This is a genomic window from Bacillus sp. TH13 (genome assembly GCF_016651175.1).
Taxonomy (GTDB): domain Bacteria; phylum Bacillota; class Bacilli; order Bacillales; family Bacillaceae_G; genus Bacillus_A; species Bacillus_A thuringiensis_S.
In genome coordinates this window covers 1,629,172-1,686,842 of sequence record NZ_JAEKEJ010000025.1, presented here as the reverse complement: position 1 = coordinate 1,686,842, position 57,671 = coordinate 1,629,172, and the positions used below count along the sequence as shown (strand labels likewise).

The following is a 57,671-nucleotide window of genomic DNA, read 5'->3' as shown; positions in this document are numbered from 1 at the left end:
TGTACAGATCATACCGACTCTTTCTATCAATTCCATTTAGATAATACTAAGATGGGTGACTACGAAAAAGAGAAAGATATGACATTTAGTATCGATTTGCAAAATGATGTTCCTATTGATTTAATTGTATTCCAATTTATTAATGGAGTTTGGGCAGAAAACTTGTACAATAGATTCCCTGTTGCTAATTGGTCTAGGAGATCATTTACATTTAAAATTGATGCGAGGGCAACTGGATGGGGATTGCGATTAAGATTTGAAAGAAACGAAAATTCAAAGGGTAAGAAATTTCGTTTCAAGAAACCTAAATTAGAAAAAGGTTCTGTTCCTACAGGTTTTACAAAATCGACTTATGAGTTGGAGCAAAGTTTCGAGGGTGTAAAAGAGCGTATTGAAAAAACGGAATCTATCATTAATGATGCTGGTGATCGTAACTATGTACGTAATGGAGATTTCACACACTATTGGGCCGATAACGACCTGCAATGGGATAAGAACCTAAACGGTAATTTGCGCGCTGGTAATTGGGCAACAGGTTATAACGCTGGAACAACAGATCCTACAAAGGGTTATCATATGCACGTTAATGACAAAAAGTTTGGGTATCCTGTAGTTGCTGTTATTAACAAAAATGGTCAATTCGGTCAAGCTAAAAGGTGGCTTGGAATGCCTCAAGAAATGCCAGCTAGTTTCCGAAATGATTTCCAGCCAGGTGATACGTACACGATCGCTTTAGATGTATGGACGGAAACAGCAAATAACAAAATAGCGGTAGGATTACACCACTTTATTGAGGGTAACACTTCAATGGGCTTTCATAGTGGGGGGACGCCAGAATTAACGATCGAACCTGTTAAAAAATGGGTTCGTGTGTATGCAACAATGAAATTACATGATAAATCAGATATGAAAAAAGGTTTTAGCTTGTATATTTATGGCGATCGTTCTGCTGATGGTAGTGAATGCTACTTCAAAAATGTATCTGTGTTAAAAGGATCTATGCCGAAAGCATTCGCTCCGTCTCCGGAAGATGGGGTAAAAGAAAATGTATTCAGCCAGAAAGTAACGGAGATTACGAAGAACGCCGAAGGGATAACAAGTGATGTAAAAAAAATACAGGAAATACAAACTCAGCAAGGGCAAACATTGACTGAAGCTACTACAACGATCCTGCAACAATCTGAAGAATTGAAGCTAGCAATGAAAAAGAAAGATGTTGAAGCTTATGTAGGTGGTTTAGGTACTGTCAACGAGTTGCGTGATGCTAATTTTACGTTAGGACAGAAATATTGGTTTTGGAATAGCGGTAATGGGGCTACTGGTGCTGTTGATACGAGTTTAAAATACAAAGGTATGAATACATTTGCAATTACTGTTGCTGGCCAGACGCAAGATCGTTGGTGGGGACTTACAAGTCAATTCATTGAGTGTCAGGTTAACGAAGAGTTTGTTGCATCAGGTTATTTCAATACTGATGGGAAAACACCTATTGATAGTGGCGGTGCATTTATTGAAATGGAATGGTGGACTGCTGACAAAAAAACTCGTATTAAGACAGCTAGAACGAATATCACTGTTGTAAATCATACATGGGTTCGTGCTGTATGCACAGATAAAGCACCAGCTAATGCATCGTTTGTGAGATGGCGTTATTACGTTACAAGAAATGGGCGTTTATGGTGTGCTGCACCTATGTTACAACGTGGCACTATAGCTACAGAATTTTGGTTACATCCGAAAGATCAAACGGATGCTGACAAAATGATAGAGGATATTGCTAATAGAGTAGCAACTAAAGATTACGATAAAAAAGTAACCGAATTGGAAAGAAGTATCGCTACTAATGAAGAAGGCGTTACTATCATTTCAAAAAAACAGGAAAGTTTTATTAATGAGACCTATAATGCCTATGTAAAGAAAACAGAATCGAAGTTACAGGTATTAGATGAAGGGATCTTAGCACAAATTTTAAAAGACGGTATCATTACTTCTATTAATATGTCACCTGGTAAGATTATAATCGATGCTGAGAAACTGAATATTAATGCCGATACAATGGTGAAATGGTTAACTGCAAAAGGCATTGATACGAATCTTATTAGAATTGATGGTGATAAGATAACCATTGATAAAGATGGTGTAACTGTTAAAATGCTAGACTTCCTATTCCAAGACGAATGGGGCACAAAAACAACTGCGGTATCAAGACGAAACCTAATAGCAGATCCAGACTTTTCTAGTGTTACAAAGAAAAACATTGGCCATAACGATTATTATGGATTTGAAGGTGGATATGGCCTTACTTGGAAGTCGTGGGGAAATGTCGTAATAGAAAAGAATACACATATATTCGATTACGAGCAGATGGTGAATGCTGCAAGGGTAGATATGTATAACTACCCAGAAGCAATCGTGAATAACGGTATACATCCTGGTAACGAATATACAGCATCTGCTCATTTTAGAACTGCCATGATAAATGGCGTGCGTAAGACCGGAAAACCGAGAATACACGTATGCTGCGTTAAATTCCGAGATAACGTAAGTTACGACATATTGAGTGAACAAAAGATGGACTTCCCTGAGCCGTCTACATTCTACGGAGAAATCAGAAGGTATTCTTTTACTTTCAAAGTGCCAACAAACTATATTCCGCAACAACATGCATTGATTATTAAAGTTTGTTCTGGAAATGCTGACATGAGACAAGGAACAGCAATTTGTGTAAGTGGTGTAACGTTATACAGTGGCAAATATGCATCTATGTATAATTGGGATCGTGCTGCAGCAGAAAGAGCAGATGGTATTCAGCCGTTTAACGCAATTGCTGTAGGTGGTGTGAATAACAATATAGCTCCAGCACCAGACGGACAAACGTTTGATATAAGTACTGAAAAAGAAGTGAAAATCTTTAGGAATATACGAGCAATGCAGGGAATTAACTTAGGTGGCGGTGGATTCCAACAATGGGGTCATATTCGTTTTACAGACGGTAATATGGGATCGGGTTTTTATGCGAGTACTCCAAGCGGTTGGAAATTTAATGCACTTGGATAGAAAGGAGCAATAAGAATGAATGAGAATCAAATGATGCCACTTCAAGCAGGTGAAAGCTTTCCTTTTATGGGGAGGTTGGTGGATGCAGAGCGCACAGAGACAGGGGTTTTTGTTCAAATACCTGCTGATATGTTAAATAATGCAGGTATTCTACAAGGTATTAGCAGGGTTGAAGTATGGAGAGAGATGGATGGGACGGTAAAGTTTCGAATTGCTACGCTGTGTGAAATATGTAAACGCGGAGCGCGTTTATACCCACTAGATATGGGATTTGCGAAAAAGAACATTTGTTTAGAGTGTTATACATCACTTACAGGGAATTATCCATCTCAAGAACCGCCAACACCAACTAATGAAAATAACACACAAACAGAGCAGGAGCAGCAATAGCTGGTCTTTTTTTTATTGCTAAAAAAGGAGATGAAAAGATGGATCGTATTGATGTATTGTTAAAAGCTTTTATTGCCACTTTCGGTGGCTTCTGTGGTTACTTTTTAGGAGGGTGGGATACAACATTGAAAGTTCTAGTAATCATGGCAGCAATCGACTATATAACGGGAGTAATTGCAGCAGGATATAACGGAGAGTTAAAAAGTAAAGTTGGTTTCAAAGGCATCGCCAAAAAGGTGGTGCTTTTTCTTTTAGTTGCAGCAGCTACTCAAGCAGATGCAATTGTGGGTTCAAATAGTGCTCTTCGTGAAGCAACAATCTTTTTCTTTATCGGAAATGAGTTGCTTTCACTTTTAGAAAATGCAGGGCGTATGGGAATACCTTTGCCTTCAGCTTTAACAAATGCAGTCGAAATTTTAGGTGGTAAACAAAAACAAGAAGAGAAAAAGGGAGATGTTCAATAATGGAAATTAGAAAAAAATTAGTTGACCCAAGTAAATATGGTATAAAGTGTCCTTACACAATGAATCCGGAATTCATTACAGTCCACAATACTTACAACGATGCTACAGCAGAAAATGAAGTAGCCTATATGATTCGTAATGATAACCAGGTTTCATTTCACGTTGCGGTAGATGATAAAGAAGCTGTACAAGGTCTGCCTTTAGAGCGTAATGCATGGGCTTGTGGTGATGGAAACGGTTCAGGTAATCGAGAATCTATTAGTGTAGAAATCTGTTATTCTTTAAGTGGTGGAGCTAGATATTATAAAGCGGAAGACAATGCAACTATTGTTGTAGCGCAATTAATGAAACAGTATGATATTCCAATTCATAAAGTTCGTACACATCAATCATGGAGTGGGAAGTACTGTCCTCATCGTATGTTGGCAGAAGGACGTTGGAATAACTTTATTGAAAGAGTCCAAAATGCATACAATGGAGATGGTAAAATAACTCCTACGCTTATTCCACCGTCAACTAACGGGACGGGTATTGCATATATTGAGGGGAATGGCATTAACCTTCGTAAAGGTCCAGGTACTGGATACGGGGTTATTCGTCAATTAGGTAAAGGTGAGTCCTACGAAGTATGGGGACAATCAAATGGATGGTTAAACCTTGGTGGGGATCAGTGGATTTATAATGATTCATCATACATTCGTTATACTGGAGAAAGTACACCAACAAGTTCGCAATTAGTCAATAATGGTGTAGGAGTAGTTACTATTACAGCAGATGTATTGCGTGTTCGTAGAGGTCCAGGAACTAAATACGGCATTGTAAAAAATGTGTACCAAGGAGAACAGTATCAGTCGTGGGGATATAGAGACGGTTGGTATAATGTTGGTGGAGACCAATGGGTTTCTGGTGAATATGTGAAGTTTGAAAAATAAAACATATTACTGTACAAAAGAATAGTTTTATTAAAATGAATAATAAAAACCAGAGTGCTCTTGAGGAGTACTCTGGCTACATGGGATGCTTACTATACAAGAGGAACACGTGCGATTTTATTTTATGTAGTAACAGACTGAAATATGAGAAAAACACTCCTGCTGTTGTGAACGGGAGTGTTTTTCTGTATATAAAATGGCATCATGCCAGGAGCAGTTTATTATATGCTTCTAAAGTGCCTAACATGCTGTGAAAACAAAAAAACACCTTCTCCGGTAAGAAGGCGTCAAAAATGTGGTGATTCTCTAGATGCATAAATAATATATGCTAAATGAGTCATTTCTATGTAATTAAAATTTACTTTTAGATAATGCCTTTAATATTGGATTTATAATTCTGCTAATTAAACGAAATCCCCTGAATATAGAGCTAACAACTTTCATAACGTTAGAATCTCTTTTTATTTTAAACACCTACTTTCGCAATTCCGCTTGTAGAATAAAGTTTTCTTTTATACTACCTTTATATGTATACCTTATTTTATTCTTTTGATAAACCTTTGTATGATCTTTACTAAATACTGTTTCGTCACTAAGACCAAGTTCTTGTTTAACTAAATTACGTTCTCCAAAACTCAATGAATCATCTATTGTTCCTATTAATAATAAGAAGGCGAATTTGAAATCTTTTTGCTCAGTAAAGAAAGCATTTGGTGTCATAGCTAGCGAAGCCTTTTTAATATGTTTATCCTTATCGGTGTCTAAGAAGATAAAAATATTATTTGATAAACCGATTGAGGTTCTGCCATCTTCTAATACTTCAGTTGAATTAATTTTCAACTTTGTTTTTTCTCCCATTTCTTTCAATGCTTTTTCTACTCTTTGTTTGTATTCATCTACTGTTAATTTAGTTTCTTTATTTTCTGCAATCGCAGGTTTAGTGCTATCTTTTTTATTGCCACTAACACCAGCAGCAACAAAAATTATTATTAGTGCAGCAATAATCCAAACCCACCATTTTTTATAAAACGGTTTTTTCATATAGTTTCCCTCCATAGATTTATACCTAAATCATACCAATTTCATACAACAACTGTAAATGTTAGTTTGTAATATATTGACGAAACAGAACAGTTGTTCTATAATTTATGCAAACAAATGTTCTTGTGGAGGTCATCTTATGAATCACTTACTTAAGTGTTCGTTCAATCAAAAAATACCAATCGAATTAATTTATTTAAAGAGTTCTGGAGATTTCTCTCAAAGAACTGTAATTGTTAGGAAGATATATGAAGATCGTGTATTAGTGTATTGCATGCAAAAACAACAAGTTAGAATGCTGAAATTGGCTAATATACTATCAGTTGATAAAGTAAGAAATACATACCAATATGCTTAAAAATAAATAATGAGGTGAGGTCATATGTCAACAGCAATTCCAAAACCACCAAAGAAAAAGGCTACTAAAAAAGAACCTAGACCATACATGGATGAATTCGAACAACAAGAGGCTGCTGAATTAATTCAATTGGCAGTACAAGATGATACAGAATTAGTATTTACTGTGTATCGAAAATATAAAGAACCAGATGTTATCCGAGGTAAAATAATCAAACTTGAACAACAACTGAATAGAATTGTAGTGAGTGATGGACCGAATGCAATACATAAAATTCAATTCATGGATATTTTGAAAATCGAAACGCCTAGTTAATTTAGCTAGGTGTTTTTTTATATGGCCATAAATTCTTTATCGAAGTAGAACTTGTCCATTAAGTTGTTTACAATCCCGTTGAAATAAGCGAATTTACCCTTTTTTATTTTTATTCCGGATTTAATTTTCATAACAAATTCTTTAATAGCTTTTAAGCCAATAGTTAACTCTTGTTCTTTAGTAAATGCTGTATCACCTGTTGTATGGTTAACAATTTTATTACACTGTCTTACGACCTTCCACAGTTCTTGAATTGTTTTAGATTCACTGTAAAAAGAGTTAACTAAAGAAATAAAACGTTCTGGCACCCAATGTGCTACGAAATTAGCTTCTTTAATGTTTTCTTCTGAAATATTGCTATTCTCATTACTATTACGTTTGTTTATATCTTTTATATTTTGTTTTAAGGTTTTAGTAGTTGTTTTATTGGTGTGACATTTTTCTTCATTTTGAATATGAGCTTGTGTGACAACCTGTTCTTCCACAATGATTGGTTGAATAACAATGGCGTTGCTTGTTTGTCTCATATCGCTTTTACGCTTCATTTCTAGTTGTTTAATAATGCCTAAAGACTCTAAGTGTAGGCATACTCTAATAACCGTTCTACGGCTAATATTGAGGTCTTCAGCGATGTGTGTTTTTGTTCTGAATGATACGCCAAAGAACTTAGAAGAATAGTTGTGTAATTTATTTAATACAGCTAACTGAGTTTTATTTAACTGATCCGCAAATTTTTCTTTGTATGCACGAACAGTTTTATTTAATTCATCAATTGTTTTAAATGTTGCTAGGTTTTTATATGTTTTATTACCTGCAATAATTGTAATTCCTTGTTTCTTTTCCATAGTGGTTTGTCTCCTTTTTGGAAACAAAAAAGCAACGTCACCAATTTGGTAAACGTTGCTTAATAGACCCTGCATGATGTAAAATAGCTCATGAGAGTATAGCAAGTGTTTACCTGGCCTAATCAGGTGGACGGTATATAGAGTGTTCGTAGCACTTTACATACACGCTGTGCTCTTTTGTTTTGTGTAGATTTTGCACGCTGAAATAATTTTGCATGAATTTTGCACGATTACTTCTGAAAATCTAAAGGAGCCTTGATATAAAAGGGGTATTTTACTATTAGTTCGAATCCCTCTGGGCGCGTCAAAAAGTCCTAACTTATGTTTTGTAGGTTAGGACTTTTTTATTTATTCCATTATTCGAGGGCTAAACAAAATAAACTGATAGGAGTTTTATTTTATACGTGTACTTTCAAAATGCCTTGTCTCATTGCTTCTGTTAATGCTTCGGACCTGGATCCTACTTTTAATTTTTTGAAGATTTTTGTTAGGTTGTATTCTACAGCTCTTGAACTCATGTACAGTTCATCAGCAATTTGTTTATTGCTACTTCCTTTAGAGACGGATTCTAAGATTTCTAATTCTTTTTGTGTAAGAAGAGCGGTTTTATTTTCAATTTGTTGAGTTGTTATATCGTCTGTACGTAGTTGACGTAATAAAGAAATAGGAAGCAAAGTATATCCGTTTACAGCTGCACGAATTGCCATTAAAAGCTCTTGCTGAGATGCTGATTTACTAATAATTCCGCTGATACCAGAGTTTATTAATAAATTAAATTGGGATATGTATTCAAAACCTGTGTATAAAATGATTTTTGCATCTGTTTGAATATGTAATATTTTCTGGGCGAGTTCAATACCACTACAATTGGGCATATTCATATCCAAGAGATATACGTCAAAAGGTGTAGCGTCACTTTTTATAAGTGCTTCCTGTTCATTTAAAATATATTCTGCTTGCATATCTTCTTCTAATTCAATCATGCTCTTGGTTCCTTCACCTACAATTTGATGATCATCTACGATTAATACTCGAATCATTATTTACCACCTCGGAACTGTAATGTTTACTTGAAGTCCTTTTTTAGCTGCGGATACTATATGTATTTCTCCACCAATTGATTGAAGCCTTTCTTTTATACCAGAAAGCCCCATATGCTGCTTAGGGGAGTAGGGAGTGTCTATATTAAAACCTTTGCCGTTGTCTCGGTAGTCTAGGGAAATACAGTTATTCTCTTCCCATAAAAAAATCGATACGATAGTTGCCTCGGAATGTTTATCTGCGTTTGTTAGTAGTTCTTGAATGATACGATATAAAGATAAAATTTTGTCAAAATCGTAATAATGTTCTTGAATTGATTCATGATCAAATTGAATTTGAAATTGCACACGTAATTGTGTTTGGGCTAGCAATTCTCTTAATGCACCAATTAAACCAGCGTCTGATAAAAGTGATGGACGCAATTCATTACATGTATCGCGAATTTGTTGTATTACATCGTGCATACCGAAGTGAATTTTTTTTAGTTCATTTTTAAATTCTAGTGGAACGGATTTGTTTTTTAGTAAAGAATCTAGTTTACGGTACCATACGATTTGATCTTGTAATGCAGAGTCGTGTAAATCTGAAGCGAGTCGGCGCCTTTCTTGTTCAGAAATTTGAAAGAGTAGGCGTGATAAGCTTGCAGAATTTGTTTTGGATTCTAAACTCTCCTGCTCTAGAGAATGAATAATTTCATTAATGGTATACAAGTTTTCGTAAATAAGACGGACGTATGTCGTGACAGTGATGAACCATGATTTTTCATGCGTATTATATTTAATATTATTCACTTTTCTTCCAATCCAGATGTAGTGTTTTATATGTTTAGTAGAGTATAAGTAAATGCCGATGCATCCATCATCCTCTAATAAATCATTAATTAGTAATGCTGCCATACTCCATTTTTTCTTTTTAGAAAGTGTGAAATCTTTCGTTTGTCCATATCCGTTACAGAGTGTATATGTGTTGTCTTTCATATCATATTGAACAAATAGAATAAAAGAAGGTTTCAACATCGAAATGATTTCATTAGTGAATTTTTTCTCTAACTCTTCTGTTTTCATAATAGATGATAGCTGTGCGGTAAACTGTTCAATGTTTACGTATAAGTTTGTTTTAGTCCGAAAGAGGTGATTACGGAATGTAAAATCTAATCTTTCTTTTAATATGAGAAATAGAATGTTTAACGGAAAAATAATAATAAAACTTTGCAGTAGTCGAGAGAGAAAATTGTCTTTGTAATAAATGCTCCAGCTCGTAATGATTGCAATTAATAGAGTTGGAATTAGTGACAGAAATGCGTAATACCGTAAACGATCAAATACAAACTCTATATCAAAAATCTGCTTCGTCGCTACTAAATAAAAATAACCGATTGGAAGAGTGATTAGGAACATAGCTCCAATACCTGCTGAGAGAATCGGTGTTCTGAATATTGCATCTGGAAGAGCATAGAGTGTAACGAACGGAAAGAAGGCGATGGAATGAATCGTGAGCATTAATTTTAAAAATGGTTTATGTACTGTACTGTGATATTTGATATAGGCACGGATTAAAAAATATATACAAAAGATAATATTTATTGAAAGGTAAATTAGTTCTAATCCATCGGTATTAACTATCGGAAATGGAATGAACATCGTTAAATTAGAGAGTAATAGTAAAATAATGCCGATTGTAATATCGATTTTTAGAAATCTCATAGAAATAACGTATAGTTGTTTTTTCTTGAATAATTCATTCAACAATAAAATGAGAGACATAGGTGTACCTTGAAATACAATACTTAAAATAATGAGAGCGATAAAATCACCTTTACCAGATTCAACTGCGATTAGAAGACTTGAGGAAGTCATGAATAGAAACGTGATCAAAAAGAATGTTTCCCGGTTCAAAGGCTTCTTTGTATAAAGAAAAATAGATAACCCTAAACAAATAAAAGCGAGTAGGAATGGAAAGTATACAGAAATAATTTTGTCACGAGAATCAATAAAATGTTGTGTTCCTTTATAAGTTTGGGTGATATCGTCTTTTTTAATTTGTATTTCAGATGCATTTAGTGATTGGTTTTGATATCCAGGAAGTATTCCTAAATGAGGCTTTTCTTTATTTATCGAATAGATTATATCTCCTTCTTTTAAGTCCGTATGAAAAGCCCAACCGGAGGATTTAATTTTTGCTATTGTATATGTAGCTGAGTCTGTTTTAGAAATAAGCACTCCACTATATGGTTGGTTTATTTTATATAAGATATAGCCTTGTAAACAAAAATACAGGATAGTTACACATAAAATGAAAACGAAGTTACGTTGTATCTGCAACGGTTTAGACACCTCTCTTTGTAGGTATATCGTTTAATTTCTGAATATTTTTATAATAACATTTAAGAAGTTTTCATACAATCAATGTCATCTGTTGAAATTGCGGTGAACCACATAAGAGTGGTTCGCCTTTTTTACGGTAAATACAGTACGGATTGCGGACAATAGCATCAGAAAGAAGTCTATGATAAAGATACAACTTAACAAGTAAATGAAGGAGGCAATAGTGATGAAAAAGTTTTTGTTGATGGTAGGCGGGATTGCATTAGGAATGGCGGTTATTTATTTCGTAAAAAGCTAAAAGGGGATGTTATATATGGCATTTGAAATTCAAGGATTAAATAAAACATTTGGTGAATATAAAGCCGTTAATGATTTAAATATACGTGTAGAAGAAGGTGGAATTTTAGGGATGCTGGGCCGGAATGGTGCTGGTAAGACGACAACGATTCGTATGATCTTAGATTTAATCAAACCGGATAGCGGCCAAATTCTATGGAATAATCGCCCTTTTTCAAAGAAAGACCTATCTATTGGCTATTTACCAGAAGAGCGTGGATTATACCCGAAAATGAATGTAGTGGAGCAATTGGTGTATTTCGGAAAGTTAGAAGGAATGCCAGCTAATCTTGCAAAAAGACATGCGTTACAATGGCTAGAAAAATTAGAAATGACACCACATTTAAAGAAGAAAACAGAGGAATTGTCAAAGGGAAATCAACAAAAGATTCAATTGATTTCAGCGATATTGCATAATCCGGAATTCATCATACTAGATGAGCCATTTAGTGGATTGGATCCTGTAAATGCAGAGATGTTAAAAAATGTTGTGCTCGAGTTAATTGCGCAAAGAAAAACGATTATCTTTTGTAGTCATCAAATGGACAGTGTAGAAACGTTCTGTGAGGAAATTTGTATTATGAAAAACGGTCAACTTGTATTATCGGGTGCTTTGTCAGATATTAAGAAAAGTTATCAGTACAAATATATGACGTTGCAAACGGAAGGGGATATTGAACCTATTCTTAAGAAGAAAAATTTCAATTTTGAAAAAGTTAATCGTACGTTCATGATTAAAGTTAATGATGGAGAGGATGCATTTTCGCTGCTTGAAGATATTAAAACTAAACAATATATCCGAGATGTTTCTATTAAAGAGCCTTCTTTACATCAAATCTTTGTTGAAAAGGCGGGTGCATAAGTAATGAGGAATTTCTGGATTGTTTTAGGGCAAACTTACTGGGACCGTGTGAGGACGAAAATATTTATTGGGATGACATTATTATTAATAGGAGGAGGGATATTCTTATTCTCTTTTCCAACTTTAGTACAAAAGTTTTCTGGAGAGAAAGAAAAAGCAAAGGTTGTATTTATTTCTGAAGCACCTAATGTTACGGTGGATCAATCTAGTCTTAGTAAAGCTCTTCCAGAATGGGATTGGTCTTTAGGAGATAAAACAAAATTAAATCAATATAAGCAAGAATTGTTAGATAGGAAAGTCGAAGCGCTCTTTATATTAAAAGAGGGTGCGGGTGCTGAACCAGTATTAGATTACTTTATGAAGCTGGATAATCCTAAGTTGATTCAAAGTGCACAGGTATTTGTACAAAATCAGTATTTTCAAAGTGCGGTAGTTAAACAACAGTTATCAGAAGAGGCTGTGAAATCACTGACGATGAACGTGCAAGCGACAAAGCAGAACTTAAATAACGAAGAAACAAGTTCATTTTTACTAGTATATTTATTAGTAGCGATTATGTACTTAGCAATCACTTCATATGGAAATGCTATAGCGACAGCAGTTGCATCAGAGAAAGCCTCCCGTGTTATGGAAGTGATGGTTACAAAAGTATCTCCTGTCCATATGGTTTTCGGGAAAATTTTAGGAGTCGGTCTTGCTAGTTTGACACAGTTATTTATTTTCTTCTTTAGTATGGCGTTATATATTAAATCTGGAATTTTCAAGGTATCGGATTCGTTTTTTGGAGTGAATATTGATGTAAATATGATTACAGGTGAGCATGCTGCATATTTCTTGTTATATTTTGTTCTCGGTTACTTCGTTTATGCGGCACTTTTCGCGGTGTTTGGTTCTATGGTAAGCAGGCCAGAAGAATTATCCGGAACAACGATGCCGATTACTCTTATATTGATGGGAAGCTTAGTGGTCGAGTTGTTAGTAGTACTTGATAACCCTGAAGGGCTAGTATCAAGGGTGACATCATATGTTCCGTTTACAGCTCCAATTAGTATGGTAGTTAGGATTATTAATGGATCTGTTGGGAGTTTAGAAATTATTACATCTATGGTTGTATTATTGGCTAGCATCAGCTTAATTGCTATGTTTGCAGCGAAGGTCTATCCGAAAGGTGTATTAAGAAGTGGTAAGAGCCTTAAATTTAGTCAATTGTTAAAAAATAATTAATTGTAGGGGGGAATAAATAATGGGATTTTTTTCGAAAAGAAAACAAAAAATGATGGATAGTAGTGGCGAGAGAAGCGTGAAAAAAATAGTTGAGTTGTCTGTGGAAGAGATGAGAGGAATTCAAGGAGCGTCTAGTGAATCGAACGATTATCTCTATGATTCATATGTAATTAGGAATCAAAGTTCCTTAGCTTTAAATAAGAGGTTTCTTCCTTAATTAAGAATCGTAAAAGAGTAGTTAGGCATAGTGAAGTGTCACTATACCTAAACTGCTCTTTTTATTTTGGAATTGAACAGAGATAAATTTAATGTTGTTATATATAAAATTAAGAGTTACTATTAGTATGTGGTGACAAAACATGAGTTTATCCCGCATTAACGGGCAGTAAGACCCCCACCTCAAAATTCAGCGGAAGCAAAGAAGTTAGGTGGGGGGCGTCTACCCGTAAAAGCCCGATTGGTGAGGGTTGATTAAAGTTTCACTTTATTATTTTCTTTCAATATTATTCAAATTTCGGTTGTAAGTTGTAAATATCATTAATACATATAAATTAATAATATTTTGGAATGGGCGTCTGCGTGAGGATTCTCCTTTTACCAAACTTATTGTACAATAGAAACAAGGGGGAGATTAGTTTGAAGGCAAGTCTTTTACAAGAACAAAGCTTACGTTTGGCAATGACACAAGAGTTAAGGCAAGCGATTACAATGCTTCAGTATAATGTACAAGAATTATCGGAGTTTTTGTATGAGCAATCGTTAGAGAATCCCCTTATTGAGTTAGGTGGTTTTGAGAGGGAGAAGAAGAAGAAGAGCTCTAACAACAGTAAAAGTACCAGCAAACAAGTCGAGAATCAGATGGAAATCTACAGTGTGGATTCTACAACGATTCAGCAACATTTATTAAATCAAATACAGTATTATAAAATAGAAGAAGAAGAGCGAAAAATAGCTTCTTTCATTATTATGAACATGGATGGAAATGGGTATTTACAAGAAACGAATGAAGAATTAGCAGATCTCCTTTCTGCGCATATTCATGTAGTCGATCGCTCTGTAGAGATTGTCCAATCACTTGAGCCAGCAGGGGTAGGAGCGCGTAATATTCAGGAATGTTTAACCTTACAATTGAAGCGCTTACAAAGAAGAAATGGATTAGCGGAAGATGTTGTAGAGGAGCACTTTGCTTATTTCGTGAAGAAGGATTGGCGAAAGCTCGTTCATGTGCTGAAGTGTAGTAATGAAGAATTACAATCGGCGGTGAACTGTATTACATCATTGCAGCCGAAACCGGGCCTTGCGTATTCTTCGGATAAACCACTGTATATTGTGCCTGACATGGCAGTGAAAAAAGAAGGCGATCGCCTCGTTTTACAGATGAATGAGAGAAATATGCCGAGAATTGAAATTCACTCTGAGTACAGTGCGCTTCTTAATAATAGTGAAAGTGAAGTAGCGTCTTACGTTTCAGAAAAGTATCAGCATGTGCAATGGATTATGCGCAGTTTGAAACAGAGAAAACAAACACTTCTGCAAGTGATGACGATTATTATGGAAAAACAACGTGATTTCTTTTGGGAAGGTCCAGCGTATTTAAAGCCGCTCGCTTTAAAAGAGGTGGCGGAAGAGCTAAGTGTGCATGAGTCTACGATTAGTCGTGCAACAAGAAATAAGTATGTGCAAACGCCACACGGTTTATTTGAGATGAAATCGTTCTTTAGTAATGCAGTTTCGACGACAGAGGATGAGGCAGTTTCAACGAAGCGAGTGAAACAGTTTATTCAAACGCTTGTGGAAGCAGAGAATAAGAAAAAGCCACTCTCAGATCAAAAGATTTCAAAATTATTAGAAGAAGAGCATGAAATTGTTATTTCTCGAAGAACGGTGGCGAAGTATAGAGAACAAATGCATATCCCAGCTTCGTCATTGCGAAAAACAATCGGATAGGTGAAGAAGATGAAAGTTGTGCTGTATACAAAAAAGGATTGTGGTCTTTGCGTGCAGGCGAAACAAGTTTTGCAGGAAGTACAATGTGAATATTCTTTTCAAATTGAGGAAATAGATATATATGAAGATCATGACCTTTTAGAAAAATATCACTTAATGATTCCGGTTGTAGAAATAGACGGAAAACAAGTAGAATATGGTAACATTCACAAAGGTGTCATAATAAACTATATAAAGAATGCAGTTAAGAGTTGAATAAGTTTCTATCTCCTGTTACAATAATACACGTAGCAGGGATTATTTTTTTAACCCACGTGGGACGCAAAATGTCACTACGGGACGTAAGGTGACCACCGAGGGAAAATGAACCAATGTAGTGAGGAGAAAAGATATGCGCTCATGGATTCAGAACACAAAAAAATTATTACCTGATCTGCTACCTGTTATGCAAACGAGAATGCAAATTCTTCAATACATTAGGCTCATGCAGCCGATTGGAAGAAGAAACTTATCAGCAAGCCTCGGTATGACAGAACGAGTATTGCGAAGTGAAGTTCAAGTTTTGAAAGAACAAAACTTAGTTCACGTCGCTTCTTCTGGAATGACTTTGACAGAAGAAGGAACAGCTTTAGTTCTTGCTTTGGAAGACTTTATGAAAGAAATTTCCGGGTTAAAGGTTTTAGAAAAACAACTTAAGGAAACATTAGACTTGGATGAAGTTTTCGTTGTCCCTGGTGATAGTGATGAATCACCTTGGGTCAAACTGGAGATGGGCCGTGCTTGTGTGACTTGTATAAAAGACCGTCTGACAGCGAATAATATCGTTGCTGTGGCTGGAGGAACTACGCTAGCTGCTGCTGCGGACATGATGCAACTTGATTGCAAAGATTTACATATGCTATTTGTCCCAGCACGTGGTGGAATTGGAGAAGGTGTTGAATTAGAAGCCAATACCATTTGTGCCAAGATGGCGCAAAATACGATGAGTAATTATCGCTTATTGTATGTTCCAGACCATGTTAGTAGCGAAGCATATGCGTCTATTGTGACAGAGCCTTCCGTGAAAGAAGTTCTTGAGTTGATTCGATCTTCCAATATCGTCATTCATGGAATAGGTGATGCGTTAACAATGGCACGTCGCAGAAGTACTTCAGAAGCAGATTGGTTAAAGATTCAGGCAAGCGAAGCAGTTGGCGAAGCTTTCGGTTACTACTTTAATGAAGAAGGAAATGTTGTTCATAAAGTAAGAACAGTTGGTATGCAACTTGAGGATTTACAAAATGTATCTCACGTTGTTGCAGTCGCTGGAGGTTCTTCAAAGGCAAAAGCAATACAGGCTGTAATTAAACAAGGGCACACTTCAATTCTAATTACAGATGAAGGTGCAGCAAAACAGTTAACAAAGGGTTTTACCCTTTAATATAATCCCCCAAGGAGGAAATTCAAATGACTAAAATTGGTATTAATGGATTTGGACGTATCGGACGTAACGTATTCCGCGCAGCTCTTAACAACTCTGAGGTAGAAGTAGTAGCAATCAACGACTTAACAGATGCTAAAACATTAGCTCACCTTTTAAAATATGACACAGTTCACGGAACTTTAAATGCAGAAGTATCTGCTAACGAAAACAGCATCGTTGTTAACGGTAAAGAAATTAAAGTTATCGCTGAGCGTGACCCAGCTCAATTACCATGGAGCGACTACGGAGTAGAAGTAGTAGTAGAATCTACTGGCCGTTTCACTAAAAAATCAGACGCTGAAAAACACTTAGGTGGATCAGTTAAGAAAGTTATCATCTCAGCTCCAGCTTCTGACGAAGATATCACTGTAGTTATGGGTGTTAACCACGAACAATACGATGCAGCTAACCACAACGTAGTATCTAACGCTTCTTGTACTACAAACTGTCTAGCTCCATTCGCTAAAGTATTAAACGAAAAATTCGGCGTAAAACGCGGAATGATGACAACAATTCACTCTTACACTAACGACCAACAAATCTTAGACTTACCACACAAAGATTTACGTCGTGCTCGTGCAGCAGCTGAAAACATGATCCCAACATCTACTGGTGCAGCTAAAGCTGTAGCATTAGTATTACCAGAACTTAAAGGTAAATTAAACGGTGGCGCTGTACGTGTTCCAACTGCTAACGTTTCTCTTGTTGACTTAGTTGTTGAACTTGACAAAGAAGTAACAGTTGAAGATGTAAACGCAGCATTCAAAGCAGCAGCTGAAGGCGAATTAAAAGGTATCCTTGGATACAGCGAAGAGCCATTAGTATCTATCGACTATAACGGATGTACAGCTTCTTCTACAATCGATGCATTATCTACAATGGTAATGGAAGGTAACATGGTTAAAGTACTTTCTTGGTACGATAACGAAACTGGTTACTCTAACCGCGTAGTAGACTTAGCAGCTTACATGACTTCTAAAGGTCTTTAATTCTTAATTATATAAGCAATCAATGACAAAACGAGGGAGAGGGTTTGTTCCCTCTCTCTCTTCTTTCGTTTTAAAAGCAAATGTGTTAAGCTTTTGAATGGGTTTTGTCAATCCTAACTAGTAGTCGGAGGGAAATCCAATGAACAAAAAATCAATTCGTGACGTAGATTTAAAAGGTAAGCGTGTATTTTGCCGCGTTGATTTCAACGTACCTATGAAAGAAGGCAAAATTACAGATGAAACTCGTATCCGTGCAGCTCTTCCTACAATTCAATATTTAGTAGAGCAAGGTGCGAAAGTTATTTTAGCAAGCCACTTAGGCCGTCCAAAAGGTCAAGCGGTAGAAGAATTACGTCTTACTCCAGTAGCAGCACGTTTAGGCGAGCTTCTTGGTAAAGATGTTAAAAAAGCAGACGAAGCATTCGGACCAGTTGCACAAGAAATGGTTGCAGCAATGAACGAAGGCGACGTATTAGTTCTTGAAAACGTACGTTTCTATGCGGGCGAAGAAAAGAACGATGCAGAACTTGCGAAAGAATTTGCAGCACTTGCTGACATCTTCGTAAACGATGCATTCGGTGCAGCTCACCGTGCTCACGCTTCTACAGCAGGTATCGCAGACTACCTACCAGCAGTATCTGGTCTATTAATGGAAAAAGAGTTAGATGTATTAGGTAAAGCACTTTCTAACCCAGAACGTCCATTTACAGCTATTATTGGTGGTGCGAAAGTAAAAGATAAAATCGGTGTAATTCGTCATCTATTAGACAAAGTAGATAACTTAATCATCGGTGGCGGACTTGCTTACACGTTCGTTAAAGCTTTAGGTCATGAAATTGGTCTATCTCTATGTGAAGACGACAAGATTGAACTAGCTAAAGAATTTATGCAACTTGCAAAAGAAAAAGGCGTAAACTTCTACATGCCAGTTGATGTTGTAATCACTGAGGAATTCTCTGAAACTGCAACAACTCAAATCGTTGGTATCGACTCTATCCCTTCTAACTGGGAAGGCGTAGACATCGGTCCTAAAACACGTGAAATTTATGCAGATGTAATTAAAAACTCTAAGCTTGTTGTATGGAATGGACCAATGGGTGTATTCGAAATGACTCCATTCGCAGAAGGTACAAAAGCAGTAGGACAAGCATTAGCAGATGCAGAAGATACATACTCTGTTATCGGCGGTGGTGACTCTGCAGCAGCTGTTGAAAAATTCGGTATGGCTGATAAAATGAGCCACATTTCTACTGGCGGCGGTGCGTCATTAGAATTCATGGAAGGTAAAGAGCTTCCAGGTGTAGTTTGTCTTAACGACAAATAAGTAGCAGCCAAAGAAAAAGGACGGTGCAAAGCATGCGTAAACCAATTATCGCAGGTAACTGGAAAATGAATAAAACTCTATCTGAAGCAGTTAGCTTCGTAGAGGAAGTTAAAGGTCAAATCCCAGCAGCTTCAGCTGTTGATGCAGTAGTTTGCTCTCCAGCTCTATTCTTAGAGCGCCTTGTAGCAGCAACTGAAGGAACTGATTTACAAGTAGGTGCACAAAACATGCACTTCGAAAAAAATGGTGCATTCACTGGTGAAATTAGCCCAGTAGCACTTAGCGACTTAAAAGTAGGCTACGTAGTACTTGGCCACTCTGAGCGTCGTGAAATGTTTGCTGAAACAGATGAATCAGTAAACAAAAAGACTCTAGCAGCATTTGAACATGGTTTAACACCAATCGTATGTTGTGGTGAGACTTTAGAAGAGCGCGAAAGCGGAAAAACATTTGATCTAGTAGCAGGTCAAGTGACAAAAGCACTTGCAGGTTTAACAGAAGAGCAAGTTAAAGCAACTGTTATCGCTTATGAGCCTATCTGGGCTATCGGTACAGGTAAATCTTCTTCTTCTGCAGATGCAAATGAAGTATGTGCGCACATCCGTAAAGTTGTTGCAGAAGCTGTTTCTCCAGAAGCTGCAGAAGCTGTTCGTATTCAATACGGCGGTAGCGTAAAACCAGAAAACATTAAAGAGTATATGGCACAATCTGACATCGACGGCGCTTTAGTTGGCGGTGCTAGCTTAGAGCCTGCTTCGTTCTTAGGTCTTCTGGGGGCGGTAAAATGAGAAAGCCAACAGCTTTAATCATCCTTGACGGTTTCGGACTTCGTGAAGAAACTCACGGGAATGCTGTAGCGCAAGCTAAGAAACCTAATTTTGATGGTTACTGGAACAAATTCCCTCATACAACGCTTACAGCTTGTGGTGAGGAAGTAGGTCTTCCAGAAGGTCAAATGGGTAACTCTGAGGTTGGTCACTTAAATATTGGTGCTGGCCGCATAGTATATCAAAGCTTAACACGCGTAAACGTTGCAATTCGTGAAGGTGAGTTCGATCAGAACGAAACATTCCAAAATGCAATTAAAAGCGTAAAAGAAAAAGGTACTGCTCTTCATTTATTCGGTTTACTTTCTGATGGTGGTGTGCATAGTCACATGAACCATATGTTTGCTCTTCTTCGCTTAGCAGCAAAAGAAGGTGTGGAGAAAGTTTATATCCATGCGTTCTTAGACGGCCGCGATGTTGGACCACAAACAGCAAAAGGTTATATCGATGCAACAAATGAAGTAATTAAAGAAACAGGAGTAGGACAATTCGCGACTATCTCTGGTCGTTATTACTCCATGGACCGTGACAAGCGTTGGGATCGCGTAGAAAAATGTTACAGTGCTATGGTGAATGGTGAAGGCCCTACTTATAAATCAGCAGAAGAGTGTGTAGAAGACTCTTATGCGAACGGTATCTATGATGAATTCGTATTGCCGTCTGTAATTGTTAACGAAGATAACACGCCAGTTGCAACAATCAATGATGATGATGCAGTTATCTTCTATAACTTCCGTCCAGACCGTGCAATTCAAATTGCTCGTGTATTTACAAACGAAGACTTCCGTGAGTTCGATCGTGGTGAAAAAGTACCTCACATTCCAGAATTCGTATGTATGACACACTTCAGTGAAACTGTAAATGGTTACGTGGCATTCAAGCCAATGAACCTTGATAACACTTTAGGTGAAGTTGTTGCGCAAGCGGGATTAAAGCAACTTCGCATCGCGGAAACTGAAAAGTATCCGCACGTTACATTCTTCTTTAGCGGTGGTCGTGAGGCTGAATTCCCAGGAGAAGAGCGTATCTTAATTAACTCACCGAAGGTTGCAACGTATGACTTGAAACCTGAAATGAGCATTTACGAAGTAACGGACGCTTTAGTAAATGAAATCGAAAATGATAAACATGATGTTATCATTCTTAACTTTGCAAACTGTGATATGGTTGGCCATTCTGGGATGATGGAACCAACGATTAAAGCAGTAGAAGCAACTGACGAATGTTTAGGAAAAGTTGTAGAAGCGATTCTTGCAAAAGATGGTGTAGCACTTATTACTGCTGACCATGGTAATGCCGATCAGGAGTTAACTGCTGATGGCGAGCCGATGACAGCTCATACAACTAACCCGGTTCCTTTCATCGTTACAAAAAATGATGTAGAGCTTCGTGAAGGTGGTATTTTAGGAGATATCGCTCCAACAATGCTTACACTTTTAAATGTGGAACAACCGAAAGAAATGACAGGTAAAACAATTATTAAATAATTTGCTTATATAAAAAGGAGAGAATTTATTATGTCAACAATTATTGATGTTTATGCTCGCGAAGTCCTTGACTCTCGTGGTAACCCAACTGTAGAAGTAGAAGTTTACACAGAAAGCGGTGCTTTCGGACGCGCTATCGTACCAAGTGGTGCATCTACTGGTGAGCACGAAGCAGTAGAATTACGTGACGGTGACAAATCTCGTTACCTTGGTAAAGGTGTTGTTAACGCAGTAAACAACGTTAATGAAATTATCGCTCCAGAAATCGCTGGTTTCGATGTAACTGACCAAGCTGGTATTGACCGTGCTATGATCGAATTAGATGGCACTCCAAACAAAGGTAAACTAGGCGCTAACGCTATCCTTGGTGTATCTATGGCAGTAGCTCACGCAGCAGCTGACTTCGTAGGTCTTCCATTATACCGTTACCTTGGTGGATTCAATGCAAAACAATTACCAACTCCAATGATGAACATCATCAACGGTGGTTCTCACGCTGATAACAACGTTGACTTCCAAGAGTTCATGATCTTACCAGTTGGTGCTCCAACATTCAAAGAATCAATCCGTATGGGTGCTGAAGTATTCCATGCACTTAAAGCTGTATTACATGACAAAGGTCTTAACACTGCAGTAGGTGACGAAGGTGGATTCGCTCCAAACCTTGGTTCTAACCGTGAAGCTTTAGAAGTAATCATCGAAGCTATCGAAAAAGCTGGTTACAAAGCTGGCGAGAACGTATTCTTAGGAATGGACGTTGCTTCTTCTGAGTTCTACAACAAAGAAACTGGTAAATATGACCTTGCAGGCGAAGGCCGTACTGGCTTAACTTCTGCAGAAATGGTTGATTTCTACGAAGAGCTTTGCAAAGACTTCCCAATCATCTCTATCGAAGATGGTTTAGACGAAAACGACTGGGATGGTCACAAATTATTAACTGAGCGTATCGGTGATAAAGTACAATTAGTTGGTGACGATTTATTCGTAACTAACACTCAAAAACTTGCTGAAGGTATCGAAAAAGGTATCTCTAACTCAATCTTAATTAAAGTTAACCAAATCGGTACTTTAACTGAGACTTTCGAAGCTATCGAAATGGCTAAACGTGCTGGTTACACAGCAGTTGTATCTCACCGTTCTGGTGAAACTGAAGATGCTACAATCGCTGACATCGCAGTTGCAACTAACGCTGGCCAAATCAAAACTGGTTCTATGAGCCGTACTGACCGTATTGCTAAGTACAACCAATTATTACGCATCGAAGACGAACTAGGCGAAATCGCTGTTTACGATGGTATCAAATCTTTCTATAACATCAAACGATAATTGTAGAAAATAACGACAGACCGTGAGAAATCACGGTCTGTTTTTTTATGCTAAAATTGTTCACCAGTCATAAGTGACATGAAATGTTTGAAGAAGCGGTTATAATCAAAATCAATTGCTATTTGATGACTCGGCCAATCAATAAATGGCTTAGATTCTCCTAAAGAGCGAAATTCTCCAATGCTTGCCCCCTGCGCATAGGATTCTGTCATGACAACGATAGGTGATTTGTGATAGGTAAACATAGAGTTATCAAGTAAAGCGAGTATTGGCATTGTGTCATGGAAGGGGCTACCCTTTAAATGTGGTAGGGCGTCTTTATAATATCCGTAGTAATAATGATCGAATAAAGGTTTGACAAGTGGGGCTTTTCCTTTTGTTTCAATATACTCCGCCATCTCGGGTGTAATGACGGAATATTGGGTGACGTTTAATGGGTATATGTACATGTTAGCTGTAGATTGGAGGACTATATTAGCAGCAGTAGGATCGCCATAAAAGTTTGCTTCGGAAATAGGGGTAACATTACCAGGGTGTAAAAAGGCACCGCCCATTACGTAGTAAGATTTAACTTGCTTCATTAACTGTTTACATACGATGAATAAAATTGCTAGGGAGGTAAGTCTTCCTAAACTTACAATGATTAATTCATCTTTATACTGCTCAATAAGAGGAATAACTTCAAAAAAATTCTCCATTTCTCCGTTAGTCACATTCACCTTTGGAATAATTGGCCCAAGCCCCTGTTTCCCATGTACATCCGTAAAAAATGCAGGTGGGGCACCAGTAAGAGGACGTTCTGAACCACCGAATATCTTGATATTTCTATTCTTTGTTTCGTTATTAAAAAAATGAGCATTTTGTACGGCCATTTTTTTCGGGACATTGCCGTAATCAGCAACAATACCGATAATTTCTATTTCATCAATAAAGAAAGCTAAGAGCAGAGCCATCGTATCATCAATCCCAGGATCACAAAAAATGAGAACTTTTTTGGGCATATGTTCACCACCTATCTTGTTTATCCCGTACAAACCCGCTTGATGAAGGCTAACAATCAGTATGGATGTGGGAATCCTCATGGATTAAAGTTTCACTTTATATATATGTAAGCTTAAGGATAAAAAGATTATTTTATTGAAATAATAGTCTTATAAATTCAGAAAATAAAAACTTTTTATATTAGGTCAAGGTTTTTGACGTAATTTCTGTTTGGAAATGCAGTCATATCAAGGTTGTAAGCGTATAACATAGGCTGTTTTTGCTGTCAAGTTGATAAATTGCAGCTTTTTACAATTTATACTATGATAAAGATATTAACAGAAGATCGTATAAACATGAGGGATGATGAACATGAAATTTACAAAGATTCTTGTCCAAATTGCTGCTCTTTACGTGTTTTATATGGTTGGAACTTGGGTGCAAGAAATGCTAAATATTCCAATTCCAGGAAGTTTGATTGGGATGTTCCTCTTACTTGTTTTACTTAGCCTAAAAGTTCTTCCAGTGAAATGGTTCGATTTAGGAGCAGAAACACTCGTTGCTATTATGCCGTTTTTATTAATTCCGCCAACGCTTGGCTTAATGAATTACGGTGCTTTTTTTATGAGTAAAGGAATTTCTCTTTTCATTACAGTTGTAGCGAGTACATTTTTAATTATTATTGTCGCAGGACATACAGGACAATATCTTGCGAATAGGAAGGAAAGAGAGTCGCGATGAGCCAAATATTAATCGGAATCGGTTGGGTTCTTTTTACGGTGCTATTATATCAATTATCTAAAAAAATCTATAAATTATTTCCAACACCATTCACCATTCCAATGCTTGTAGCAACAGGATTAATGGCTTTCCTATTTATCGTGCTTGATATACCATATCAACATTATATGGAAAGTGGTGGTGGCTGGATTGCAAAGCTACTTGGACCCGGTGTTGTAGCATTTGCAATTCCTCTTTATAAACAACGTCATATTCTGCAAAAATATGTTGTACCGATTGCCGGCGGGGTATTAGTAGGTACAACAGTTGCAATCGCTAGTGATTTTGCCATTGCTTCACTTATGGGAACAGATAAAAGCTTAATCTTATCGTCTTTACCAAAATCGGTGACAATGCCAGTTGCGATGAGCGTTTCTGAACAAGTTGGTGGTGTACCTTCCTTAACAGCAGCTTTCGTTGTTATCGCAGGTATTACTGGAACGATTACAGGACCTCTCTTATTAAAATGGAGCCGTGTTACAAACTCAGTTGGTAAAGGTATCGGATTTGGATGTGCTTCTCATATTATGGGCGTTATGAGAGCGATGAAAAATAACGAACATGAAGGTGTTATTGGATCGGTAACAATGACATTAACAGCAATTTTGACATGTTTACTTGGACCGTTATTTGCAATGATGTTTATGTAATAGAAGAAAAGCGAGAGCGACTCTATAGCTCTCGCTTTTCTATAGGATTTATGCTACAGTTACAATAACTGAATCTTTGTAGGAGGTACGCCAAGTGCATACGTTATTATCCGTTTTACTTATTACTGTATCGATTTTAATGATTGTTATGGTACTTATGCAGTCTAGTAATAGCTCAGGCCTTTCAGGTGCAATTTCAGGCGGTGCAGAGCAATTATTTGGTAAGCAAAAAGCACGTGGAATTGAAGCGGTATTAAACCGTATTACAATCGTTTTAGCTGTATTGTTCTTTGTATTAACAATTGCTGTTACGTACTTAAACTTATAGAATTGAAAGAAGAAGCGTTAGTAAGATGTACTAATGGTTCTTCTTTTTTTGTTTTGCTATTTGAAAGATGTTTCTAATTAGATTATAGAAATATAAATATGGTACACTAGATATAGAAAGAATACGACTAGATTACAGAAGAGAAAGAGGAGAAGTACATGATGAAATTAGCATCTCCGAAACCATTTACATTTGAGGGTGGAGACCGCGCTGTTTTATTACTACATGGATTCACAGGGAACTCAGCTGATGTACGTATGTTAGGGCGTTTCTTAGAAAAGAAAGGCTATACTTGTCATGCGCCAATTTATAAAGGGCACGGTGTACCACCAGAAGAGCTTGTTCATACAGGGCCTGAAGATTGGTGGCAAGATGTAACGGAGGCATATCAGCTTTTAAAAGATAAAGGTTTTGAGGAAATTGCTGTTGTTGGATTGTCACTTGGCGGCGTATTTTCTTTAAAATTAGGTTATACAGTACCGGTTTTAGGTGTAGTACCAATGTGTGCACCGATGTATATTAAGAGCGAAGAAACGATGTACCAAGGTATATTGGCATATGCCCGCGAATATAAAAAGCGTGAGCAAAAATCACCAGAGCAAATCGAACAAGAAATGTTGGAATTCCAAAAGACACCGATGAATACATTAAAAGCATTACAACAATTAATTGCTGACGTACGTAACAATGTGGATATGATTTATGCACCAACATTTGTTGTACAAGCCCGTCATGACGAAATGATTAATACAGATAGTGCTAACATTATTTATAACGGTGTAGAATCTACGTTAAAAGACATTAAATGGTATGAAGACTCTACGCATGTCATTACACTTGATAAACAACGTGACGAGCTACATGAGGATGTATATAACTTCTTGGAGCAACTAGATTGGTAAGATCTAGTTGCCTCTTTTTTTCATAAGGAATTTTTTGTGAAAACTGTAAAAATCATAAGGGGAGTATTGAAGTTTCGCTTTATACATCCCCTATCTTTCGGATACACTAAATAATATAAGGTTTTAAAGGAGGTATTTTTGCTTGGAAGAAATTACACAAGAACATATTGATAAGTTGTTATTATTTATGAGAGAAGAAGCGTATAAACCGCTAACGATACAAGAGTTAGAAGAGGCATTTGGAATTGAAGGTTCTGAGGGCTTTAAAGATTTTGTAAAGGCACTTGTAATGATGGAAGAGAAGGGGCTTGTTATTCGTACACGTAGCAACCGTTACGGTCTTCCTGAAAAGATGAATTTAGTAAGAGGTAAGTTAATTGGACATGCACGTGGCTTTGCATTCGTTGTACCAGACGAGAAGAAAACGGGAGACGATGATCTTTTCATCCCGCCTACAGAATTAAACGGTGCACTTCATGGCGATACAGTATTAGCACGCCTTAGTTCTCAATCGAGCGGTTCACGTCAAGAAGGTTCAATTGTACGCATTTTAGAGCGTGGAACGAAAGAACTTGTTGGTACATATACAGAATCGAAAAACTTTGGCTTTGTTATACCTGACAATAAGCGCTGGACGAGTGATATCTTTATCTTGAAAAGTGCATCAATGGGTGCTGTAGAAGGTCATAAGGTAGTTGTGAAAATTACGAGCTACCCAGAAAACCGTTTAAGTGCAGAAGGTGAAGTTATTCAAATTCTAGGTCATAAAAATGATCCAGGAGTAGATATTTTATCTGTCATTCATAAACATCATTTACCTTTAGCATTCCCTGAAGAAGTGATGGAGCATGCAAACAGTGTACCAGAAACGATTTCAGAAGAAGATTTAAAGAATCGCCGTGATTTACGTGATCAAATGATCGTAACGATTGATGGTGCAGATGCGAAAGATTTAGATGACGCTGTTACAGTAACGAAGCTTGAGAACGGCAATTACAAGCTAGGCGTTCACATTGCGGATGTAAGTCATTACGTTCAAGAAGGTTCTCCAATTGATGTAGAAGCAGCGGAAAGAGCGACAAGTGTGTATCTTGTTGACCGTGTAATTCCGATGATTCCACATCGTCTATCTAACGGTATTTGCTCATTAAATCCGAAAGTAGACCGTCTGACATTATCTTGTGAAATGGAAATCAATAACTTAGGTGATGTTGTTAAACACGAGATTTTCCAAAGTGTGATTAAAACGACAGAGCGTATGACGTATGCTGACGTAAGAAGCATTTTAGAAGATGAGGACGAAGAGTTAATTAAGCGTTATGAGCCATTAGTACCGATGTTTAAAGAGATGGGGCAATTGGCACAAATTCTACGTGAAAAACGTATGCGCCGTGGTGCAATTGACTTTGACTTTAAAGAAGCGAAAGTATTAGTAGATGAAGAAGGAAAACCGACTGATGTTGTCATGCGCGATCGCTCTGTATCAGAGAAGTTAATTGAAGAATTTATGCTTGTTGCGAATGAAACAGTAGCAGAGCACTTCCACTGGATGAACGTACCGTTTATGTACCGTGTCCATGAAGATCCGAAAGAAGATAAGCTTGAGCGTTTCTTCGAGTTTGTAACGAACTTCGGATATGCGGTAAAAGGACGTGCGAATGAAGTGCACCCTCGTGCGCTGCAACAAATTCTTGAAATGGTTCAAGGACAGCCTGAAGAAGTAGTTATTTCAACGGTTATGCTTCGTTCTATGAAGCAAGCTCGTTACGATGCGGATAGTTTAGGGCATTTCGGTTTATCAACTGAGTTCTACACACATTTCACATCACCAATTCGTCGTTACCCAGATACAATCGTTCATAGATTAATTCGTGAATACATTATTAATGGTAAAGTAGACAATGAAACGCAAGCAAAATGGCGTGAAAAATTACCTGAGATTGCAGAGCACTCTTCTAATATGGAACGCCGTGCTGTTGAAGCAGAGCGTGAAACAGATGAGATGAAAAAAGCAGAGTATATGGTTGATAAGATCGGTGAAGAGTATGACGGTATGATTAGCTCTGTAACAAACTTCGGTTTATTTGTAGAGCTTCCAAATACAATTGAAGGTCTTGTACACGTTAGCTACTTAACGGATGATTACTACCGTTATGACGAGCAGCATTTCGCTATGATCGGAGAGCGTACAGGAAACGTATTCCGCATCGGTGACGAAATTACAATTCGTGTTATTAACGTAAATAAAGATGAGCGTGCAATCGACTTTGAAATCGTTGGCATGAAAGGTACACCTCGTCGTAAGTTCAAAGATCGTCCAGTCGTTATCGAGCAGCCAAGAACAGGCAGAAAGAAACGCGGTGGACGTAGCGAGCGCAGTAATGAGCGCGGCGGTGAACGTGGCACAGGTAGAAAATTTGACCGTGGTGGCAAAGGAAAAGGAAGAGGATCCGCATCTGCATCCACATCCGCATCCGCAAGTCAGCCAGGGAAAAAAGATGGTAACGGCAAGAAGAAAAAAGGATTTTTCGAAAACGTACCAGGATTCAAGAAGAAAAAGAAAAAGCGTAAGTAAGAAAAGGATGGCTTCGCTTTGATGAAAAGCGGAGCCTTTTCTTTTTTTATTGGTGGCTTGAGAACGAGCCACTTTCGCTTTTTATTAACATTTGTTACAATAGTAAAAATAGAGGAGGGACGTTATATGCCAAAAGGTACAGGTAAGGTTATTGCACAAAATAAAAAAGCGTTTCATGATTATTTCATCGAAGAAACATACGAAGCAGGGCTTGTCCTTCAAGGAACGGAAATTAAGTCGATTCGCGCTGGTCGCGTGAACTTGAAAGATGCGTTTGCACGTATACATAATGGTGAAGTATGGGTTCATAATATGCACATTAATACATACGAACAAGGGAATCGTTTCAACCATGATCCACTTCGTACGAGAAAATTACTTCTTCATAAAAAAGAAATTGATAAGCTAGCGGGCGCTGCAAAAGAAACAGGTTACGCATTAGTTCCACTTAGAATCTATTTGAAAAATGGATTTGCAAAAATGGCACTTGGTTTAGCAAAAGGTAAGAAACAATATGATAAACGTCACGATTTAAAAGAGAAAGAAGCGAAACGTGAAATTGCACGCGTGTTCCGTGATCGCCAAAAGATGTAATACAGATATTTACATTTGTAAAACCGCGCGCGTATGATATAATAACTTATGTAAGGTTGTTGCACATTGAAAAACAGCTCTTAGTAGCTATCACGATATTTTCTTCGTATGCTCCATTTTTATCATGGGGACGTTACGGATTCGACAGGGATAGTTCGAGCTTAGGTTGCGAGTCGAGGGGATCGGCCTCGTTAAAACGTCAAAGCCTATAATTGGCAAACAAAACAATCTTTCTTTAGCTGCTTAATTGCACTAAAGGTTCCTCCCTCCATCGTCCATGTGGTAGGGTAAGGGACTCAAACTAAGTGGACTACGCCGGAGTTCGCCGTCTGAGGGCGAAGGAAGAGAACAATCAGACTAGCAACTTGGAAGCCTGTCGATAGGCCGAAGAGTTTGCGAAATGCTAATATATCGACTACACTCGTAGAAGCTTAAGTGCCGATATTTTTGGACGTGGGTTCGACTCCCACCGTCTCCACCAATACATATTTGGTGGTTTTTTTATTTTGTGTGTGATTTGAACCATAAATTTGCCACTTTGGCAAGGTTATGGTTCTTTTTGTTTGCGGCAAACTTATGCTTCAAATTTTTATGTTTAGGGGTCAACATACATACCCAATAACCTATTGTTAAAAATAGCATTTTAAGAGCTATTTCTTACACACGATATGCAACAATTAAATACATGAAATTTTAAGGTATCCCCTAAAAAAAATATCTTTCACTGTGCTTATAAAAATTTAGCTTATCTTAAGGTACTAAAAATAAAGTGAGAGAAATTGCTGTCTACTTCCGATTATGTATTAAAAAGTTTAATATAGGGATTAAAAAATTATTTGACAATCTAAATATAAAAGGATATTATCTTACACTGTAAGATAATAAAAAAAGGAGGGGACTCAATGTTTTATAAAAAGTTGGCAGCAGAGTTTTTTGAATTTATGGTAAAAGCACAAAATAGATCGATGGGACCACTTGATACGCAAGAATTTTCTCGTGGCGAAATGGGAATCTTGGTGTATTTAACATTTAAAAAGGATGGAGTAACCTCTGGACAATTAAGTGAGGCTTTATATGTAAGTACTGGTCGAATTGCTACCGCTCTTAAAGGTCTTGAAAAAAAGAATTTAATTGAGCGTCGTACGGATTCTACGGATAAGCGTAGAGTCAATGTATATATTATGGAGGCTGGTAAACAAATCATCTTAGAGAAACATGAGCAAGCACTTAAGAAGATGGAGATGAAACTGCAAAAGCTTGGGAAAGAAGACGCACAGAAGTTTGTAGAACTTTCGAAACGTGTGTTCTCATAATCGTATATAAAACACCTTATAGACTTTAAAAAATAGGCAGTTTTCATGAGTATTATTAAATTTGCAGTTCAACACTGGACTGCATAAAAATTTATTATATATCTTACACTATAAGATAAAAGGGGCATTGATATGTTGAAAATATTTAAATATTTGAAAAGGAATGAATGGATACTTGTTCTATTTAGTATAGCATTCATTACGGTACAGGTTTGGCTGGACTTAAAGCTACCGGACTATATGGCTGAAATCACGACATTAATCCAAATGGAAGGTACGAACTTTTCTCAAATTATTGAACCTGGAGCATATATGCTACTCTGTGCAGTAGGAAGTATGGTTACTGCTGTTATCGTAGGATACTTTGCTGCTAAGGTTGCAGCGGGATTATCAAAACGTCTACGCGGATTAGTTTTTGATAAAACTTTATCTTTTTCGTTGGAAGAAATTAATCGTTTTTCGATAGCAAGTTTGATTACTCGTTCAACTAATGATGTTACGCAAATTCAATTTATTGTGGCAATGGGATTACAGATAATTGTAAAAGCGCCAATTCTAGCTGTTTGGGCAATCATGAAAATTTCAGGGAAAAGCTGGAAATTGACAACAGCGACGGGTATAGCAGTTGTCGTTTTATGCATGATGTTAGCTGTGATTATTCTATTTGCAATACCAAAGTTCAAAATCATTCAAACTCTTACTGATAATTTAAACCGTGTAACTCGTGAGAACTTGACAGGGATGCGCGTTGTACGTGCTTATAACGCTAAGGACTATGAAGAAAATAAATTTGAAAAAGCTAATATGGAATTAACAAAAACAAATCTTTTTGCAAATCGTTTAATGGCAATTATTGGACCAGGGATGACTGCAATTATGTCCGGTTTAAGTGTTGCGATTTATTGGATTGGTGCTTATTTGATTAACGAAGCACAGATGGTAAATCGAATTACAATTTTCTCGGATATAGTTGTTTTCTCATCGTATGCCATGCAAGTTGTAATGGCATTTATGATGGTAAGTATGATTTTTATTATGTTACCTCGTGCTACGGTATCAGCAAAACGTATTATGGAAGTACTTGAAACAGAAGCGAAAATTACAGATGGTACAGTTACAGAAGGAAAACCAGGTATTGTAGGAGAGATTGAGTTCCGCAATGTTAGCTTTAAATATCCAGATTCAGAGAACCATATTCTTCGTAATATTAGCTTTACTGCAAAAAAAGGAGAAACGGTAGCTTTTATTGGATCCACGGGGAGTGGAAAAACAAGTTTGGTAAATCTAATTCCTCGTTTCAATGATGTTTCTGAAGGGGAAGTATTGGTTGATGGCATAAATGTAAAAAATTATAGACAAGAAACTCTACACGATAAAATTGGTTACGTTTCACAATCGTCTGTGTTATTCAGTGGTACTGTAACTTCGAACGTATCCTATGGAGAATCTGGACATATGGATTCGTCACTAAATGCTGTCAAAGAAGCATTGGAAATTGCACAAGGGAAAGAATTCGTGGAAAAACTTGAAGGACAATATGAAGCGCAGATATCACAAGGTGGTACAAACGTATCTGGGGGACAAAAACAGCGTATATCGATTGCACGTGCAATTTATCGGAAACCAGAAATTTATATATTCGATGACTCGTTTTCAGCATTAGACTACAAAACAGACAGGGTTCTACGTTCTGCTTTAAGAAAAGAAACGAAGGATGCCACTACCTTAATTGTTGCACAGCGTATCGGAACAATTAAAGACGCAGACCGCATTATTGTGCTTGAAGAGGGAGAAGTAGTTGGGAATGGAACACATGAACAATTAATGGATAGCTGCGAGACGTATCAAGAGATTGCATATTCTCAGCTTTCGAAGGAGGAATTGACTGATGGCCAAAAATGATTATACCATTGGAGATCATGAAAAAAACTCAAAAAATGGGAGACAGATGGGCGGAGGGCTTAGTCCAATGGGTGGCAGGGCCCAAGGGCAAAAAGTAAACAATTTTAAAAAAACGATTCAACAGCTGATTTCCTACTGTAAGTCTTATGTACCCATTGTTATTTTTGCCTTAATATTAGCTTTTGTGGGTTCTGCATTTAATGTATATGGCCCAGATAAATTAAGTGAAATGACAGACCTTATCCAAGAAGGGATTAGGGGTGACATTGATTTAGGTGCAATCAAAAATATTGGAATCATTTTAGTGGTTCTCTACGGATTAGGCTTGGTATTTAATTATATACAAGGTTTTATAATGGCAACGGTAACACAAAAAATCACAAAAAAAATGCGTACAGAATTATCGCAAAAAATGAATCGAATCCCTTTAAGTTACTTTGATAAAATGAGTTATGGAAATATATTAAGCCGTGTAACAAATGATGTTGATACAATTGGCCAAACGCTAAATAATAGCCTAGGACAATTAGTAACGGCAATCGCAACTTTTGTTGGTGCATTAATAATGATGTTCTATACAAACTGGATTATGGCTATAACAGGAATTGTTGCAACCTTAATTGGATTTATTTTAATGACATTGATTATGAAGCGTTCTCAAAAATACTTTGTACAACAGCAGGCTGAACTAGGGAAAATCAATGGACATATTGAAGAAATGTATGCAGGTCACCATATCGTAAAAGCATATAACGGCGAAAAGGAAGCAAAAGAAGTGTTCCATACAATCAATGATCGTCTTTTTGATAATGCTTGGAAATCACAGTTTATGTCTGGGATTATGATGCCTATCATGCAGTTTATCGGGAACTTTGGGTATGTAGCAGTTTGTATTGTTGGTGCATTACTTGTGACAAATGGTGTAATTACAATTGGAACAATCGTTGCCTTTATGGTCTATATTCGTTTGTTCACACAGCCATTATCACAATTAGCACAAGCTGCAACGAATCTGCAATCTACAGCAGCAGCAAGTGAACGTGTATTTGAATTTTTAGAAGAAGAAGAATTATCAAATGAAAGTGAAAAAACACTGAGATTAGATAATGTCAAAGGAGATGTGGAATTTAAGCATGTTAAATTTGGCTATGATAAAGATCGTCTTATCATTAAAGACTTCTCTGCTAAAGTGAATGCAGGACAAAAAGTAGCTATTGTAGGTCCAACGGGTGCTGGAAAAACGACATTAGTAAATTTATTAATGCGATTTTATGAACTGAACAGTGGCGAAATTACTATTGATGGTGTTCCTATAAATCAATTAACTCGTGAACATGTGCATGATCTATTCTGTATGGTACTTCAGGATACATGGCTATTCGAGGGGACGATTCGCGAAAATATTGTCTATTCAAAGGAAAATGTTTCAGATGAAGAAATTATAGCAACATGTAAAGCAGTTGGGCTGCATAATACGATTAAAAACTTATCTAACGGTTATGATACCTTATTAAATGATAAAGCGAATTTATCAGCTGGACAAAAACAATTAATTACGATTGCCCGTGCGATGATTGAAAATGCCCCATTATTAATTCTAGATGAGGCTACGAGCTCAGTTGATACACGTACGGAATTATTAATTCAAAAAGCAATGGATCGTTTAACAGTTGGGAAAACATCCTTTGTCATTGCACACCGTCTTTCGACGATAAAAAATGCTGACTTGATCTTAGTGATGAAAGAGGGAGACATTTTAGAAACAGGAAACCATGAGGAGTTACTAGCAAAAGGTGGATTCTATGCGGATCTGTATAATAGTCAATTTGAATCAGTCTCTTAAGTATTGATTACTAACTTCTTTCTCAGGATCCTTGAGGCTAAAAGCTAGTGACTGAAGTACGAAGGTTTAGTAGGTAGGGCTAGAAATAGATATAGACTCTTTCCAGACCATAAAATTAATTTACTGGGTGAGGTTGGTTGAACAAAGACGAGTTTTGAGATTATTGCTCACGTAATTTAAATATCTTATGTTGGGCATACTATTCAGTTGTGCCATAGGTCAAAAAATTTAGCAAATATGTAAAGCTCCATTAAATTAAAAATGGAGCTTACTTTTTTTATACATTAAACCTTCAAAGTTTCAGGTGCTACATTTTCCGAATGGATATCATCTCCATTCAGTACTCCATGCATTTAGAAGCCAAAAAATCAATCCATTTCCTAATAAATTTTGGTTAAACCATCGTGACAACGTGTCATATTTTCCCTTTGACGTATGACATGTTGTCATGTACTATTGATTTACACCCAGTTGTGACACATTGTCACATTCTAGTTAGATTGGAGGGAAAAAATGCCTAAACAAACATTTTTTAATTTAGCAAGTGAAAAAAAAGAAGCATTAATTCAAGCAGCAATGAAAGAATTTTCAAGAGTTCCATTATTTGAAGCATCGATTTCCAATATCATCAAAGATGCTGGAATACCGAGGGGGAGCTTTTATCAATACTTTGAGGGTAAAGAAGATGTTTTCTTCTTTTTATTAGATGAATATTCCAAAAGAGATAATGAAAAATTCATTTCGATATTAAAAGAAAAGGATGGGGATTTATTTGACGCATACATTGAGTTATACCAATATATGCTAACGAAATTTCAAAACCTAGAAAATAGAAACTTTTTTAGAAATGCCTTTTTGAATATGAATTATAAAGTCGAAAATACATTGACTCGAAATGTGAACGAGGAAAACTATAAGAGTCGATTATCAGAAATCATGGTTTTAATAAATACAGAAAAATTGAACATTATAGAAGAAGGAGAAATATTTCATATCATGAAAATTATCATGATGGTGACATTTCAAAATCTTATTCAAAGTTTCGCAAAGGAAATCCCTTTTGATGAGTCGGTGAAAAACTATGCTTTAGAACTTTCTTTGCTTAAAAAAGGGTTTTATAAGGGGGGCGAATAAATGAAATTTTTAGAAGGCAAAGAAATGAGGGAATCCCAAATGGAAGATATGCAAAAATGGGGTCAGTTTTTATTACCTTATAAGTTTGCTTTAGACGAAATGAAAACAAAAATCACTATTATAGCTGAGGAAGCAAAATATTTAAATAATCACAATCAAATTGAACATATTAAGACCAGACTCAAATCTTTAGAAAGTATTCAATCAAAACTTGATAGAAAGAAAATTGCGCCTTCCCTGTTAAATACGAAAGAACATTTGTATGATATTGCTGGGATGAGAATTATTTGTCCTTTTGTAAGTGACATCTATGATATCTATTCGCAATTATCTAACCGAAATGATATCGAGATTGTACAAGTGAAAGATTATATCACAAACCCAAAACCAAATGGATATCAAAGTTTACATGTAATTGTTCAAATTCCTGTGACACTATCCAAAAGTGTAGAGAAGGTTTATGTTGAAATTCAGCTTCGCACCTTAGCGATGGATTTTTGGGCTAGCCTAGAACATAAAATTTATTATAAGTATGATAAAGAAATCCCTTGCTACCTTGAAAAAGAACTTAAAGAGGCAGCGGAAACAGTAAAATCTCTGGATGAAAAAATGAAAGATATCCATAAAAAAGTAAAAGATTTAAATTGTTAAACAATGCTATGGAACCAAGGAAAGGAAAGAGAATCTTTAAATATAGAAATAAAAAAAATTTGAGGGAGATGCATGCGTTTGGCCGAAACTGCACAAAGATAACTACAACATCAACGATTGCCTATGTTCCAAATTATTAAGCGGGCTATAGCTATAATCATTGGAGCGCTATTAATGGCCACAGGACTCGAAATTTTCTTAATTCCTAATCAGGTTATTGATGGAGGCATTACCGGAATCTCGATTATGCTTTCTCACCTCACCGGATTAAATTTAGGTATCTTCCTATTTATATTAAACCTTCCTTTTGTTTTCATGGGCCATAAACAAATTGGAAAAACATCCGCATTTTCTACTGTTTTTGGTATTTTAACTTTATCAATTTTAACTACACTTTTTCACTCAATTCCTGCATTTACAGATGATATTCTTCTTGCTACTATTTTTGGAGGCATGGCACTTGGGGTTGGTCTAGTCATTAGATATGGCGGGGCATTAGACGGTACAGAAATCCTGGCGATTTTAATTAATAAAAAGATTCCTTTTTCTGTAGGAGAAATTGTTATGTTTTTTAATGTTTTTATTTTAGGAGCTGCAGGATTCGTATTCAGTTGGGATCGCGCAATGTATTCCATTTTAGCTTATGTCATTGCATCGAAGGCAATTGATACTGTAGTTAATGGTTTTGAACAATCGAAATCTATATGGATTATCAGTGAACAGCAGGAAGAACTTGGCGAAGCAATAAATTCAGAATTAGGTCGTGGGGTCACATATCTTCACGGCGAAGGTGCTTATACGGGGGATAACAAAAAGTTATTTTTTGCATTATTAACCGACTTGAAGAGGCTAAATTAAAATCTTTAATTGAAGAACTAGATCCATCTGATTTCCTAGCCGTAGCAGATATTACAGAAGTACGTGAAGGAAGATTTAAAAAACGAGATATACATTAGTGTTAAAAATATCACAATATATGCCGCTTACAAGTTGATTTAGGTGGCTATCAATTGTTTGTAACTAAATTTACAAAGATATATCGCCACGGTAATTATAAAAAATATATAAATTACCATAAAACCCCAAACAATTTATTTATAATCCGTTTTATCAATTTCCTCCACGATTCTTTGCATAAGGAATTCTATTCCAATACATGGTATGATAAGTAGTGGTTCAATATTTAACCAAGTTAATTATAAATTAAGTTATATAAATAAGGAGTGTTTATTATGTCAAAAGTACTTTTTATTAATTTCCCCGGAGAAGGCCATGTGAATCCGTCAATTGGAATTGTAAGTGATTTGATACAACGAGGCGAACAAATTATTTATTATTGTATTGAAGATTATAGAGATAAAATTGAAAAGACAGGTGCAGAATTTCGAACATATGAAAACTTTATGCCAAAAAGAGATATTAATACGGATGTTAAACAAAAAGCTAATCAGTTAGATATGTTATTTAACATGATTTCTGCCATGGATAGAATAATAAAAGATATTTTATCCGAAATCGAAGGTGAACAATTTGATTATGTAATTTATGATCATCATTTTGCGGTGGGATATATTATAGCATCTGCTTTACAATTACCAAAGATTTCTTCATGTACAACGTTTGCTTTTAATGATTCTATTTCGTTATTCGGGAAAGATAATTCTGGGTATTCAGGCGGGAATGCTCCTTTGAATAAAAATTGTATAGACATTATTAACAAATGGAAAGAACAATACGGAGTCATGTACGATAGCTTCCCTGACATTTTAAGTAATCCAGGAGATATTACTATTGTATATACTTCGAAAGAGTACCAACCGTATGCGAATGAATTTGATGATTCTTTTATATTTGTCGGACCTTCCATCACACCGCGTCATGATGTGGGAGATTTTCCTATAGAAGATTTAAAAAATAAAAAAGTGATTTTCATCTCTATGGGAACTATAGTTAATCAACAACAAACTTTATATGAAAAATGCTTTGAAGCCTTTAAAGACATACCTGCAACAATTGTATTAGCAGTTGGTAAAAAAACAGATATAGAACAATTTAAAAATGTTCCTCCGAATTTTATTCTATATAAATATGTTCCACAATTAGAAGTATTAAAGCATACAGATGTATTCATTACACATGGAGGAATGAATAGTTCCAGTGAAGCGCTATATTATGGGGTACCATTAGTCGTAATACCTATTTCAGGAGATCAACCTTTAGTTGCTAAAAGAGTAACTGAATTAGGAGCGGGTATTCATTTAGACAAAACGAGCTTAACTCCAGAAATATTACGGGAAGAGACAGAAGCAGTACTATATAGAAAAGAATTCAAAGAAAATAGCTGTAAAATTAGGAACTCTTTCCAAATGGCAGGGGGATATAAAAAAGCAGTTGATGAAATTCTGCACGTTCTTTCAAAAACAAACTATAAGAAATAAATAATGGAACAAATCTAATGAATTATATGAACTATAAAGGAACTTTCTATATAAGGAAGTTCCTTTTTTATTGGTATCTTCATAAAAAAATTCTAAAAGAACTAGGATATATAAACGTAACTTAAAATAAATGGATCTTAGTGAGTAATGTACGACAATAAGAGTAAGCTGTTTAGGTTTTATCATTAACTATACAAACTTGGGGTTTTATAGGATAGAATCGTAACGAATTTTTGTTTTTTTATTGTACTTGTGGCAACCTTATGGGTTAATTAGGTACTCACGGCAACATTATACTTCTAATTTTTTGGTTATCTATTTTGAAAATGTGTTGTTCATGGCAATTTTATGATTCAAACCATGGTAATTTTATGGTTCAAATCACATTTTGTATGATCTGAACCATAACTTTGTCAGGTTGGCGAGGTTATGGTTCTTTTTGTTTGTGGTTGTATAGAATACTTAAGTTGATGGGGCGGTATCCCTGAAACAGAGAATAAAAAATGGTTATTGATGATAAACAGGTAGATACTATAGCTGCTAGTAAACGCCCAATTGGTGAGTGTTTATTAAAGTTTCACTTTATTCGAATCTTCATATGTTTTGTGTTTTTATCCATACCTATTGTAAGATTATATAGAGTTCTCCTAATAAGCTGTTTTAATGGATTATTTAGGAATTTTAAATTTATAAATCTTAAATTGTTTTTTCAGGATAATTTTTTTATCTAAATAAGTTATATTGAAGTAGAGGTGAACCATCGGTGAGGCAGGTGTTAGTAATTAAGAATGAAAGGTCTTTAGCGAAGAAAATTGTAAGCGGTCTAACGCAAGAAGGCTATTTCATTTTAAAACTTCACAATGAAAACGAAGGTTTAAATATAATATATGAACAAGATTGGGATATTATCGTATTAGATTGGGATTCATTAAGTATATCGGGACCGGAAATTTGCAGACAAATACGACTTGTTAAAACGACACCGATCATTATTGTGACTGACAATATTTCTAGTAAGGATTGCGTAGCAGGGTTACAAGCAGGAGCAGATGATTATATAAGAAAACCATTTGCGAAAGAAGAATTAGTAGCAAGGGTTCAAGCTATTTTAAGGAGAAGTGATTGTAACCAGCAAAATGAGACGAATTTTTTTCAGTTTAAAGATCTCTTTGTTGATGCATCTAGCAATATTGTGAAAAAGGGTGGCGAAAACCTCTCGCTTACTAAGCGCGAGTACGACTTACTTGTATTTTTAATCAAGAATAAAAACACAATATTGAGCCGTGAAATGCTTTTGAATCAAGTTTGGGGATATAACGTAGTAGTAAATCCAAATGTAGTAGATTTATATATTGGGTATGTAAGAAAAAAGTTAAAGTGCGAGAAGAAAGACAGATATATTCAAACGATACATGGTAGAGGTTATTCAATGACTGAATGATAAAATAAGGTAATAGAAAAAAGAGTAAAACTGTTTCATTCAGTTTTACTCTTTTTTCTATTGAATCTAATAATCAAATAGTTTCTTAGAAATATTAAAAGACGTAAAAAAATGGATTATAAAAATATTAGCTATTAATGAGCGTGTTTTGTAGAGGAAATCATGGTTAATCAACACGCCTGACTTCACATATTACTTTTTATGCCTGATTTTATGAATTCACACCATTCACAAGATTTTCACAGAATTAATGACTATACTAATTAACAGGATGTTCAAATGAAAATGATTATCAATAGCGATTCAATTGAATAAAAGTTACTTTCTAATTCAATCTATGGATGTCATCATTTTCGAAATAAATCACACTATAAGGAGTATACATATGAAAAAATCTATGCTTTTAAAATTAGTGAGTATTCTAGCAATTTTCACTTTAATGTTAGTAGCTTGCTCAGATTCAAGTAAAGAAACTTCGAAGGCTAATAATAAAGATAATGGTAGTGATAAGCCAAAAACGGTTGAAATCACTGATGCTCATGGAACTGTTAAAGTCCCTGTAAACCCAAAGAATGTAGTTGCTTTGGATAACAGAACTTTTGAAACTTTATCTGATTGGGGAATTAAATTAGCGGCTGCTCCGAAGGATGTAATGCCTGCAGATTCAGCATATGTAAAGGATAATTCAGTTCAAAATATTGGAAATCACCGTGAACCAAATCTTGAAATTATTGCAGCTGCAAATCCAGAACTTGTAATTGTTGGTCAAAGATTTGCTGGTCATTACGAAGAAATTAAAAAATTAGTACCAAATGCAGCTGTTATTGATCTTAATTTTGATGTTTCTGAGAAAGCTACTAAGCCTGGCGAAAACTTAGTAAAAGGACTTAAAGATTCTACAGTTACTTTAGGAAAAATCTTTGATAAAGATAAAGAAGCAAAAAAATTAGTAGCTGATTTTGATAAATCTATTGAAAACGCAAAATCTGCTTATAACGGAAAAGATAAAGTTATGAGTGTTATCGTTACTGGTGGGAATATTGGTTTTGCTGCTCCACATTCTGGTCGTGTTTGGGGACCAATGTATGAAATTTTCGGTTGGGTTCCAGCATTAGAAGTTTCTAATTCTACTGCAGGTCATAAAGGTGACGACGTTTCTGTTGAAGCTATTGCACAAACAAATCCTGATTGGATTTTCGTATTAGATCGTGATGCTGCAACATCTGATGCAGCTACTTCAGCTCCAGCTAAGGATGTTATTTCTAAATCACCTGCTCTTCAAAACACAACTGCTGTTTCTAAAAACCAGGTTATTTATGCACCAGAAGATACTTACACAAATGAATCAATTCAAACTTATATAGAGTTGTTTGGAAATATTGCAAAAACTTTAGCTAAGTAGTGTAAAGGAGTACGAAGCAGTGTCAAAAAATATAATTTCTAGGGTTGAGAATATTTCTCAACCCCAGTTTTATAATCACAATAAATTATGGACAAAACCTTTTATAATAGCGATTATAGTTGTTATAATTTTAGGGATTATATCACTGTTTACTGGAGTTTATGATATACGTGGACAAGAGGACGGAATGGAGATGTTTTTCATAACTCGTGTTCCGAGAACAGTTGCATTAATGCTTACTGGAGCTGCAATGGCGATGGCAGGGCTCGTAATGCAACTCATTACACAGAATCGCTTTGTTGAACCTACTACAACAGGGACTATTGAATGGTCAGGCTTAGGCCTGCTTTTTGTATATTTACTATTTCCTGCCCCAACTTTAGTTCAAAGAATGACTGGTGCAATCATTTTTTCTTTTATAGGAACTATGATTTTCTTTCTATTTTTAAGAAGAGTTAAGCTTCGTTCGTCTTTAATTGTCCCGATTATTGGATTGATGCTTGGAGCAGTAATTTCTGCAGTGTCTACTTTTTTGGGACTCCTTTTTCAAAAGACGCAAAGTATTGAAACTTGGTTCGTAGGTTCATTTGCTAACGTTCAGGTGGGAAGATATGAATATTTATGGCTGATTGTTATCATTACTTTTCTTATTTTTATGTATGCTAATAGATTGACTTTAGCTGGACTAGGAGAAGATGTCGCAACAAGCCTTGGAGTTAATTACAATAGAATTGTTCTTTTGGGGACTGCTCTTATCTCTGTTGCAGTTGGAATTGTTGCAGCTGTTATTGGACACTTGCCTTTCTTAGGATTAATTGTGCCAAATATCGTTTCAATGTTTAGAGGTGATGATCTTAGGAGTAATTTACCTTGGGTTTGTGTGATCGGAATGGGGTCAATAACTGCCTGTGACATCATTTCTCGAACAATTATACAGCCTTTTGAAGTACCTGTTTCTTTAATACTTGCAACAGTGGGAGCAGTCGTGTTTATTACTATTTTATTGAGACAAAGAAAACCAAGGAGGCTGCGATGATCACATTAGATTATAGAAATAAAGAAAATGTCGAAATCGATTCTAGCCTTCATAATGAAAGTAGATCGGCCAGTGCTTTTCGGTCTAAGAAGGAAGCAAGACGTTATTGGATTTTACTGATTACATTGATTGCTTTAGGTCTCCTTTCTTCGTATGGACTTTTAGTTTATAACAATCCAGTTCCGATAGATTCACCTTCTTTTATTCCAGTTGTTAAGAGAAGGATAGTAGCTATTGTTGCAATGATTATCGCTGCAGTTTGCCATAGCTTGTCGACAGTTGCTTTCCAATCTATTACGAATAATAAAATTATTACTCCTTCGCTTTTAGGTTTCGAATCACTTTATTCAGCAATTCAAACGAGTACAATATTCTTCTTTGGTGCTAGTGCATTAATAAATTTTAATGGAATTGGATCATTTTTATTCCAAGTTGTTGTTATGGTCTTCATGAGTTTGATACTTTATGGATGGTTACTTTCCGGTAAATACGGGAATTTACAACTTATGCTTTTAGTTGGAATTATTATTGGTACCGGGCTAAATTCTGTGTCAACTTTCATGAGAAAACTACTTGCGCCTTCAGAATTTGATATTTTACAAGCAAGATTATTTGGTTCTGTTAATCATGCAGACCCTGCATATTTTCCTATTGTAATTCCTATGATCATAATTGTAGCAGTATTAATTTTGGCTCATTCTAAGAATTTGAATGTTTTGTCACTAGGAAAAGATGTTGCTACTTCTTTTGGTGTTAAATATCAACCTAGTGTAATTTATACGCTTGTATTAGTAGCTATTTTGATGTCCATTTCAACAGCTCTAATTGGACCACTTACTTTCTACGGCTTTTTAGTAGCAACTTTGAGTTATCAGGCAGCGTCAACTTATGATCATAGATACATTTTTCCGATGGCTTTTGCTATAGGATTTTTAATAATGACGAGCGCATACTTTTTAATGTATCATGTATTCCATGCTCAAGGTGTAGTTTCAGTTATTATTGAATTATTTGGTGGAATCATATTCTTAACTATAGTTTTAAGGAAGAGGGCTTTATGATAAAAATTGATAATGTTAAAAAGTTCTATACTGATAAGGTGAAGATAGGACCTTTGGATATTGAAATACCAAAAGCAGGCTTTACTTCTTTAATTGGACCAAATGGTGCTGGAAAGTCAACGACACTTTTGATGATTGGCAGACTTTTAGATATGGATGAAGGTCAAATTCAGGTAGCAAATATGGATGTTTCTGAATCTAAATCAAAAGACTTAGCAAAAATTTTGACTATATTGCGACAAGAAAATCATTTTGTAACTAGGCTTACTGTTAGACAATTAGTTGGATTTGGGCGCTTTCCTTATTCAAAGGGAAGATTGACTAAAGAAGATGAGGTTATCATTTCTAAATATATCGATTTCTTAGATTTAACTAGTTTAGAGAATAGATATTTAGATGAGCTTTCTGGTGGTCAAAGACAAAGGGCATATGTAGCGATGGTATTGTGCCAAGAGACGGAATATGTACTTTTGGACGAACCTTTGAACAACCTTGATGTTGCTCGTTCTGTTCAAATGATGGAGCATTTGAGACGTGCAGCTAATGAATTTGGAAGAACAATTTTGACTGTTATGCATGACATAAATTTTGCAGCTAAATACTCGGATAAAATTTGTGCTATGAAAGATGGACAAATTGCTGCTTTCGGAACAGTAGAAGAGGTTATGGACCCAACACTTTTGACAGATATTTTTGAAACAAAAATAGAGATTATTAATGGTCCTTATGGGCCAATCGCAGTTTATTAGTTATAAAATGTCTTGCGTAGATTATGCAAGACACTCTAGTTGAAGTTGCTGTCTATATTTTATAGGCAGCAGCTTTTTTTATGTGATTACTCATAAAATGAAAAAGAACGCTTCACCTTTTCAAGTATGTACCAAACGGAAAAAATATCTCTGTATAACTTTTTAAAAGAATTCAGCTTGTTTTTTTATATGTAATATTGCATATCAGAGTGTATTGATAAAAGTGTAAGGGGTCACTATAATGAGGGCATAAAGATAAATCACATTTTCGTAGCAAGAAAAAGGAGGAAATAATATGGAAATCGCAATGGCAGTTTTAAAATTTGTAGGTGGCGTAATTCCGTTAATTCAAGAACTTTTAAAAGTATTTATGTAAGTTTATTAGTTAGCTATCATTTATCAATCATTATCATATTTTACTAAAAAAGAACGGGGTGATTTTTCTGAATATTAAGAAAAACACTAAAAGAAGAAAGTTCCTTGCATGTTTATTAGTTAGTCTATGCACTATTAATTATTCATCTATTTCCTTCGCAGAAACACAAGCAAGTAATGCAACTGATGTAACTAAAAATGCTAGTGGTATTGATACTGGTATAGCAAATCTTAAATATAATAATCAAGAGGTTTTAGCTGTAAATGGTGATAAAGTGGAAAGTTTTGTTCCGAAAGAAAGTATCAATTCAAATGGTAAATTTGTAGTAGTGGAACGCGAGAAAAAATCACTTACAACGTCACCAGTCGATATTTCAATTATTGATTCTGTAGTGAATCGCACGTATCCAGGAGCTGTACAACTTGCTAATAAAGCTTTTGCAGACAATCAACCGAGTTTATTAGTGGCTAAGAGAAAGCCTTTGAATATTAGTATAGACTTACCGGGCATGAGAAAAGAAAATACAATCACTGTCCAAAATCCGACATATGGTAATGTAGCTGGAGCAGTAGACGATTTAGTATCTACTTGGAATGAAAAGTATTCTACAACACATACGTTACCTGCAAGAATGCAGTATACGGAATCTATGGTTTATAGTAAATCACAAATAGCAAGTGCTCTTAATGTTAACGCTAAATATCTTGATAACAGTCTAAACATTGATTTTAATGCAGTTGCAAATGGAGAGAAAAAAGTGATGGTAGCGGCGTATAAGCAAATATTTTATACGGTAAGTGCTGAACTACCTAACAATCCATCCGACCTTTTTGATAATAGTGTTACTTTTGACGAGTTAACTCGAAAAGGCGTAAGTAATTCGGCTCCACCTGTTATGGTTTCAAATGTAGCTTATGGTAGAACGATTTATGTAAAATTAGAAACAACATCTAAGAGCAAAGATGTACAAGCTGCTTTTAAAGCCTTACTTAAGAATAACAGCGTTGAAACAAGTGGACAGTATAAAGATATTTTTGAAGAAAGTACCTTTACTGCTGTAGTATTAGGCGGAGATGCGAAAGAGCATAACAAGGTTGTTACTAAAGATTTCAATGAAATCCGAAATATCATTAAAGATAATGCTGAATTAAGTCTTAAAAATCCAGCATACCCAATTTCATATACAAGTACTTTCTTAAAAGATAATGCAACTGCTGCTGTTCATAATAATACAGATTATATTGAGACGACAACTACAGAATATTCAAGTGCTAAAATGACACTTGATCATTACGGTGCATACGTTGCTCAATTTGATGTATCTTGGGATGAATTCACATTTGACCAAAAGGGTAACGAAGTACTAACACATAAAACATGGGATGGTAGCGGAAAAGACAAAACGGCTCATTACTCTACAGTTATCCCTCTTCCACCAAATTCAAAAAATATAAAAATTGTAGCAAGAGAATGTACAGGTCTTGCATGGGAATGGTGGAGAACAATTATTAATGAACAAAACGTTCCATTAACAAATGAAATTAAAGTTTCAATTGGAGGAACAACATTATATCCAACTGCTAGTATTAGTCACTAGTTATAAAAAAAGCGCCCTATAAGTAGGACGCTTTTTACTCTTTCCAAAATTGTTCTAATAGAATGACAAGCATGGTACCCACAAGTAATAAGCCATTACTTAAAACATATTGTAAGGAAGAAGGAATTCCGCTAAATGCATTTTCTGGAAGAAACAATATTCCTAAACTGATTAATAATGAAATTCCTAATATAGTTAATCGGCGTTGATTTACTGCTTCACGTAAAATGGATTGAAATGAAATGCCTATTACTTGGACAAATGTTGCTAAAAGTGCAGCATTAGCAATAGGCCCTGGTAGCAAGGATATAAAGTTTACAATTGAGGGAATAAAAGAAATCCCTGCTAATATAAGACTTGCTATAAGGAACGACTTCACTTTTCTTTGTCCTGTTAGTTGGATAAATCCTGCTGATGCAGGTAATGGTACAATTCCAATTGTAGAGAACAACGACGAGATAATATGTGATATACCTCCGACCCATACACCACGGTTCAGTGTTTGCCTTTCATTTTCTTTAGATAATTGAGCCACTTGTTTTACAGCCGAAATAGCAGCGATTGTATTTGCAACTAAAAGAAATGTAAATAAAGTTGCAGTTAGAGTCATTCCAATATCGAATCTAGGTGTGTCCCAAGCAAATATCTCTGGTAACTTAACTAGCGTTGTGTGCGAAGGCATATGAGATGATTTTCCTAATACTGCATACAAAAGCCAACCGCATGAAATTCCAAGTAATACAGCGTAACTTTTCATCCATCCTTTCCCTTTAATTGATAAGAAAGTAATAAGGGCAAAAACAAAGAGAGCAATAGTAGCTGTTGTATAGTCAGGATGAGTTGCAGATCCTTGTAATCCTATCATTCCTTTTAGTAACACACCACTAAGCTGAAATGCTAAGATTAAAAGAAAAGTTCCTGTAACTAAAGGGGTAAATAAACGTAAGATTCGATGAACAAGCCCTGTTATACCAAGAATGAAGAGTAATATACCTGAAATAATTAATCCACCTTCTAAAAGTTGCAACACGTCTTTTACACTTTGTCCCTGATGCATAGCGATTTGTCCCAATATGACAAATATACTTACCCATGAACCGGCTGGCCCATCCGCGATGGGATAGCGATGCCCAAACCATACTTGTATAAATGAACTTATTCCTACAACTAAAAAAGTTCGCTGCATTAATGTTGAGACATCCTCTATTGGTAAATGGAATATGCCACCAATAATTATAGGTAATGCAATTGTATTTGCTAATAGAAACACAAACCATTGTAGAATATTAAAGCTCGTATCAAAGCATTTTTTATTCATATTATTCTCCTTTGCCGAAAAAGAATCTCATATTAAAAATCCATCCTTTCTACACAGTTAGATTAAAAAGGATGGATTTTGTAAATCTATAAAATCAATTTAATTATATAGATAGATTTTTAATTAATTACCATGCACGGAATGGTAAGAATTTACCGTTAAGTGTAATCACGATACGAGGATCGCCACCTTTTGGATCTTCTTGTGTATCAACACCCAAGTTGAAGTTAATTGCACTCATTACACCTTCGCCGGCTTTTTCTAAGATTAATTCTCTAATAGTTGGTGCATATTGTAACATCATTTCATATAAACGATATGCAATCGGGTCCGTAGGAGGCATTTCCATTACTTGACCGCGAAGTGGAACTACTGTTAATGCTTGAACTACTTCTTCATCTAATTCTAATAGTTTACCAATTTTTTCTGCTTCTGGACGTGTCATTGTAGCTTGTCCTAATAACGCTGTTACAACCCAAGTCTCAGAGTGTTCACTTATTTTTGCAATTTCTTCCCAAGTTAACCCTTTTTTAATTTTTGCCGCTAAAATTTTTTGCGTAGCTTCTTGTCTATTCATATCTAATACTTGTTTTTTCATATCTCATAACTTCCCTTCATATACGTGATAATTATTATTTTGTTTTACTATTTAACGCTTTATATCCATCAACCACTACATCTAGTTTACCTGTGTGAGGGTCAATAACTAAACCATGTACAGGAACATCTTTTGGGATAAGTGGATGATTTCTTACTAAATCAACATTAGCTTGCGTTGAGTCGCAAACATCATCGAATCCGAATAACCATTTTTCAAGGTCAATACCAGCATATTCAATCGCTGATAAAATTTCTGATGAAGCTACTCCGCGATCTAATATTTTTTGAAGTGTTCCTTTTGGATTCGTTTGGCTCGCGCCACATCTATGGTGTCCAATAAGGAAGATTTCATCTGCATTTAAATCGTATACTGACGCTACAACACTTTGCATAACACTATCGAAAGCAGAAGCAATTTTACCACCTGCATTTCTGATAACTTTTGCATCACCATCGTGTATATCTAAAGCTTTTGGAAGTAGCTCAATTAAGCGAGCATCCATGCAAGAAACAACAACCATACGTTTTTTAGGCATTTTTGTCGCTTCACGAGGAGCGTATTCCTTATTTTCTACAAAATGTTCATTGAACGATAGAATTTCTTGTAATAACATATTTGTAACCTCCTTTAAATCTAGATGTATTTTTTTGTTGTGTCCTCTGTGTTATAAGTAAATATAGCTGATAAATAATGTGATGTAAGAGGATAAACTAAGTATAGTGAATTGTATCGATAAGCAGAATAAGTTGGCGAAACACTTTCGGGCTTTCTACTTTCACGGTGAAAGGATTGGTTTATATCATTGATCAAACAGATTTTGAGATACTGAAATTATTAGGAGAAAACTCAAGAATACAATGGAAAGAACTTGGCCAAAAAATACATATGACGGGGCAAGCTGTAGGAAATCGAATTCGAAGATTAGAGGATTTAGGGATTATTGAACAGTATACAATTGCAATAAACCGAATCAAATTAGGGCAAGTAGTGACGGCATTTGTTACTTTGTTCGTAACAACAGCTAATCACCAAGAGTTTATGAATTTCTTTCAAGGAGAAGAAGGGATTTCTGAAGTACACCGTATAAGTGGTGAGGGGTGTTATTTATTAAAAACACATTTTGCTTCCAACGAAGACTTAGATAACTTTCTAGGACGACTATTAAAATACGGGAACTATCGTGTTAACTTATCAATAGGAAAGTTGAAATAAGGTTTCTTTTCTTTGGAGGAGATAGTAACATTATTTGCTAAACTTTATTTGTATAGAGATAATGAAGTCGTTTAATGTTTATCTTAAATAGTCAGAGCCTTACTACAATTTATGTGTAGTAAGGCTTTTTAAAGTTGTTATATTCAACAATTAAGCTGAAGTGTTGAGGGGGGATATGAGACGATTTCTTTCAAGAGAATCATAAATAATTTTGTCTTAAGAAAGATCTTGCAACTCAGTACAGGATCTTTAATTAAACATTTTTAAAAGCTAAATTGTGGTTTCATATCCCCTTTATAAGGTTCATGTTCAACGAATATAGTTATATCCTTACCAGCTTGGTCTTTACCAGTTCTTTTATACGTAAATTTATTCTTATTTAGTTCAGTAAGTTCAAGAGCAGCACCATATTTATTATTTCCAATTGAAACATGGGCTCTTATTTTATTTTCGTGTACAACATCGAAGTAGCCATAATCACCGCGGCTTTGACCTGTTTCGCTATTGAAGAACTCATATTTATTAGATTTGGCATCAAATTTTGCTAGACTTATAAAATTCGAATTAAACTGTGTTACATCGTTACCAGTTTCATCTAATACCTTTGTTCCGTGCCAAAGGGTGCCGCCCAAAATTTTATCTCCATCAACGTTTTTAACAATATCGCCTGTAGTCGTGTTCAGCTGCTTGTCCGGATCAGTGAAAGAAAGTTCTTTTTCTTTATATGGAATATGTTCAACGAAAACTTCTACATCTTTACCATTAGCGTCTTTCCCTATTCGTTTATAAGTAAATATATTTTTATTTAGTTTTGTCATGTCAACGACAGCTTGATACTTCATTGATTCTGAAATTAATATTCTCTTCTTCCCATCATTTGTGACAAAGAAAGTTCCTTTATCACCACGACTTGCACCTGTTTTAGCATCAAAAAATTCATATCTTCCTGACTTCGCATCATATTTTGCAAGACCAATGAAGTTTGCATTCTCTTTTGTTAAGTCATTCTTATCTTTGTCATACACTCGTGTACCTTGCCAATTTGTCTCGCTAAGAATATCAGCCATTTTTTGCCCTTTAGTTAATTTATTTTCCTTTTTTGTTTCTTTAGCAACTTGTTCTTGTTTTTGTTTACTATGATTTTCTTCAGCTTTAGTACCAGCACACCCTGTTAATGCTAATGTGAATCCGAGCAGTACGGATGATAGTGCTTTTGTTTTTTTGTTCATGTTTTATCGTCTCCTTATTTTATGATTTTAAGTAGCACGGTTTGCGATTATAGTAGCAGTGCGTCATATATGAACTTAGTTGCTACGTTTCTTATGTTAATACCCGACTATAAACTGCCTCTAAATAAAACATTAAAAAAAGATAAACTAATTCCTAAAAAATGTTCATATTTATAAAAAATCGCTAGCCTGTTGTAGTGCCTGCGAGTAATCCCAAAAATACATTATAATGAAGAAGGAAAGTCGCTAACAATAATGTAATTCCTAATGGAGCCAATCGATTGTATTGCAAAACTTTTGAGAAAAACTGTAGGGGAAATGAAGATTTTATAGAATTCGTTTCGTATAGGAAGGGGATGTCCATGTTTGATTCAACAGATTTTAAGATTATACAATTACTACAAGAAAACGCTAGAATGAACTGGAAGGAAATTGGGGAGATAGTACATTTGACTGGTCAGGCTGTTGGGAAACGAATTAATAAATTAGAAGAAGCAGGTGTCATTCAAAAATATACGATAAATATCGACAGGGCTAAGCTGGAAGGATCTATTATGACCTTTGTTACACTATTTTTGCATGCACCACACTATCATAATAAAATTCAAAACTTTTTTGGAAAAACGGATGTAATTACTGAAATGTATCGTATAAGCGGCGATGGGTGCTATGTCATGACTCTTCACACATCTTCGCATCAGCAATTAGAAGAGACTCTTGCAGATGTTTTACATTATGGTGATTATCGTATAAATACGGTCATTAAGACAATGGAAAAAAAGAAAGAATAAGATATTTATCCTTTCTTTTTTTTATGGGACTGTAATTTTTTATTTGCTTTTGTTTATAAAACAGTTTGCTGACATGACTGTTGCATAAATATCACCAAACTCTAATGCACTCATGAACGATTGATGAGCGTGTACTGCGGGGATTAGATTTCCTTGAAATTCTAAATCTTTTGTCGTACAAGCATCTTCAATTACAATACATTGAAATCCGAAGTCACTGGCAGCGCGTACTGTTGCATCAATACATACATGAGTCATCATACCGCAAATGACTAGTTGATCTATTTTTTCTGTCTTTAATGTTTCTAATAAATTTGTTCTTAAAAAACTGTTAGGGTGATGTTTTTGAATGACTCTTTCGTTAGCAATCGGTTGTACATTATTATGAATTTGAACACCTACTGTTTCGGGTAAGAAGAAAGTAGCTCCTTCATTGTTCGCAATATGTTGTACGTGAATAACTGTTTTATGCTTTTCGCGAAATACTTTCAAAACTTCTTTCGCTTTTTGTGCGGCTTTTTCAGGTTGATGTAATTCCATATTGCCACCTTCAAAGTAATCATTTTGTATGTCTACTAATAGTAACGCTTCGTTCATCGTTATTCCCCCATACTTAGTGATTCAGCACGTTATTTGTACTGTACCGTTATTATATAAATTGTAGCTATGCGGAAGTAATAACGTTATGAAACGATTTTAACGTATATAGTTTCATTGTGAAAAAAGTGAAAGTTGGTATAAGTACAAATGGATTTTGTGGAATTCACGGCAAAGTTATAGATAGAGTGGCGTTGTAGGATAAAAACCATAACTTTGCTGGAGGATCGGGTTATGGTTTTTTTTGAGGAAATGCGATTTTAAGTTTTTGCTGAAGGTGTTTTTCTAGGATATGCTGTGAGTGATTGGAGTGAGGTAATGTCGGATATTGTCGACCGATCGATATATTAGAAAAATCGTTGATATATTGTGAGCTATGATAGATATATTGAAAAAATCGTTGATATATTGTGAGTTATGATAGATATATTGAAAAAATCGTTGATATATTTGTAAAGGGGTGTTTGAGGTGATTGTGAAAGAGAGAAAAATGCCGATTTATATAAGACAGTTAGAAGCACTTCTTAGAAGGTTACCTGTACATCATCCGAAACGAAATTTAATTGGAGAAAACTTGGCAAAACACATGGCGGGGTATAAAGGAGAGCAAGCGATTGATTATCCGCTTAGTTTTATTTCTGAGAAAGAGTATAGTGTTTTACATGATGTTCGCTTATGTAATTATGATAAATACTTTCAAATTGATACTATTATCCTTTCCACAAAGTTTCTTCTTTTTCTTGAGATAAAAAATATAGCAGGTACATTAATGTTTGATGCAAAGTTTAATCAACTTATCCGAATAACAGAAGGAAATTCAGAGGGATTTCCAGATCCGGTTTTACAAATAAAAAGGCAAGAAATACAACTAAAGAAATGGTTAAACTCACATGGATTTTCCTCTAGTCTTCCAATTGAGTCCCTCGTTGTTATTAGCTCGCCTCGTACCATTATAAAATCTTCAGATGACAATTCTTCTTCATACAATTATTCATAGTGCCAATTTACCTCATAAAATAAAGTGGTTTGAAAGTAAATATAAGAGAAAAGTTATAGATAATGTAGATAGGCTCATTCATCAAATAATAGCGGAGCATTCTCCACTTCAACAAAATATACTTGAGCAATATAAAATAGAAAAAGAGGAGTTGCTAAATGGAGTACAATGTGAGAAATGCTTAGTTATTCCAATGGTTAAAGTTAAGAAGGGTTGGCGTTGTACAAGTTGTAAAGATTTTTCAAAAGTGGCACATGTGGATGCTATACGAGATTATGCATTGCTCATTAGTAAGACATGTACGAATGGTAATTTGAAAGAGTTCCTCAATGTTTCGTCGGGTATGGTTGTAAACAGAATTCTCCACACACTAAATCTTCCCTACACTGGAAACAACAAAGGACGAATATATGATTTAACTTCTTTACAATCGTAATTTTGCTATAATAAATAAGTACTTATACGAAGGGGAGTCTAAAGAGAATATGAAGTCATTTAATATCGATCATGTTATAGCTAGTGTTTTGCAATGGATATTAAATATAGCTTTAATTATATTATCCATTGTGTTATCAATTTTCTTAGTGAATGAGACAATTACATTTGTGCAGTATATTTTTTCGGCAAAAGAGTATACGTCTTATAAATTGGTTGAAAGTATCATCGTTTATTTCTTATACTTCGAGTTCATTGCATTAATTATTAAGTATTTTAAATCGAATTATCATTTCCCGTTACGTTATTTTATTTATATTGGAATTACGGCCTTAATTCGATTGATTATTGTGTCTCATGAGGAACCGATGGAGACGTTATTATACGCAGGAGCAATTCTTGTTTTAGTTATTGCTTTATACATATCGAATATGAGAGATTTGAGAAAAGAGTAGTAGTGCAGACGTAAGTTTGCACTACTTTTTTATGTGGAATTTTCCACCCTATGATTTTGGGGCTGTAATCAAATGAATAGTGTCAGGACATTCTAATTTATAAGTTACTTTGTTGTCTTCAATATCTTTCTTTATCTTTTGACATGTAGTATTCGAATATTGTATCTCTTGGTTTTCATTATGTTTCTCATTTGTTTTTGTGTAGTCGACATCATAATAGACGGAGGTAGATTCCTTTTCTTTTTTTACAGTTAAATCAATAATAATAGGCTCGTTCTTGTTATTAAATTTAGTAATTCTAACTGAATCGTCTTTATTTGAATTATAGTTTTTTACGAAAGTATCTAATTTCTCTATGTTATAAACTTCATCGTTTTTCTCAATAATATCACCACGTTTTTTGGAAGCCTCAAAAGTATATGTCTCGTTTTTATCGTTTTTTTGCTCATTATTAGTACAACCAATAAGAGTAAATAGGGCTAATGAGATTACAGATAACGCATACTTTCTATATTGTATTCTCATGGATTCAGCTCCTTTTCTTAATTTTTAACGATGATATATTTATAATTTTATTTTATCTTACTGAGCTTTTTGGAAAGCAAAAAGACTGTTCTTTTTTCGTTAAATTACTGTAAATACCTACATTCTTTATTAATTAGTTATAAATTTCGGCATAATATTTTTACATTAGTTTTTACATCTTGACCTTCAAGTTGCTTGAAAGTTTACAATGAAATTAGGGCGTTTGAAATCGAAAAAAATCGAGAAATTAAGTGAAGAGGTTTCTTTTACTTGGAGGTTATAGGAATGAATCAGGAATTGAAGTTACGTCCATTGGAACGAGAAGATTTAAAGTTCGTACACGAACTGAATAATAATGCGCATATTATGTCATATTGGTTTGAAGAGCCATATGAGGCATTTGTAGAGCTGCAAGACTTATACGATAAACATATACATGATCAAAGCGAACGCCGATTTATCGTTGAGAAAGACAATGAAATGGTTGGATTAGTTGAGTTAGTAGAAATCGATTATATTCACCGTAGAACAGAATTCCAAATTATTATTGATCCGAATTATCAAGGATATGGTTATGCAGCAGAGGCGACGCGTTTAGCGATGGATTATGCTTTCGCTGTATTAAATATGCATAAGATATATTTAGTTGTGGATAAGGAAAATGAAAAAGCAGTACATGTTTATAAAAAAGTTGGATTTATGGTAGAAGGTGAGCTTATCGATGAGTTTTTCGTTGATGGTAACTATCATAATGCGATAAGAATGTGTATGTTTCAGAAGCAATATTTTGAAAGCAAGTAGTTGAAAGATTCGGAAGTAATGTTGACGCTTCGTAAAACCGTATGCTAAAATCCCTTTTAAGTATTAAGGAAGGTGCAGAATATGCTTTATATAAAATTTGTAAAACTCATTAGAAAACTTTGCTCCGCACAAATGTATACGGTGAAGCGTTGTACGGAGCTTAATCAAGGGGTATAAATCCCCTATATTCATCGGCTGAATAACTTTTCTAAAAAAGTATAGTTTATCTATGCTTATTTCGTTATGGTTTTTCAGCTGGTGTATAAAATAGATTAAGGGGCCATAGACAATGCTTTGTCTATGGCCCTTTGTGTATATTATTCCGATGAGTCTTTACCGTAAATTGGAGTAGTATAGGAAAAACCACGAAGCAGAGGGCTAGTGTCGAATGACGCTATCTCTCTGCTTTTTTTAATTTCAGGAAAAGAGGAATAAAAATGAGTTTACTTAAAGTTGAAAGTTTATCACATAGTTTTATAGATAAAGTATTATACGAGAATGCTTCTTTTGATTTGCATAAAGGGGAGCATATGGGAATTGTTGGGCAGAATGGTGCAGGAAAAAGCACATTAATGAAAATATTGGTGGGGGAAATTATTTCTGATAAGGGAGACATAAAGTGGCAACCTAACATTCAAATTGGGCATCTTGATCAATACGCTGAAATTGATGAGGGTTATACCATTTCACAATATTTAAAGAGAGCTTTTTATGATTTGTATGAAATGGAAAAGAGAATGAACAAGTTATATGAAGAAAGTGCGATGACTGGAGATGAGAATCAACTACTAAAAGCGGCTGAAATGCAAGAGCAGCTTGAGGCTCGTGATTTTTATTCAGTAGACAGTATTACGAATAAGGTGGCAGCCAGTTTAGGTATTGATGCGATTGGGATGGATCGTGTTATTGGTGAATTAAGCGGAGGGCAGCGTGCAAAGGTAATTTTAGCGAAGCTCTTATTAGAAGAGCCTAATATTTTATTACTAGATGAACCGACGAATTTTCTCGATAAGGAGCATGTGGAGTGGCTTGCTAATTATTTAATGAATTTTGAAGGAGCATTTATTGTCGTGTCACATGATTTTGATTTTCTGGAAAAAGTAACTTCTTGTATATGTGATGTAGAGTTCGGAACGGTGAAGAAGTATTACGGAAAATATTCAGATTTTGTAAGACAAAAGGAGCATTTACGAAAAGATTATATTCGCCAATACCATGCACAGCAAAAGAGAATTGAAAAAACGGAAGAGTATATTCGTAGAAATATTGCTGGGGTGAATTCAAAAATAGCGCAAGGTCGTAGAAAACAATTGGAGCGTATGGAAAGAATTGCGCCACCAAGTTTTACTCATAAACCGTCTATTCATTTTCGGGAACTTCCCATTTCAGTTCAGACAGTTCTTGAAGTAAATAACCTTGAAGTTGGTTACGATTTTGCTCTTTTACCCAAGTTGAATTTTTCAGTAATGGGTGGGCAAAAATTTGTTATTACAGGTTTCAATGGAGTAGGGAAATCTACTTTATTAAAAACAATCGTTGGAAATATTGCTAGTATTTCTGGAGAGTTTCACTTTTCAGAGCAAATAAAGATTGGATATTATGAGCAAGATTTAAATTGGAGCGATGATTCTTTAACGCCGCTTCAAATTATTTCAGAGCAGTTTCCTAAACTGAATATGAAGGAAATACGCCATCATTTAGCTGCGTGTGGTGTGAAGGATACGCACGTTTCGCAAGAAATTCGTACGTTAAGTGGTGGTGAACAATCGAAGGTGAAACTGTGCGGATTATTACTATCACCTTGTAACTTCTTAATTTTAGATGAGCCGACAAATCATTTAGATGCAGAAGCGAAGGAAGCTTTGCAAAAGGCGCTAATTAAGTTTAAGGGCAGCATTATACTCGTATCTCACGAAGCAAGTTTTTATCTTGATTGGGCAGATAGCATCTTTGATATAGAGACAGGATTAGTTAAGGGGGTGGGAAACATATGAGTGAAAACAATTGGAAAACGAAAATTATATTATTTTTGACCGCTCAAACTATTTCGTTGTTCGGTTCCTCTCTCGTGCAATACGCGATTATATGGTATATCACCCTTACAACATCATCAGGAGTGATGTTGACCATTTCAACTGTTTGCGGTTTTCTACCACAAATTGCGATATCTTTGTTTGCAGGTGTTTGGATTGATCGTTATGACCGTAAAAAGATGATTATGTTATCGGATGGGGTTATAGCGATTGCGACGTTAGTTTTAGCAAGTTTATTTTTAACAGGATATAAAAGTATTTGGTTACTTTTTATTGTGTTACTCATTCGTTCAGCTGGAACAGGGGTACAAACGCCAGCTGTGAATGCATTAATTCCGCAAATCGTTCCGAAAGAGTATCTTATGAAAGTAAA

Annotated in this window: 52 protein-coding genes, 1 other RNA gene and 3 pseudogenes (2 of these 56 only partly in view); 45 read left to right on the top strand and 11 right to left on the bottom strand. The window is 35.4% G+C overall.

The annotated features are described in order from the left end of the window. The 4 genes in view from JFU02_RS17115 to JFU02_RS17100 are tightly spaced (at most 38 nt apart) and all read left to right on the top strand, a layout consistent with a single transcriptional unit that may run on beyond the window. On the top strand, positions 1–3,057 hold the 3' portion of the coding sequence (locus JFU02_RS17115) for a phage tail spike protein (RefSeq protein WP_201071310.1). It extends 2,502 nt beyond the left edge of the window; the window shows 3,057 of its 5,559 coding nt (coding positions 2,503–5,559); its start codon lies off the left edge, out of view; its stop codon occupies positions 3,055–3,057. A 15-nt stretch (positions 3,058–3,072) separates the two neighbouring features. Continuing rightward, the gene (locus JFU02_RS17110; protein WP_201071308.1) at positions 3,073–3,447 is read left to right on the top strand and encodes a hypothetical protein; all 375 of its coding nucleotides are present in this window, start codon (positions 3,073–3,075) and stop codon (positions 3,445–3,447) included. Positions 3,448–3,485: 38 nt separating this feature from the next. After that, entirely contained in the window at positions 3,486–3,911 is a 426-nt protein-coding gene (locus JFU02_RS17105; RefSeq protein ID WP_042596564.1) for a phage holin family protein, read from the top strand. Beyond that, complete coding sequence (locus tag JFU02_RS17100) at positions 3,911–4,843, top strand: N-acetylmuramoyl-L-alanine amidase (protein ID WP_042596562.1); 933 nt, start codon at positions 3,911–3,913, stop codon at positions 4,841–4,843. Before JFU02_RS17105 ends, JFU02_RS17100 begins: the two co-directional genes overlap by 1 nt. A 474-nt stretch (positions 4,844–5,317) precedes the next feature. Here JFU02_RS17100 and JFU02_RS17095 read toward each other — a convergent pair whose 3' ends face one another. Further along, positions 5,318–5,884 (bottom strand): SurA N-terminal domain-containing protein, encoded by a 567-nt coding sequence (locus JFU02_RS17095; RefSeq protein WP_042596560.1) that lies wholly within the window; start codon positions 5,882–5,884, stop codon positions 5,318–5,320. Positions 5,885–6,023: 139 nt separating this feature from the next. On the opposite strand from JFU02_RS17095, the gene JFU02_RS17090 reads away from it, so the two are divergent. Beyond that, positions 6,024–6,242: a hypothetical protein gene (locus JFU02_RS17090; RefSeq protein WP_001016120.1), complete on the top strand. Its 219-nt coding sequence runs from the start codon at positions 6,024–6,026 to the stop codon at positions 6,240–6,242. A 24-nt stretch (positions 6,243–6,266) separates the two neighbouring features. After that, the gene (locus JFU02_RS17085; RefSeq protein WP_042596559.1) at positions 6,267–6,557 is read left to right on the top strand and encodes a YolD-like family protein; all 291 of its coding nucleotides are present in this window, start codon (positions 6,267–6,269) and stop codon (positions 6,555–6,557) included. A 17-nt stretch (positions 6,558–6,574) separates the two neighbouring features. Here the strand turns inward: JFU02_RS17085 and JFU02_RS17080 are convergent, their stop codons facing one another. From JFU02_RS17080 to JFU02_RS17070, 3 genes are all read right to left on the bottom strand, one after another. After that, positions 6,575–7,402 carry a helix-turn-helix domain-containing protein gene (locus tag JFU02_RS17080; RefSeq protein ID WP_042596557.1) on the bottom strand — a complete coding sequence of 276 codons (828 nt, stop codon included), beginning with the start codon at positions 7,400–7,402 and terminating at the stop codon, positions 6,575–6,577. A gap of 398 nt (positions 7,403–7,800) precedes the next feature. Continuing rightward, entirely contained in the window at positions 7,801–8,442 is a 642-nt protein-coding gene (locus JFU02_RS17075) for a response regulator (protein WP_000621764.1), read from the bottom strand. A 3-nt stretch (positions 8,443–8,445) separates the two neighbouring features. Beyond that, a complete protein-coding gene (locus JFU02_RS17070) occupies positions 8,446–10,764 on the bottom strand; it encodes a sensor histidine kinase (RefSeq protein ID WP_201071306.1) in 2,319 nt (772 codons plus the stop codon). Positions 10,765–11,080: 316 nt separating this feature from the next. On the opposite strand from JFU02_RS17070, the gene JFU02_RS17065 reads away from it, so the two are divergent. The 11 genes from JFU02_RS17065 (at position 11,081) to eno (ending at position 22,551) form a co-directional block, all read left to right on the top strand. After that, positions 11,081–11,965, top strand: coding sequence for an ABC transporter ATP-binding protein (locus JFU02_RS17065; protein ID WP_000863493.1), 885 nt, complete (start codon positions 11,081–11,083; stop codon positions 11,963–11,965). 3 nt (positions 11,966–11,968) lie between these two features. After that, the gene (locus JFU02_RS17060) at positions 11,969–13,189 is read left to right on the top strand and encodes an ABC transporter permease (protein WP_061666154.1); all 1,221 of its coding nucleotides are present in this window, start codon (positions 11,969–11,971) and stop codon (positions 13,187–13,189) included. A 19-nt stretch (positions 13,190–13,208) separates the two neighbouring features. Beyond that, positions 13,209–13,406: a hypothetical protein gene (locus JFU02_RS17055; RefSeq protein ID WP_000505576.1), complete on the top strand. Its 198-nt coding sequence runs from the start codon at positions 13,209–13,211 to the stop codon at positions 13,404–13,406. 419 nt (positions 13,407–13,825) lie between these two features. Then, the gene (gene rpoN / locus JFU02_RS17050) at positions 13,826–15,136 is read left to right on the top strand and encodes an RNA polymerase factor sigma-54 (protein WP_000647941.1); all 1,311 of its coding nucleotides are present in this window, start codon (positions 13,826–13,828) and stop codon (positions 15,134–15,136) included. Positions 15,137–15,145: 9 nt separating this feature from the next. Beyond that, positions 15,146–15,391 carry a glutaredoxin family protein gene (locus JFU02_RS17045; protein ID WP_000869733.1) on the top strand — a complete coding sequence of 82 codons (246 nt, stop codon included), beginning with the start codon at positions 15,146–15,148 and terminating at the stop codon, positions 15,389–15,391. A gap of 136 nt (positions 15,392–15,527) precedes the next feature. After that, positions 15,528–16,556: a gapA transcriptional regulator CggR gene (gene cggR, locus JFU02_RS17040; protein ID WP_001258185.1), complete on the top strand. Its 1,029-nt coding sequence runs from the start codon at positions 15,528–15,530 to the stop codon at positions 16,554–16,556. A 26-nt stretch (positions 16,557–16,582) separates the two neighbouring features. Next, positions 16,583–17,587, top strand: a complete 1,005-nt coding sequence (gap, locus tag JFU02_RS17035) for a type I glyceraldehyde-3-phosphate dehydrogenase (RefSeq protein ID WP_000161234.1) — start codon at positions 16,583–16,585, stop codon at positions 17,585–17,587. A gap of 139 nt (positions 17,588–17,726) precedes the next feature. Continuing rightward, entirely contained in the window at positions 17,727–18,911 is a 1,185-nt protein-coding gene (locus JFU02_RS17030) for a phosphoglycerate kinase (protein ID WP_001036332.1), read from the top strand. Between the two features lie 32 nt (positions 18,912–18,943). Next, complete coding sequence (gene tpiA / locus JFU02_RS17025) at positions 18,944–19,699, top strand: triose-phosphate isomerase (RefSeq protein WP_001231042.1); 756 nt, start codon at positions 18,944–18,946, stop codon at positions 19,697–19,699. After that, positions 19,696–21,225 carry a 2,3-bisphosphoglycerate-independent phosphoglycerate mutase gene (gene gpmI / locus JFU02_RS17020; protein ID WP_061666152.1) on the top strand — a complete coding sequence of 510 codons (1,530 nt, stop codon included), beginning with the start codon at positions 19,696–19,698 and terminating at the stop codon, positions 21,223–21,225. Before tpiA ends, gpmI begins: the two co-directional genes overlap by 4 nt. A gap of 30 nt (positions 21,226–21,255) precedes the next feature. Further along, positions 21,256–22,551, top strand: a complete 1,296-nt coding sequence (gene eno, locus JFU02_RS17015) for a phosphopyruvate hydratase (RefSeq protein ID WP_000103951.1) — start codon at positions 21,256–21,258, stop codon at positions 22,549–22,551. 50 nt (positions 22,552–22,601) lie between these two features. Here the strand turns inward: eno and JFU02_RS17010 are convergent, their stop codons facing one another. Beyond that, positions 22,602–23,552: a nucleoside hydrolase gene (locus JFU02_RS17010; protein ID WP_001125040.1), complete on the bottom strand. Its 951-nt coding sequence runs from the start codon at positions 23,550–23,552 to the stop codon at positions 22,602–22,604. A 352-nt stretch (positions 23,553–23,904) separates the two neighbouring features. Here JFU02_RS17010 and JFU02_RS17005 point away from each other — a divergent pair, with 352 nt between their 5' ends. The 21 genes and pseudogenes from JFU02_RS17005 (at position 23,905) to alo (ending at position 46,304) form a co-directional block, all read left to right on the top strand. Next, on the top strand, positions 23,905–24,273 hold the full coding sequence (locus JFU02_RS17005) for a CidA/LrgA family holin-like protein (protein ID WP_000673222.1): 369 nt from the start codon (positions 23,905–23,907) through the stop codon (positions 24,271–24,273). After that, on the top strand, positions 24,270–24,962 hold the full coding sequence (locus JFU02_RS17000) for an LrgB family protein (protein ID WP_000078303.1): 693 nt from the start codon (positions 24,270–24,272) through the stop codon (positions 24,960–24,962). The genes JFU02_RS17005 and JFU02_RS17000 overlap by 4 nt, the downstream gene beginning before the upstream one ends. A gap of 94 nt (positions 24,963–25,056) precedes the next feature. Then, positions 25,057–25,290, top strand: a complete 234-nt coding sequence (gene secG, locus JFU02_RS16995; RefSeq protein ID WP_000557266.1) for a preprotein translocase subunit SecG — start codon at positions 25,057–25,059, stop codon at positions 25,288–25,290. A gap of 161 nt (positions 25,291–25,451) precedes the next feature. Continuing rightward, the gene (gene estA, locus JFU02_RS16990) at positions 25,452–26,192 is read left to right on the top strand and encodes a carboxylesterase (RefSeq protein WP_176543119.1); all 741 of its coding nucleotides are present in this window, start codon (positions 25,452–25,454) and stop codon (positions 26,190–26,192) included. A 142-nt stretch (positions 26,193–26,334) separates the two neighbouring features. Next, positions 26,335–28,767: a ribonuclease R gene (gene rnr / locus JFU02_RS16985; RefSeq protein WP_097960168.1), complete on the top strand. Its 2,433-nt coding sequence runs from the start codon at positions 26,335–26,337 to the stop codon at positions 28,765–28,767. A gap of 126 nt (positions 28,768–28,893) precedes the next feature. Then, positions 28,894–29,361: an SsrA-binding protein gene (gene smpB / locus JFU02_RS16980; protein WP_001123917.1), complete on the top strand. Its 468-nt coding sequence runs from the start codon at positions 28,894–28,896 to the stop codon at positions 29,359–29,361. A 126-nt stretch (positions 29,362–29,487) separates the two neighbouring features. Beyond that, positions 29,488–29,842: a transfer-messenger RNA gene (gene ssrA, locus JFU02_RS16975) on the top strand. Between the two features lie 421 nt (positions 29,843–30,263). Continuing rightward, positions 30,264–30,674 carry a MarR family winged helix-turn-helix transcriptional regulator gene (locus tag JFU02_RS16970; protein ID WP_086407207.1) on the top strand — a complete coding sequence of 137 codons (411 nt, stop codon included), beginning with the start codon at positions 30,264–30,266 and terminating at the stop codon, positions 30,672–30,674. Positions 30,675–30,806: 132 nt separating this feature from the next. Then, entirely contained in the window at positions 30,807–32,576 is a 1,770-nt protein-coding gene (locus tag JFU02_RS16965; protein ID WP_201071304.1) for an ABC transporter ATP-binding protein, read from the top strand. Then, positions 32,563–34,419: an ABC transporter ATP-binding protein gene (locus JFU02_RS16960; protein ID WP_086407209.1), complete on the top strand. Its 1,857-nt coding sequence runs from the start codon at positions 32,563–32,565 to the stop codon at positions 34,417–34,419. Before JFU02_RS16965 ends, JFU02_RS16960 begins: the two co-directional genes overlap by 14 nt. A 513-nt stretch (positions 34,420–34,932) precedes the next feature. Beyond that, positions 34,933–35,553 (top strand): TetR/AcrR family transcriptional regulator, encoded by a 621-nt coding sequence (locus JFU02_RS16955; protein WP_086407210.1) that lies wholly within the window; start codon positions 34,933–34,935, stop codon positions 35,551–35,553. Between the two features lie 39 nt (positions 35,554–35,592). Next, a complete protein-coding gene (locus JFU02_RS16950) occupies positions 35,593–36,204 on the top strand; it encodes a GTP pyrophosphokinase (RefSeq protein WP_033667507.1) in 612 nt (203 codons plus the stop codon). A gap of 123 nt (positions 36,205–36,327) precedes the next feature. Beyond that, positions 36,328–36,891 (top strand): annotated as a pseudogene (locus tag JFU02_RS16945) (YitT family protein); the annotation flags it as partial. Then, positions 36,868–37,160: pseudogene (locus tag JFU02_RS32785) on the top strand (YitT family protein). The pseudogenes JFU02_RS16945 and JFU02_RS32785, both read left to right, overlap by 24 nt. 276 nt (positions 37,161–37,436) lie before the next feature. Then, positions 37,437–38,642, top strand: a complete 1,206-nt coding sequence (locus tag JFU02_RS16940) for a macrolide family glycosyltransferase (RefSeq protein ID WP_086407211.1) — start codon at positions 37,437–37,439, stop codon at positions 38,640–38,642. A gap of 763 nt (positions 38,643–39,405) precedes the next feature. Next, positions 39,406–40,083 carry a response regulator transcription factor gene (locus tag JFU02_RS16935; RefSeq protein WP_001250261.1) on the top strand — a complete coding sequence of 226 codons (678 nt, stop codon included), beginning with the start codon at positions 39,406–39,408 and terminating at the stop codon, positions 40,081–40,083. 385 nt (positions 40,084–40,468) lie between these two features. Then, the gene (locus tag JFU02_RS16930; RefSeq protein ID WP_086407212.1) at positions 40,469–41,485 is read left to right on the top strand and encodes a siderophore ABC transporter substrate-binding protein; all 1,017 of its coding nucleotides are present in this window, start codon (positions 40,469–40,471) and stop codon (positions 41,483–41,485) included. Between the two features lie 19 nt (positions 41,486–41,504). After that, positions 41,505–42,521 carry an ABC transporter permease gene (locus JFU02_RS16925; protein WP_086407213.1) on the top strand — a complete coding sequence of 339 codons (1,017 nt, stop codon included), beginning with the start codon at positions 41,505–41,507 and terminating at the stop codon, positions 42,519–42,521. Then, positions 42,518–43,582 (top strand): iron chelate uptake ABC transporter family permease subunit, encoded by a 1,065-nt coding sequence (locus tag JFU02_RS16920; RefSeq protein ID WP_000631122.1) that lies wholly within the window; start codon positions 42,518–42,520, stop codon positions 43,580–43,582. The genes JFU02_RS16925 and JFU02_RS16920 overlap by 4 nt, the downstream gene beginning before the upstream one ends. After that, the gene (locus JFU02_RS16915) at positions 43,579–44,331 is read left to right on the top strand and encodes an iron ABC transporter ATP-binding protein (protein ID WP_000590056.1); all 753 of its coding nucleotides are present in this window, start codon (positions 43,579–43,581) and stop codon (positions 44,329–44,331) included. The genes JFU02_RS16920 and JFU02_RS16915 overlap by 4 nt, the downstream gene beginning before the upstream one ends. A 434-nt stretch (positions 44,332–44,765) precedes the next feature. Beyond that, the gene (gene alo, locus JFU02_RS16910; RefSeq protein ID WP_000576728.1) at positions 44,766–46,304 is read left to right on the top strand and encodes an anthrolysin O/cereolysin O family cholesterol-dependent cytolysin Alo; all 1,539 of its coding nucleotides are present in this window, start codon (positions 44,766–44,768) and stop codon (positions 46,302–46,304) included. 34 nt (positions 46,305–46,338) lie between these two features. Here alo and JFU02_RS16905 read toward each other — a convergent pair whose 3' ends face one another. The 3 genes from JFU02_RS16905 to JFU02_RS16895 form a co-directional block, all read right to left on the bottom strand. After that, positions 46,339–47,622, bottom strand: a complete 1,284-nt coding sequence (locus JFU02_RS16905; RefSeq protein ID WP_201071302.1) for a purine/pyrimidine permease — start codon at positions 47,620–47,622, stop codon at positions 46,339–46,341. A 127-nt stretch (positions 47,623–47,749) separates the two neighbouring features. Continuing rightward, positions 47,750–48,199, bottom strand: a complete 450-nt coding sequence (gene cynS, locus JFU02_RS16900; RefSeq protein WP_042973444.1) for a cyanase — start codon at positions 48,197–48,199, stop codon at positions 47,750–47,752. Between the two features lie 55 nt (positions 48,200–48,254). Next, positions 48,255–48,836: a beta-class carbonic anhydrase gene (locus JFU02_RS16895; RefSeq protein ID WP_000926482.1), complete on the bottom strand. Its 582-nt coding sequence runs from the start codon at positions 48,834–48,836 to the stop codon at positions 48,255–48,257. A gap of 167 nt (positions 48,837–49,003) precedes the next feature. Between JFU02_RS16895 and JFU02_RS16890 the strand changes: the two genes are divergently transcribed. Continuing rightward, on the top strand, positions 49,004–49,435 hold the full coding sequence (locus JFU02_RS16890; RefSeq protein ID WP_002008929.1) for an Lrp/AsnC family transcriptional regulator: 432 nt from the start codon (positions 49,004–49,006) through the stop codon (positions 49,433–49,435). 263 nt (positions 49,436–49,698) lie between these two features. Here JFU02_RS16890 and JFU02_RS16885 read toward each other — a convergent pair whose 3' ends face one another. Next, positions 49,699–50,664, bottom strand: a complete 966-nt coding sequence (locus JFU02_RS16885) for a DUF4822 domain-containing protein (RefSeq protein WP_001036623.1) — start codon at positions 50,662–50,664, stop codon at positions 49,699–49,701. 362 nt (positions 50,665–51,026) lie between these two features. On the opposite strand from JFU02_RS16885, the gene JFU02_RS16880 reads away from it, so the two are divergent. Next, the gene (locus JFU02_RS16880; protein WP_225988051.1) at positions 51,027–51,455 is read left to right on the top strand and encodes an Lrp/AsnC family transcriptional regulator; all 429 of its coding nucleotides are present in this window, start codon (positions 51,027–51,029) and stop codon (positions 51,453–51,455) included. A gap of 39 nt (positions 51,456–51,494) precedes the next feature. Here the strand turns inward: JFU02_RS16880 and JFU02_RS16875 are convergent, their stop codons facing one another. Next, on the bottom strand, positions 51,495–52,052 hold the full coding sequence (locus JFU02_RS16875) for a cysteine hydrolase family protein (protein ID WP_001001090.1): 558 nt from the start codon (positions 52,050–52,052) through the stop codon (positions 51,495–51,497). Between the two features lie 475 nt (positions 52,053–52,527). On the opposite strand from JFU02_RS16875, the pseudogene JFU02_RS16870 reads away from it, so the two are divergent. Both JFU02_RS16870 and psiE read left to right on the top strand, forming a co-directional pair. After that, positions 52,528–53,485 (top strand): annotated as a pseudogene (locus JFU02_RS16870) (nuclease-related domain-containing protein). Positions 53,486–53,534: 49 nt separating this feature from the next. Further along, positions 53,535–53,939 (top strand): phosphate-starvation-inducible protein PsiE, encoded by a 405-nt coding sequence (psiE, locus tag JFU02_RS16865; RefSeq protein ID WP_000834708.1) that lies wholly within the window; start codon positions 53,535–53,537, stop codon positions 53,937–53,939. Between the two features lie 48 nt (positions 53,940–53,987). Here psiE and JFU02_RS16860 read toward each other — a convergent pair whose 3' ends face one another. Further along, positions 53,988–54,464 carry a DUF4362 domain-containing protein gene (locus JFU02_RS16860; RefSeq protein WP_001222628.1) on the bottom strand — a complete coding sequence of 159 codons (477 nt, stop codon included), beginning with the start codon at positions 54,462–54,464 and terminating at the stop codon, positions 53,988–53,990. A 285-nt stretch (positions 54,465–54,749) separates the two neighbouring features. Here JFU02_RS16860 and speG point away from each other — a divergent pair, with 285 nt between their 5' ends. From speG to JFU02_RS16845, 3 genes are all read left to right on the top strand, one after another. After that, positions 54,750–55,265: a spermidine N1-acetyltransferase gene (gene speG / locus JFU02_RS16855; RefSeq protein WP_061666149.1), complete on the top strand. Its 516-nt coding sequence runs from the start codon at positions 54,750–54,752 to the stop codon at positions 55,263–55,265. A 437-nt stretch (positions 55,266–55,702) separates the two neighbouring features. Next, entirely contained in the window at positions 55,703–57,259 is a 1,557-nt protein-coding gene (locus tag JFU02_RS16850; protein WP_201071300.1) for an ABC-F family ATP-binding cassette domain-containing protein, read from the top strand. Continuing rightward, on the top strand, positions 57,256–57,671 hold the beginning of the coding sequence (locus JFU02_RS16845; RefSeq protein ID WP_061666147.1) for an MFS transporter. 778 nt of this gene lie beyond the right edge of the window; the window shows 416 of its 1,194 coding nt (coding positions 1–416); its start codon is at positions 57,256–57,258; its stop codon lies beyond the right edge, outside the window. Before JFU02_RS16850 ends, JFU02_RS16845 begins: the two co-directional genes overlap by 4 nt.

Bases quoted from the DNA above. Each gene is read 5' to 3' on its own strand.
- JFU02_RS17110 (WP_201071308.1), top strand. From the start codon at position 3,073: ATGAATGAGAATCAAATGATGCCACTTCAAGCAGGTGAAAGCTTTCCT.
- JFU02_RS17105 (WP_042596564.1), top strand. From the start codon at position 3,486: ATGGATCGTATTGATGTATTGTTAAAAGCTTTTATTGCCACTTTCGGT.
- JFU02_RS17100 (WP_042596562.1), top strand. From the start codon at position 3,911: ATGGAAATTAGAAAAAAATTAGTTGACCCAAGTAAATATGGTATAAAG.
- JFU02_RS17095 (WP_042596560.1), bottom strand. From the start codon at position 5,884: ATGAAAAAACCGTTTTATAAAAAATGGTGGGTTTGGATTATTGCTGCA.
- JFU02_RS17090 (WP_001016120.1), top strand. From the start codon at position 6,024: ATGAATCACTTACTTAAGTGTTCGTTCAATCAAAAAATACCAATCGAA.
- JFU02_RS17085 (WP_042596559.1), top strand. From the start codon at position 6,267: ATGTCAACAGCAATTCCAAAACCACCAAAGAAAAAGGCTACTAAAAAA.
- JFU02_RS17080 (WP_042596557.1), bottom strand. From the start codon at position 7,402: ATGGAAAAGAAACAAGGAATTACAATTATTGCAGGTAATAAAACATAT.
- JFU02_RS17075 (WP_000621764.1), bottom strand. From the start codon at position 8,442: ATGATTCGAGTATTAATCGTAGATGATCATCAAATTGTAGGTGAAGGA.
- JFU02_RS17065 (WP_000863493.1), top strand. From the start codon at position 11,081: ATGGCATTTGAAATTCAAGGATTAAATAAAACATTTGGTGAATATAAA.
- JFU02_RS17060 (WP_061666154.1), top strand. From the start codon at position 11,969: ATGAGGAATTTCTGGATTGTTTTAGGGCAAACTTACTGGGACCGTGTG.
- JFU02_RS17055 (WP_000505576.1), top strand. From the start codon at position 13,209: ATGGGATTTTTTTCGAAAAGAAAACAAAAAATGATGGATAGTAGTGGC.
- JFU02_RS17045 (WP_000869733.1), top strand. From the start codon at position 15,146: ATGAAAGTTGTGCTGTATACAAAAAAGGATTGTGGTCTTTGCGTGCAG.
- cggR (WP_001258185.1), top strand. From the start codon at position 15,528: ATGCGCTCATGGATTCAGAACACAAAAAAATTATTACCTGATCTGCTA.
- gap (WP_000161234.1), top strand. From the start codon at position 16,583: ATGACTAAAATTGGTATTAATGGATTTGGACGTATCGGACGTAACGTA.
- JFU02_RS17030 (WP_001036332.1), top strand. From the start codon at position 17,727: ATGAACAAAAAATCAATTCGTGACGTAGATTTAAAAGGTAAGCGTGTA.
- tpiA (WP_001231042.1), top strand. From the start codon at position 18,944: ATGCGTAAACCAATTATCGCAGGTAACTGGAAAATGAATAAAACTCTA.
- gpmI (WP_061666152.1), top strand. From the start codon at position 19,696: ATGAGAAAGCCAACAGCTTTAATCATCCTTGACGGTTTCGGACTTCGT.
- eno (WP_000103951.1), top strand. From the start codon at position 21,256: ATGTCAACAATTATTGATGTTTATGCTCGCGAAGTCCTTGACTCTCGT.
- JFU02_RS17010 (WP_001125040.1), bottom strand. From the start codon at position 23,552: ATGCCCAAAAAAGTTCTCATTTTTTGTGATCCTGGGATTGATGATACG.
- JFU02_RS17005 (WP_000673222.1), top strand. From the start codon at position 23,905: ATGAAATTTACAAAGATTCTTGTCCAAATTGCTGCTCTTTACGTGTTT.
- JFU02_RS17000 (WP_000078303.1), top strand. From the start codon at position 24,270: ATGAGCCAAATATTAATCGGAATCGGTTGGGTTCTTTTTACGGTGCTA.
- estA (WP_176543119.1), top strand. From the start codon at position 25,452: ATGAAATTAGCATCTCCGAAACCATTTACATTTGAGGGTGGAGACCGC.
- smpB (WP_001123917.1), top strand. From the start codon at position 28,894: ATGCCAAAAGGTACAGGTAAGGTTATTGCACAAAATAAAAAAGCGTTT.
- JFU02_RS16970 (WP_086407207.1), top strand. From the start codon at position 30,264: ATGTTTTATAAAAAGTTGGCAGCAGAGTTTTTTGAATTTATGGTAAAA.
- JFU02_RS16965 (WP_201071304.1), top strand. From the start codon at position 30,807: ATGTTGAAAATATTTAAATATTTGAAAAGGAATGAATGGATACTTGTT.
- JFU02_RS16960 (WP_086407209.1), top strand. From the start codon at position 32,563: ATGGCCAAAAATGATTATACCATTGGAGATCATGAAAAAAACTCAAAA.
- JFU02_RS16955 (WP_086407210.1), top strand. From the start codon at position 34,933: ATGCCTAAACAAACATTTTTTAATTTAGCAAGTGAAAAAAAAGAAGCA.
- JFU02_RS16950 (WP_033667507.1), top strand. From the start codon at position 35,593: ATGGAAGATATGCAAAAATGGGGTCAGTTTTTATTACCTTATAAGTTT.
- JFU02_RS16940 (WP_086407211.1), top strand. From the start codon at position 37,437: ATGTCAAAAGTACTTTTTATTAATTTCCCCGGAGAAGGCCATGTGAAT.
- JFU02_RS16930 (WP_086407212.1), top strand. From the start codon at position 40,469: ATGAAAAAATCTATGCTTTTAAAATTAGTGAGTATTCTAGCAATTTTC.
- JFU02_RS16920 (WP_000631122.1), top strand. From the start codon at position 42,518: ATGATCACATTAGATTATAGAAATAAAGAAAATGTCGAAATCGATTCT.
- JFU02_RS16915 (WP_000590056.1), top strand. From the start codon at position 43,579: ATGATAAAAATTGATAATGTTAAAAAGTTCTATACTGATAAGGTGAAG.
- JFU02_RS16905 (WP_201071302.1), bottom strand. From the start codon at position 47,622: ATGAATAAAAAATGCTTTGATACGAGCTTTAATATTCTACAATGGTTT.
- cynS (WP_042973444.1), bottom strand. From the start codon at position 48,199: ATGAATAGACAAGAAGCTACGCAAAAAATTTTAGCGGCAAAAATTAAA.
- JFU02_RS16895 (WP_000926482.1), bottom strand. From the start codon at position 48,836: ATGTTATTACAAGAAATTCTATCGTTCAATGAACATTTTGTAGAAAAT.
- JFU02_RS16885 (WP_001036623.1), bottom strand. From the start codon at position 50,664: ATGAACAAAAAAACAAAAGCACTATCATCCGTACTGCTCGGATTCACA.
- JFU02_RS16880 (WP_225988051.1), top strand. From the start codon at position 51,027: ATGTTTGATTCAACAGATTTTAAGATTATACAATTACTACAAGAAAAC.
- JFU02_RS16875 (WP_001001090.1), bottom strand. From the start codon at position 52,052: ATGAACGAAGCGTTACTATTAGTAGACATACAAAATGATTACTTTGAA.
- psiE (WP_000834708.1), top strand. From the start codon at position 53,535: ATGAAGTCATTTAATATCGATCATGTTATAGCTAGTGTTTTGCAATGG.
- JFU02_RS16860 (WP_001222628.1), bottom strand. From the start codon at position 54,464: ATGAGAATACAATATAGAAAGTATGCGTTATCTGTAATCTCATTAGCC.
- speG (WP_061666149.1), top strand. From the start codon at position 54,750: ATGAATCAGGAATTGAAGTTACGTCCATTGGAACGAGAAGATTTAAAG.
- JFU02_RS16850 (WP_201071300.1), top strand. From the start codon at position 55,703: ATGAGTTTACTTAAAGTTGAAAGTTTATCACATAGTTTTATAGATAAA.